Annotated in this window: 55 protein-coding genes, 1 tRNA gene, 1 pseudogene and 1 riboswitch (2 of these 58 running past the window's edge); of the genes and pseudogenes, 14 read left to right on the top strand and 43 right to left on the bottom strand. The window is 69.0% G+C overall.

Translation table 11 applies throughout. The features are described from left to right. From ccsB to RPIT_RS01635, 13 genes and pseudogenes are all read right to left on the bottom strand, one after another. Positions 1-690, bottom strand: partial view of a c-type cytochrome biogenesis protein CcsB gene (gene ccsB, locus RPIT_RS01695; protein ID WP_077339960.1) — the 5' portion only. 222 nt of this gene lie to the left of the window's left edge; the window shows 690 of its 912 coding nt (coding positions 1-690); its start codon is at positions 688-690; the stop codon falls past the left edge of the window. Next, on the bottom strand, positions 677-2,332 hold the full coding sequence (resB, locus tag RPIT_RS01690; protein WP_077339958.1) for a cytochrome c biogenesis protein ResB: 1,656 nt from the start codon (positions 2,330-2,332) through the stop codon (positions 677-679). Before resB ends, ccsB begins: the two co-directional genes overlap by 14 nt. Further along, entirely contained in the window at positions 2,302-3,012 is a 711-nt protein-coding gene (locus RPIT_RS01685; protein ID WP_077344165.1) for a cytochrome c biogenesis CcdA family protein, read from the bottom strand. Before RPIT_RS01685 ends, resB begins: the two co-directional genes overlap by 31 nt. Before the next feature lie 44 nt (positions 3,013-3,056). Further along, the gene (locus RPIT_RS01680) at positions 3,057-3,608 is read right to left on the bottom strand and encodes a TlpA family protein disulfide reductase (protein WP_077339956.1); all 552 of its coding nucleotides are present in this window, start codon (positions 3,606-3,608) and stop codon (positions 3,057-3,059) included. Continuing rightward, positions 3,605-4,267, bottom strand: a complete 663-nt coding sequence (locus RPIT_RS01675) for a histidine phosphatase family protein (RefSeq protein WP_077339954.1) — start codon at positions 4,265-4,267, stop codon at positions 3,605-3,607. The genes RPIT_RS01680 and RPIT_RS01675 overlap by 4 nt, the downstream gene beginning before the upstream one ends. Positions 4,268-4,271: 4 nt before the next feature. Continuing rightward, entirely contained in the window at positions 4,272-5,870 is a 1,599-nt protein-coding gene (locus tag RPIT_RS01670; protein WP_077339952.1) for a uroporphyrinogen-III synthase, read from the bottom strand. Continuing rightward, positions 5,867-6,127 carry a glutaredoxin family protein gene (locus tag RPIT_RS01665; RefSeq protein ID WP_237267849.1) on the bottom strand — a complete coding sequence of 87 codons (261 nt, stop codon included), beginning with the start codon at positions 6,125-6,127 and terminating at the stop codon, positions 5,867-5,869. Before RPIT_RS01665 ends, RPIT_RS01670 begins: the two co-directional genes overlap by 4 nt. A 50-nt stretch (positions 6,128-6,177) precedes the next feature. Next, entirely contained in the window at positions 6,178-6,279 is a 102-nt protein-coding gene (locus RPIT_RS01660) for a 30S ribosomal protein bS22 (protein ID WP_002550589.1), read from the bottom strand. A 132-nt stretch (positions 6,280-6,411) separates the two neighbouring features. Then, on the bottom strand, positions 6,412-7,200 hold the full coding sequence (gene proC, locus RPIT_RS01655; protein WP_077339948.1) for a pyrroline-5-carboxylate reductase: 789 nt from the start codon (positions 7,198-7,200) through the stop codon (positions 6,412-6,414). Continuing rightward, a complete protein-coding gene (locus RPIT_RS01650; protein ID WP_077339946.1) occupies positions 7,197-8,216 on the bottom strand; it encodes an aspartate-semialdehyde dehydrogenase in 1,020 nt (339 codons plus the stop codon). Before RPIT_RS01650 ends, proC begins: the two co-directional genes overlap by 4 nt. Before the next feature lie 440 nt (positions 8,217-8,656). Beyond that, positions 8,657-9,412: a CPBP family intramembrane glutamic endopeptidase gene (locus RPIT_RS01645; RefSeq protein ID WP_226996311.1), complete on the bottom strand. Its 756-nt coding sequence runs from the start codon at positions 9,410-9,412 to the stop codon at positions 8,657-8,659. Between the two features lie 2 nt (positions 9,413-9,414). Beyond that, on the bottom strand, positions 9,415-10,302 hold the full coding sequence (locus tag RPIT_RS01640; protein ID WP_077339942.1) for a proline dehydrogenase family protein: 888 nt from the start codon (positions 10,300-10,302) through the stop codon (positions 9,415-9,417). Positions 10,303-10,322: 20 nt separating this feature from the next. Continuing rightward, a pseudogene (locus RPIT_RS01635) lies at positions 10,323-11,122 on the bottom strand (sugar phosphate isomerase/epimerase family protein). A 70-nt stretch (positions 11,123-11,192) separates the two neighbouring features. Here RPIT_RS01635 and RPIT_RS01630 point away from each other — a divergent pair. The 3 genes from RPIT_RS01630 to RPIT_RS01620 all read left to right on the top strand — a co-directional run bounded on the left by RPIT_RS01630 (position 11,193) and on the right by RPIT_RS01620 (position 14,467). Beyond that, the gene (locus RPIT_RS01630) at positions 11,193-11,828 is read left to right on the top strand and encodes a VOC family protein (protein ID WP_077339940.1); all 636 of its coding nucleotides are present in this window, start codon (positions 11,193-11,195) and stop codon (positions 11,826-11,828) included. A gap of 174 nt (positions 11,829-12,002) precedes the next feature. Further along, positions 12,003-13,388 carry a DNA repair protein RadA gene (gene radA, locus RPIT_RS01625; protein WP_077339939.1) on the top strand — a complete coding sequence of 462 codons (1,386 nt, stop codon included), beginning with the start codon at positions 12,003-12,005 and terminating at the stop codon, positions 13,386-13,388. 2 nt (positions 13,389-13,390) lie between these two features. After that, positions 13,391-14,467, top strand: a complete 1,077-nt coding sequence (locus RPIT_RS01620; RefSeq protein ID WP_077339926.1) for a HEAT repeat domain-containing protein — start codon at positions 13,391-13,393, stop codon at positions 14,465-14,467. A gap of 6 nt (positions 14,468-14,473) precedes the next feature. Here the strand turns inward: RPIT_RS01620 and RPIT_RS01615 are convergent, their stop codons facing one another. Next, the gene (locus tag RPIT_RS01615; protein ID WP_077339924.1) at positions 14,474-15,247 is read right to left on the bottom strand and encodes a HEAT repeat domain-containing protein; all 774 of its coding nucleotides are present in this window, start codon (positions 15,245-15,247) and stop codon (positions 14,474-14,476) included. A 131-nt stretch (positions 15,248-15,378) separates the two neighbouring features. Here RPIT_RS01615 and disA point away from each other — a divergent pair, with 131 nt between their 5' ends. From disA to RPIT_RS15525, 4 genes are all read left to right on the top strand, one after another. Then, complete coding sequence (gene disA, locus RPIT_RS01610; protein WP_162274466.1) at positions 15,379-16,221, top strand: DNA integrity scanning diadenylate cyclase DisA; 843 nt, start codon at positions 15,379-15,381, stop codon at positions 16,219-16,221. 261 nt (positions 16,222-16,482) lie between these two features. Continuing rightward, a riboswitch (TPP riboswitch) is annotated at positions 16,483-16,588 on the top strand. A gap of 26 nt (positions 16,589-16,614) precedes the next feature. Next, positions 16,615-17,658, top strand: coding sequence for a thiamine ABC transporter substrate-binding protein (locus RPIT_RS01605; RefSeq protein ID WP_077339908.1), 1,044 nt, complete (start codon positions 16,615-16,617; stop codon positions 17,656-17,658). Positions 17,659-17,712: 54 nt separating this feature from the next. Beyond that, complete coding sequence (locus tag RPIT_RS15530) at positions 17,713-19,353, top strand: ABC transporter permease (protein WP_218121618.1); 1,641 nt, start codon at positions 17,713-17,715, stop codon at positions 19,351-19,353. Beyond that, positions 19,347-20,318, top strand: coding sequence for an ABC transporter ATP-binding protein (locus tag RPIT_RS15525; RefSeq protein ID WP_218121617.1), 972 nt, complete (start codon positions 19,347-19,349; stop codon positions 20,316-20,318). The genes RPIT_RS15530 and RPIT_RS15525 overlap by 7 nt, the downstream gene beginning before the upstream one ends. A 17-nt stretch (positions 20,319-20,335) precedes the next feature. Here the strand turns inward: RPIT_RS15525 and pgsA are convergent, their stop codons facing one another. The 3 genes from pgsA to RPIT_RS01585 form a co-directional block, all read right to left on the bottom strand. Beyond that, positions 20,336-20,950, bottom strand: coding sequence for a phosphatidylinositol phosphate synthase (gene pgsA, locus RPIT_RS01595; protein ID WP_077339906.1), 615 nt, complete (start codon positions 20,948-20,950; stop codon positions 20,336-20,338). Between the two features lie 431 nt (positions 20,951-21,381). Continuing rightward, positions 21,382-23,892 carry an ATP-dependent Clp protease ATP-binding subunit gene (locus RPIT_RS01590; protein WP_077339904.1) on the bottom strand — a complete coding sequence of 837 codons (2,511 nt, stop codon included), beginning with the start codon at positions 23,890-23,892 and terminating at the stop codon, positions 21,382-21,384. Between the two features lie 107 nt (positions 23,893-23,999). Further along, positions 24,000-24,326: a histone-like nucleoid-structuring protein Lsr2 gene (locus RPIT_RS01585; RefSeq protein WP_077339902.1), complete on the bottom strand. Its 327-nt coding sequence runs from the start codon at positions 24,324-24,326 to the stop codon at positions 24,000-24,002. A gap of 74 nt (positions 24,327-24,400) precedes the next feature. Between RPIT_RS01585 and RPIT_RS01580 the strand changes: the two genes are divergently transcribed. After that, a complete protein-coding gene (locus RPIT_RS01580) occupies positions 24,401-25,504 on the top strand; it encodes an NADH-quinone oxidoreductase subunit D-related protein (protein WP_077339899.1) in 1,104 nt (367 codons plus the stop codon). Positions 25,505-25,707: 203 nt separating this feature from the next. Here RPIT_RS01580 and RPIT_RS01575 read toward each other — a convergent pair whose 3' ends face one another. The 12 genes from RPIT_RS01575 to dacB all read right to left on the bottom strand — a co-directional run bounded on the left by RPIT_RS01575 (position 25,708) and on the right by dacB (position 36,257). Continuing rightward, on the bottom strand, positions 25,708-26,316 hold the full coding sequence (locus RPIT_RS01575; protein WP_077339897.1) for a hypothetical protein: 609 nt from the start codon (positions 26,314-26,316) through the stop codon (positions 25,708-25,710). 59 nt (positions 26,317-26,375) lie between these two features. Next, a complete protein-coding gene (gene folP, locus RPIT_RS01570) occupies positions 26,376-27,284 on the bottom strand; it encodes a dihydropteroate synthase (RefSeq protein ID WP_226996309.1) in 909 nt (302 codons plus the stop codon). Further along, positions 27,281-27,769: a DUF3180 domain-containing protein gene (locus tag RPIT_RS01565; protein ID WP_162274465.1), complete on the bottom strand. Its 489-nt coding sequence runs from the start codon at positions 27,767-27,769 to the stop codon at positions 27,281-27,283. The genes folP (RPIT_RS01570) and RPIT_RS01565 overlap by 4 nt, the downstream gene beginning before the upstream one ends. Then, entirely contained in the window at positions 27,766-28,329 is a 564-nt protein-coding gene (folK, locus tag RPIT_RS01560) for a 2-amino-4-hydroxy-6-hydroxymethyldihydropteridine diphosphokinase (RefSeq protein ID WP_077339893.1), read from the bottom strand. The genes RPIT_RS01565 and folK overlap by 4 nt, the downstream gene beginning before the upstream one ends. Beyond that, complete coding sequence (gene folB, locus RPIT_RS01555) at positions 28,322-28,630, bottom strand: dihydroneopterin aldolase (protein WP_237267839.1); 309 nt, start codon at positions 28,628-28,630, stop codon at positions 28,322-28,324. The genes folK and folB overlap by 8 nt, the downstream gene beginning before the upstream one ends. Positions 28,631-28,737: 107 nt before the next feature. Beyond that, complete coding sequence (gene folP / locus RPIT_RS01550; protein ID WP_077344159.1) at positions 28,738-29,523, bottom strand: dihydropteroate synthase; 786 nt, start codon at positions 29,521-29,523, stop codon at positions 28,738-28,740. Positions 29,524-29,541: 18 nt separating this feature from the next. After that, positions 29,542-30,108 carry a GTP cyclohydrolase I FolE gene (folE, locus tag RPIT_RS01545; protein WP_077344160.1) on the bottom strand — a complete coding sequence of 189 codons (567 nt, stop codon included), beginning with the start codon at positions 30,106-30,108 and terminating at the stop codon, positions 29,542-29,544. Continuing rightward, positions 30,108-32,147, bottom strand: a complete 2,040-nt coding sequence (gene ftsH / locus RPIT_RS01540) for an ATP-dependent zinc metalloprotease FtsH (protein WP_193432234.1) — start codon at positions 32,145-32,147, stop codon at positions 30,108-30,110. The genes folE and ftsH overlap by 1 nt, the downstream gene beginning before the upstream one ends. Before the next feature lie 129 nt (positions 32,148-32,276). Beyond that, on the bottom strand, positions 32,277-32,828 hold the full coding sequence (gene hpt / locus RPIT_RS01535; protein ID WP_077339891.1) for a hypoxanthine phosphoribosyltransferase: 552 nt from the start codon (positions 32,826-32,828) through the stop codon (positions 32,277-32,279). Positions 32,829-32,882: 54 nt separating this feature from the next. Continuing rightward, on the bottom strand, positions 32,883-33,848 hold the full coding sequence (gene tilS / locus RPIT_RS01530) for a tRNA lysidine(34) synthetase TilS (protein WP_077339889.1): 966 nt from the start codon (positions 33,846-33,848) through the stop codon (positions 32,883-32,885). Further along, positions 33,841-34,797 carry a zinc-dependent metalloprotease gene (locus RPIT_RS01525; RefSeq protein WP_162274464.1) on the bottom strand — a complete coding sequence of 319 codons (957 nt, stop codon included), beginning with the start codon at positions 34,795-34,797 and terminating at the stop codon, positions 33,841-33,843. Before RPIT_RS01525 ends, tilS begins: the two co-directional genes overlap by 8 nt. Before the next feature lie 17 nt (positions 34,798-34,814). Next, positions 34,815-36,257, bottom strand: coding sequence for a D-alanyl-D-alanine carboxypeptidase/D-alanyl-D-alanine endopeptidase (gene dacB / locus RPIT_RS01520; RefSeq protein ID WP_162274463.1), 1,443 nt, complete (start codon positions 36,255-36,257; stop codon positions 34,815-34,817). A 175-nt stretch (positions 36,258-36,432) separates the two neighbouring features. Here dacB and RPIT_RS01515 point away from each other — a divergent pair, with 175 nt between their 5' ends. Next, the gene (locus RPIT_RS01515; RefSeq protein ID WP_093665004.1) at positions 36,433-36,891 is read left to right on the top strand and encodes an inorganic diphosphatase; all 459 of its coding nucleotides are present in this window, start codon (positions 36,433-36,435) and stop codon (positions 36,889-36,891) included. Positions 36,892-36,929: 38 nt separating this feature from the next. Here RPIT_RS01515 and RPIT_RS01510 read toward each other — a convergent pair whose 3' ends face one another. Together RPIT_RS01510 and RPIT_RS01505 are read right to left on the bottom strand one after the other, a co-directional pair. Continuing rightward, on the bottom strand, positions 36,930-37,268 hold the full coding sequence (locus tag RPIT_RS01510; protein WP_077339881.1) for a fluoride efflux transporter FluC: 339 nt from the start codon (positions 37,266-37,268) through the stop codon (positions 36,930-36,932). Positions 37,269-37,271: 3 nt separating this feature from the next. Next, entirely contained in the window at positions 37,272-37,664 is a 393-nt protein-coding gene (locus tag RPIT_RS01505; protein ID WP_143028269.1) for a FluC/FEX family fluoride channel, read from the bottom strand. Between the two features lie 68 nt (positions 37,665-37,732). Between RPIT_RS01505 and RPIT_RS01500 the strand changes: the two genes are divergently transcribed. The 4 genes from RPIT_RS01500 to RPIT_RS01485 all read left to right on the top strand — a co-directional run bounded on the left by RPIT_RS01500 (position 37,733) and on the right by RPIT_RS01485 (position 41,056). After that, positions 37,733-38,737: a TRM11 family SAM-dependent methyltransferase gene (locus tag RPIT_RS01500; RefSeq protein ID WP_077339877.1), complete on the top strand. Its 1,005-nt coding sequence runs from the start codon at positions 37,733-37,735 to the stop codon at positions 38,735-38,737. Positions 38,738-38,755: 18 nt separating this feature from the next. Further along, the gene (locus tag RPIT_RS01495; RefSeq protein ID WP_077339875.1) at positions 38,756-39,256 is read left to right on the top strand and encodes a SixA phosphatase family protein; all 501 of its coding nucleotides are present in this window, start codon (positions 38,756-38,758) and stop codon (positions 39,254-39,256) included. A 136-nt stretch (positions 39,257-39,392) separates the two neighbouring features. Further along, complete coding sequence (locus RPIT_RS01490) at positions 39,393-40,721, top strand: ammonium transporter (protein ID WP_077339862.1); 1,329 nt, start codon at positions 39,393-39,395, stop codon at positions 40,719-40,721. After that, positions 40,718-41,056 carry a P-II family nitrogen regulator gene (locus RPIT_RS01485; RefSeq protein WP_077339860.1) on the top strand — a complete coding sequence of 113 codons (339 nt, stop codon included), beginning with the start codon at positions 40,718-40,720 and terminating at the stop codon, positions 41,054-41,056. Before RPIT_RS01490 ends, RPIT_RS01485 begins: the two co-directional genes overlap by 4 nt. Before the next feature lie 246 nt (positions 41,057-41,302). On the opposite strand, the gene RPIT_RS01480 is transcribed toward RPIT_RS01485, so the two are convergent. From RPIT_RS01480 to RPIT_RS01450, 7 genes are all read right to left on the bottom strand, one after another. Further along, on the bottom strand, positions 41,303-42,382 hold the full coding sequence (locus tag RPIT_RS01480) for a winged helix DNA-binding domain-containing protein (RefSeq protein WP_077339858.1): 1,080 nt from the start codon (positions 42,380-42,382) through the stop codon (positions 41,303-41,305). A 49-nt stretch (positions 42,383-42,431) separates the two neighbouring features. Then, on the bottom strand, positions 42,432-43,781 hold the full coding sequence (locus tag RPIT_RS01475; RefSeq protein ID WP_077339856.1) for a flavin monoamine oxidase family protein: 1,350 nt from the start codon (positions 43,779-43,781) through the stop codon (positions 42,432-42,434). Positions 43,782-43,946: 165 nt separating this feature from the next. Further along, a tRNA-Thr gene (locus RPIT_RS01470) sits at positions 43,947-44,019 on the bottom strand. 61 nt (positions 44,020-44,080) lie between these two features. Then, positions 44,081-45,733: an alpha/beta hydrolase gene (locus RPIT_RS01465; RefSeq protein WP_077339854.1), complete on the bottom strand. Its 1,653-nt coding sequence runs from the start codon at positions 45,731-45,733 to the stop codon at positions 44,081-44,083. After that, on the bottom strand, positions 45,726-46,586 hold the full coding sequence (locus tag RPIT_RS01460; protein WP_077339852.1) for a PSP1 domain-containing protein: 861 nt from the start codon (positions 46,584-46,586) through the stop codon (positions 45,726-45,728). The genes RPIT_RS01465 and RPIT_RS01460 overlap by 8 nt, the downstream gene beginning before the upstream one ends. Before the next feature lie 79 nt (positions 46,587-46,665). Beyond that, positions 46,666-48,270: a DoxX family protein gene (locus tag RPIT_RS01455; protein WP_077339850.1), complete on the bottom strand. Its 1,605-nt coding sequence runs from the start codon at positions 48,268-48,270 to the stop codon at positions 46,666-46,668. A 112-nt stretch (positions 48,271-48,382) separates the two neighbouring features. Then, a complete protein-coding gene (locus RPIT_RS01450; protein WP_077339848.1) occupies positions 48,383-49,534 on the bottom strand; it encodes a DNA polymerase III subunit delta' in 1,152 nt (383 codons plus the stop codon). Positions 49,535-49,588: 54 nt separating this feature from the next. Between RPIT_RS01450 and RPIT_RS01445 the strand changes: the two genes are divergently transcribed. Then, the gene (locus RPIT_RS01445; RefSeq protein ID WP_162274462.1) at positions 49,589-50,302 is read left to right on the top strand and encodes an FMN-binding negative transcriptional regulator; all 714 of its coding nucleotides are present in this window, start codon (positions 49,589-49,591) and stop codon (positions 50,300-50,302) included. Positions 50,303-50,808: 506 nt separating this feature from the next. On the opposite strand, the gene tmk is transcribed toward RPIT_RS01445, so the two are convergent. The 5 genes from tmk to RPIT_RS01420 all read right to left on the bottom strand — a co-directional run. Beyond that, on the bottom strand, positions 50,809-51,426 hold the full coding sequence (gene tmk / locus RPIT_RS01440; protein WP_077339846.1) for a dTMP kinase: 618 nt from the start codon (positions 51,424-51,426) through the stop codon (positions 50,809-50,811). Next, the gene (locus RPIT_RS01435; RefSeq protein ID WP_077339844.1) at positions 51,423-52,805 is read right to left on the bottom strand and encodes a hypothetical protein; all 1,383 of its coding nucleotides are present in this window, start codon (positions 52,803-52,805) and stop codon (positions 51,423-51,425) included. The genes tmk and RPIT_RS01435 overlap by 4 nt, the downstream gene beginning before the upstream one ends. A gap of 32 nt (positions 52,806-52,837) precedes the next feature. After that, on the bottom strand, positions 52,838-55,492 hold the full coding sequence (gene topA, locus RPIT_RS01430) for a type I DNA topoisomerase (RefSeq protein ID WP_077344157.1): 2,655 nt from the start codon (positions 55,490-55,492) through the stop codon (positions 52,838-52,840). A 68-nt stretch (positions 55,493-55,560) separates the two neighbouring features. Then, a complete protein-coding gene (locus RPIT_RS01425; protein ID WP_226996307.1) occupies positions 55,561-56,289 on the bottom strand; it encodes an AAA family ATPase in 729 nt (242 codons plus the stop codon). Positions 56,290-56,291: 2 nt separating this feature from the next. Next, a protein-coding gene (locus RPIT_RS01420; protein WP_077339842.1) for a DUF7059 domain-containing protein crosses the window boundary here: on the bottom strand, positions 56,292-56,927 show its final stretch. Its footprint extends 834 nt past the window's final position; the window shows 636 of its 1,470 coding nt (coding positions 835-1,470); the start codon falls outside the window, past its right edge — the gene reads right to left on this strand; it ends in the stop codon at positions 56,292-56,294.

Here is a 56,927-nt window from a genome sequence, read left to right as displayed (position 1 = left end):
CCAGATCGCCCCAGCGGCAATCGTGAACGTCCATAGCGGCAGGGCGAACGCGTGCAGCCGGTACGAGATCATGTCCAGCTTGACGGCGCTCGGGAGCTTCGCGAGGTAGCCGGTGAGCTCGCCCCCGGACACGGCGGCGCGGCGCTCCGCGGACTCCCGCACCAGATAGAGGGCCGCGGCCACGGCGCCCACGTTGAAGGCGGCCCCTGATATCGCGGCGGCGATGATGTGGATGATGAACCACACGCTGTGCAGAGCGGGGACGAGCGGCGCGACGTCGACGTAGAACTGAGTCACCGCCGCGCCCAGGCCGATCGCGAACAGCAGCGTGACGCCCAGCCCCAGCCACCGCATTCCCCAGCGCAGCGCGCCGACGAGGTAGATCACCACTGCGAACGCCAACGACGACGTGATGAACTCGTACATGTTGCCCCACGGAGGACGCTCGGCGGCGACGCCGCGCAGCACCACTGCGGCGATGTGCAGGATCGCCGCGAGCACCGTGGCCGCCAGCCCGAGCCTGCCGAAGAGGTCCACCCGGAGCCGCCTGGCGTCCTCCGTGCCGTCGTCGGGGCGCACGGCGGCCAACCCCCGCGCAGCAGACCACTCGACGGTGTGCAGCGCGAACGCGACGAGGTACGCGACGGTCCCGAAGACCATCGCCGAGTAGGACCATTCAGACAGCGTCATGGGTCTCCTTGCGTCGGGCACCGGGCGCTCCCCCAGCGTGCCCGGAGTCGGTGTGTCCGGGGACATTGTGCCCCGAGTCCTCCCGATGGCCCGAACCGATTGGGTCCGCGGTGCCGCCGACGGTGACCTGCAGCAGGTCCGCCACCTGCTCCTCGAGGCCCGACGCGGCGTCGGCCCGGTCGAGCCCTCCCGCGGTGGCCGTGCCGTCGGCGATCCGGACGAAGAGGCGGCGAGGCCGCACGTAGAGGCTGACGCACAGGCCGGCGACGCCGATCGCGAGAGAGATGAGCATCATGGCGTTGCCGGGCGTCTCGCTGACCTGGAGCTTGACCCAGCGCTGCCACCCGTCGAAGCTGATCGAGCCGAGCCCGTCGGGCAGGGCGAACCCGGCGCCGGGCAGCATCCGTGCGCTCAGCACCTCGCCGCCGTCGCCCTCGATCTGCGTCAGCTCGTCCGTGTTCAGCGTGTAGATGCTCTCCGGGATCCCCGTCTCAACACCTGGTTCGCCCATCCAGGCGTTGAGGTAGACCTCCGGGCTCAGCGCGTCGGGGAAGACCGACTGCGGCCCCTGCTCGCCCAGCACCGCCGTCGGGAAGAAGTAGGCCTCGAAAGCCAGCCGGTACGGACGGGCATCGGGCACTTTGATGACTCCGATGGAGGCGAAGTTCCCGTCCTGTGGCAGGAACACCACCGGCCCGCTGAAGGCGACGTCGCCGTTGCCGTCGCGCACGGTGAAGCTCGGCGCGTAGCCGTGACCGATGAGGTTCACCTGGGTGCCGCCGCTCGTGAGGAGAGGCTCGTTGACGGTGAGGAGTTCGTCGCGGGAGCCGGCGGCATCGTGGAGCGTGACGTCTGCGTCGAAGCGCCGTGCTGCGCCGCGCTGCACCTCCCCGGTCTCGAACTCGGCCGTGAAGGTGTTGATGTCGACGGAGAACGGCTCGAGCGAATCCGTGTCGAGCAGGCCGCCGGCGGTGAAGTCGTCGAACTGGGTGATGACGTTGGCGAATCCGCGTCCCTCCACCACAACCACCGAGCCGTGATACCCCCACAGGTTCGACCACGCCATGCCCAGGAGGATGAAGACCAGCGAGACGTGGAAGACAAGGTTTCCAGCCTCCCTGGAGTAGCCCCGCTCCGCGCTCACCCCATCGGGCGAGCGTCGGGTGCGGTACCGCCGGGCGGCCAACCACTTCTCGGCGCGATCCAGGGCGGGGCCTGCGGCGCCGACCGCGCCGGACTCGCTGACCGGGAGCCGCTCGACTCGCGCCGGCAGGGCAGGCGGGGGTTTGCGCACGGCTCGGAAGTACTTCGCGATGCGGGGCAGGATGCAGCCGATCAGCGAGATGAACAGCAGCAGGTAGACGGCCGAGAACCCCGGCGAGGTGTAGATGTCGTAGAACCCGAGCGGCTCGAAGATCCGATCCCAGAAGGGGTTGGCGCGCTTGAAGTCGAGCACGGAGATCGGCGAGGCGCTCTGCTGAGGGATCATCGAACCGGGGATGGTGGCCAGCGCCAGCAGGAACAGCAGCAGCAGGGCGGTTCGCATGCTGGTCAGCTGACCCCAGGCCCATCTCCCCAGCTCGCTGGCGCCGAGCGCCCGGGTCGGTTGGCTCACAGAATGGTCCCGAAGTTCGCCGCCCACTGCCTCAGCACGGCCACCAGCGCGTCCCACCAGCCGACGATCATCGCGACACCCACGGCCATCATCGCCACGCCCCCGATCCGCTGCATGGTCTGCTGGTGGCGGCGCAGCCAGTCGAGCTTGGGCGCCAGCGTGGTGAAGGCCACTGCGAATGCGAGGAAGGGAAGCCCGAGGCCCAACGCGTACGCAAAGGCGAGCACGCCGCCCCGCACGGCGGAGCCCTCGTTGAGCGCCAGCGTCAGCACTACCGACAGGGCCGGCCCGATGCACGGGGTCCAGCCGAGGCCGAACACCATCCCCAACAGGGGCGACGCCCACACGCCGAGGCGCGGAGCGGTGCTGGGGCGCCATCCGGACGGCACCGGCAACCACCCGGCGAACCCGGCGCCGAGCACGAGGATCACGACGCCGAGAGCGATGGTGATCGCTCGGGCATTGGTCAGGAGGGCTGCACCGACCCCGCCGAGGATCGCCCCCGTCAGGACGAAGATAACGGAGAAGCCCAGCACGAAGCCCAATGTCCCGCCGACCAGCAGTTTCTTCGAGCCGGTACCCTCCGCGATCTGGGCCGAGCCGAGACCGGAGGCGTACGACAGGTATCCGGGCAGGAGCGGCAGAACGCAGGGGGAGGCGAAGGAGACGATGCCTGCGAGGAGCGCGACGGGGAGGGCCACCAGCATGGAGGACGTGAGCGCCTGGCTGGCCCAGGATTCCAGCAACACGTTCATCCGGCCACCACATCCTCGACGATGCCGACCAGGGTGGAGGCGGTCACCTCGCCGAGCACACGGGCAGCCACCCTGCCCTGCTCGTCGATGACGACCGTGCTGGGAATCGCCTTGGGGGGCAGTTGCCCGAATCCGAGCAGCAGTTCGCCCTTCGGGTCGAAGATGCTCGGGTAGGTGAGCCCGAAGCTGCGCTCGAAGGCGAGCGCGGGGCCGACGTCGAGGTCGCGGGTGTTGACACCGAGGAAGACCACCTCGGGGCCCAACTCCTCGGACGCACGCACGAGTTCGGGGGCCTCAGCGCGGCAGGGCGCGCACCAGGACCCCCAGACGTTGACCACGACGGTGCTGCCGCGGAAATCGTCGGTGGACACTGCGGTGCCGTCGAGGGTGTCGCCGGACAGCACCGGAGCGTCGGGTCTGTCGTCGCTCTCCAGGATCGTCACGGCACCGTCGCCGCCCTCGAAGCCCACGCCGTCGCTTGAGGACGGCCCACTGCAGCCGGACAGAAGCAGCACCGCGCTGAGCCCGGCTGCTGCGAGGCGTCTCACGTCCCTACCTTGAACTTCCGGCCGTGCTTGACGGGCAACAGGTCCGCGACGGGCTCCTGGTAGCCGACCGCCGTGACGAGCCCGTCGCGCAGTGTGAAGCTGGTCACGGAGCACAGCGTGCACTCTCTGCGGCGCGGGTCGTGCACCAGCGACCTGCCTTCGGCGAAGCGGCGCGCCATCCAGATCGAGAGCTGGTGGCTGACGATGAGGGCCTGGCCGCCCGGACCCGCCGCCTCTGCGGCGTCACGGATGGCCGCCATCATCCGGGCTGCGATCTCCTTGTAGGGCTCGCCCCAGCTCGGCTGCAGAGGGTTGCGCATGTGCCAGAACATTTTGGGGTCGCGCAGCGCGCGGTTGTCCTTGCCGAAGACCATGCCCTCAAACTTGTTCTCGGCCTCGATCACCCGCGGATCGGTGACCACCTCAAGGTGCGGGTGCTGTGCGGCGGTGGGGGCCAGGGTCTCCTGCGCCCGCTGAAGCGGTGAGCATCGAAGGTGGGTGAGCGGCACGTCGCGCCAGAACTCCCCCATCCGACGGGCCATCTCGTGGCCGAGCTCGGACAGCCCATATCCCGGGAGGCGACCGTACAGAACCCCACCCGGGTTCTCCACCTGGCCGTGCCTCATCACATGCACAATGCTCTGCTCTGCCACGTTCATCACCCTACTCGGCCGGGTCAACTGCCTTACGGCGCTTCCGACGCTTGCGCTGGGAGGGCTTCGTGACTGGCAGGCCCGCCTCGATCTGGTCGGCCCGACGCCGGTCGGCGAACCGAGCGAGGCCCTCTGCGAGCGACTCGAACGTCGGGGCGTCGGCGACGACGTCCACGCGCAGCCCATGGATCTCGCAGGCCGCGGCGGTGGCCGGACCGATGGCGGCCACGACGGTGGCGGCGTGCGGCTTGCCGGCGATCCCGATCATGTTGCGGACCGCCGTGGCCGACGTGAAGACCACGGCGTCGTACATGCCGGTCTTGATGTCGTCGCGCACCTCAGCCGGGGGCGGGGCGGCCCGAACCGTCCGGTAGGCAGTGACTTCTTCAACCTCCCAGCCCAGACGGCTGAGGCCGACCAACAGCGGCTCCACCGACACGTCGGCGCTGGGCACCAGGACGCGATCGAGTGGATCGATCAGGTCGTCGTAGGCAGGAAATTCGTTGGCGAGGGCTCCGGTGGTGTTCTCCACGACGGGGGTGAGGTCCGCGGACAGTCCAAGCCTGCTCAGCGCGTCGACCGTTCCCCGGCCCACGGCGGCGAGGCTGATTCCGGAGAGGGCGCGCGAGTCGAGGCCGTACTCGGTGAGTCGCTCCCAGATGGCGCTGACGGCGTGCGGCGAGGTGAGCACCAGCCAGAGGTAGCGGCCGTCCACGAGCCCACGGACGGCCTTCTCCATCGCCTGTTCCGTGCGCGGCGGCTCGATCGACATGGTGGCGACCAGTTCGGTGGTCGCGCCGTAGTGGGCGAGCTCCTCAGTGAGCGCGCTGAGGTCGTCCTTCGTACGCGGGGCGATGACTCGCCAGTCGAACAGGGGCTTGCCCTCGAACCACGCGTAGCGCTGACGGTGGGAGTCCTCGATGCCCGGCCCGACGACGAAGAAACACTCGGCGACCTCTGATGTCTGGACCTCGCCCCAGGTGAGCACTTCACTGACCTGGCTGGTGGAGCCGGTGCCGACGAGGTAGAGCAGGCTGCCGTCGGCGCCGAACCTGCGCACCGCCTGCTCGGCCACCTGGGTCGCGGTCTCGCCGCAGCCGCGGATGATGAGCGTGCCCGCGGACGGCCACTCGTCGATGTCGGGGACGTCGACGGTCGTGTCGAGAGCCGCGAACGCGGCCGTGGCGCGGACTCCGCCGAAGGACAGTGCAGCGCTCCAGCGGTTGATCCCGGGCACGACGTTGGCGCGTAGCCCCGCGCTGGCCAGCACCTCGGGCAGGACCCCGGCTGCGTCGGCGTCGGTGAAATAGTCGCCCGCGTGGAGGCGGACCACCTTCTGTCCCCGGGCGACGGCCCCGAGGATGTCGGTGACCTCGTCGTCGCCGCCGGCCAACCTGATCTCGGCGTGAGCCGGGGCGAGCGAACGCACGGCTTCGATGTCGACGTTCTCGTCGACGATGACCAGATCCGCGTAGCGCAGCGCGCGGCAGCCGGCCAGCGTGAGCAGGCCGAGATCCCCGGGGCCGGATCCAACGAAGGTCACCGAACCACCGGTCGGCTCGAACTCCGGCGGCGAGGCCGGGGACATCGGGTCCTGGGGCTCAGTCACGGCTGCATCCGTTCAGGGCTGGAGGTCGACGGTGGGAACCCACTCGTCGTGCGTCGGGAGGGGGCGGGTTGGGAGAGTGCGGCGCGTAGCGCGTCCTCGTCGAGGAACCAGTAACTCAACAGCTGGCGATCGACGAACGTCACGGGCACATGATCGGTGAATCCGGCGCGTAGATCCGGCTCGGAATCGATGTCGAGGGCCCGCCAGGCCACGCCCAGATCCTCACAGGTGCGTCTCAGCGTCGCCTCGGCCTCCACACACAGGTGGCAGCCGGCGCGCGTCAGGAGGACGACCCGTGAGGGTGGGGTCACTTGCCTGCGCGGCGACGCTGGATGCGGGTCTTCTTCAACAGCTTGCGGTGCTTCTTCTTCGCCATACGCTTGCGGCGCTTCTTGATGACAGAACCCACTTACTTGCCTTTCGTAGCTCCGGAGAATCCGGACGTGTCGGGGATGCCTGGCCACGGATGGCCAGACTCCAAATCCTACCGTGCGCGCGGAACAACGCCCAATCCCGTTCACGGCGGCCCCACCGAGCGCGCTCAGTTGGCCATCTCCCTACTCCGCGTCACGCACGCCTCCATGGCGGCGAGGAAGGCCGCTCTGACCCCCCGCTCGTCGAGGACGCGCAGCGCTGCAGCGGTGGTGCCCGCCGGCGACGTCACCTGCTCGCGCAGCGTGGCCGCGGCCCGCCCCGTGGCGAGCATGGCCGCGGAGCCGACGAACGTCTGGACAGTGAGCTCGGTGGCCTCCGCCCGGGTGAGGCCCTGGTGGACGCCGGCCTCGATCATGGCGTCGGCCACGTAGAAGAGGTAGGCCGGGCCCGAACCCGACACGCTGGTCAGCGCATCCAGGTACTTCTCTTCGATGACGGTCGATCGACCCACCGCGTCCATGAGCCCCTGCACCGTGGCGAGGTGGCCATCGGTGGCGGCCGTGCCCCGCACGACCCCCGCCATCCCCTGCCCGACGAGTGCGGGCGTGTTGGGCATCACCCGGATCACCGCGGCACCGTCGGGAAGGAGCTCTTCGAGTTGCCGGATCGGCACCCCTGCGGCGATGGAGACGACGACCGATTCTGGTCCCAGCCGGTTACTGATGGAGCCGAGCACGGACTCAACCTGGTGCGGCTTCACGGCAAGCACCACGACGTCGGCGCCCGATGCTTCCTCAAGATCGACGGCTCGCACGCCGTGCCGGGCGGTGATGTCGTCGGCGCGCTGCTGGGAGGGCTCCACGATCACGACGTCCTCGGTCGACCAGCCTGCGGCGAGCCATCCCGCCAGCAGCGCCTCCCCCATGGCACCGGCGCCGACCAGGGCGATCCTCATCGCACCAGCAATTCGGCGATCTGGACTGTGTTGAGCGCGGCGCCCTTGCGCAGGTTGTCGTTGCTGATGAACAACACGAGCCCGTGGTTGCCCTCCACGCTCTGGTCCTGCCGGATGCGCCCCACGAAGGACGGGTCCGCACCGGCGGCCTGCAGCGGCGTGGGGACATCGGCCAGTTCGACGCCCGGGGCCTCGGCGAGGATGTCGCGCGCCTGATCCGGGGTTATCTCTGACTCGAACTGCGCATGCACCGACAGCGAATGGCCGGAGAACACCGGCACCCTGACGCAGGTGCCCGCAACGCGGAGATCCGGCGCGTGCAGGATCTTGCGCGACTCGTTGCGGAGCTTCTTCTCCTCATCGGTCTCGCCTTCCCCGTCGTCGACCAGCGCACCCGCCAGGGCGACGACGTTGTAGGCGATCGGTGCGACGTAGGGCGCGGTGTCCTCGACCTGGAAGGCGGAACCATCCCGCGCCAGGACGCGCGGATCGTCGATCTGGGTGAGCTGACCGGCGAGCGCCTCCACTCCCTTGACCCCCGAGCCCGAGACGGCTTGGAAGGTGGTCACCTGCATGGACCTCAGGCCTGCCGCGTCGTGGAGTGCCTTCAGCACCGGCATGGCCGCCATCGTGGTGCAGTTGGGGTTGGCGATAATGCCGAGCTCGGCCTTGTCCACGTCCTCGGGGTTGACCTCCGAGACGATGAGCGGCACCCGGTCATCGAGACGCCAGGCGGACGAGTTGTCGACAACGGTCGCTCCGGCCGCAGCAACCTTGGGCGCCCATTCCTTGGAGGTGCTTCCACCCGCCGAGAAGAGAGCGACGTCCAGGCCGGAGAAGTCGGCAGTCGCGATGTCCTCGACGACGACCTCGCGGTCCTTCCAGGGGAGCTTCTTTCCGGCGGATCGGGCCGAGGCGAAATACCGGATCTCGTCGACGGGATAGTTCCGCTCGTCGAGCAACTGCCTCAGCACTTCGCCGACCTGACCCGTGGCTCCAAACACTCCAACACGCATGGGCGCATTCTACGTGGGCGGCCCCAGACCGCCAGGCCTCGTGTCCACCGCTCACGGCCCCCGGCCCCAGGGCGGCGATCACAGTCGCGGCCGTAACCCTTCGACAAGCTCAGGGACCAATTGCGACGGACGGGCTGCTCGCAGAGCGAGCCGGCCCTGCTCAGGGATCAAGTTCCCTGAGCTTGTCGCTTCCTGTTCCCTGAGCTTGTCGAAGGGTTACGGACGACAGCAGGGAGGGGCAGCGCCCACCGCCAACAGTCGGGTTGAAGTCGACATCGACGTTTCCCTTTCATCGGGCTTGACCCACGGGGGATCAGAACAGATGCTGCGAGGGTAGATCGCGGCGGCACTGTGCACCAGTGCGAGGCCAGTGCGCAGTGGCCGTGATCGATCCCAGTTGCGTGACGCGGGTTGTCGGCGGGGAGCTGGTGGATGCGGGCTCAGCGGCCCACCATGGCCATCAGGACGGGGAGGAGCGGCGCGCCGAGGAACGCGACGATGTCGAGCAGCGAGTGGGTGATGACCAGGGGCATCACGCGCTTGATCCTGAGATACAGCCAGCCGAACGCCAGACCCATGACCAGGTTCCCGATGAAACCGCCCCAGCCCTGGTACAGGTGGTAGCCGCCTCGAACCACGGCGCTGAGCACGACGATGACCCACATCCGGCCGCCGGTCTGGGCCCACCTGGTGAACAGATAACCGACCATCACGACCTCTTCGAGGACGCCGTTCATCACCGCCCTGGCGAGAAGCACCGGTACGGTCCACCAGTTTGCCGCGAGGTTGGCTGGGCTCACCTGGGTGTTGATCCCGATGGTCACCGCGAACAGGTAGAAGGCAAGTCCTGCCACGCCGATGACGGCGAACACTCCGAACCCCCAGGCCAGGTCGAACGCCGGCCTCTTCAGATCGAACCCCATCGTGCGGGCGGGGCCATCAGGCGGCCGGACGTGGATGGCCATGAGGAACAGCACCAGCACCACCGGCATGAGGGGGAAGACCACCCCGGCCACCTGATAGGCCAGGTCCAGCCAGGGGCGGTCGGGCACGGCGCTGCGGTTCATCGACGTGGTCTGCTGGTTGAGCGGTGTGGGTCGCGTCATCTTCTCGATGATGGACAGCACCGCATACACCGCGGACTGGCCGAGCGAGATCGCCAGAACGACCACGATCTCCCACCGCAGCCGGTGCATCCTCATCGCTTGTCGGCGACGGCGCGCAGGTAGCTGAAGGCGCTGCGGGGGCGGGCCGCGACCTTCGTCGTCAGGTATTCGAACCAGGCCGGGCCGAACGGCAGGTACGTGCGCGAGCGATAGCCGACGTCGGTCAACCGGCGCTGCTCGAGCGGCCGGACGCCGTGGAACATCTGGAACTCGAACCCGTCTCGCCCCACCCCGTTTCGCCGGGCCAGGTCCTGCGCGATCGCGATGACCGTGGGATGGTGCGAGGCGAGCATCGCGTAGCCACCGTTCTCCATGGTGAGGCGCAGCGTCCGGACCAGCGCACGGAACTTTTCGCGCTCGGTGCGGTACCCGAGCGACGGCGGCACGGGGTAGGACCCGACGCAGAGGCGGAGCCGGGCGCCGTCGGGCGCGAGTCGGGCAACGTCCCGCTCGGCGCGCCGGATGTCCGCAGGCAGGGTCAACCCGAGGGACGCGTGGCTCGACACGGCGGCCTGCCACAGGTCGATGGTCGCCTGGTAGTGGTCGATGCCCTGCATCTCCAGCGTCACGACGCTGCCGCGCTCGGCCGCGGCCTGGCAGAGGTCAGCGAGCCGGGCGGCCGCGCTCGCGGCATCCGTGCGGATACCCAGCGATGACGGCTTGACCGACAACTCGGCACCGTCGGCCGCGTCCCCCAATGCACCGAGCGCCTCGCCGAGCTTCTCCGGCGTTTCCGCCTCGTCGTCGGACCTGGGCAGATAGGCGAGCGAGATCAGCAGCCCGTGCGATCTGAGCCGCCGGGCCACTTCGGCGGCACCTGAGGCGTCATCCCCCGCCACATACAACTTGGCGAACTCCTCAGCCACCCCGCTGGCCAGCGCGGCCTCGCGCAGGCGTTCGGAGCGGATGAAGCGGCGCACTGCAGAATTCAAACGGGACATCACAACCTCTCCCCCACGCCCTTGGCGACGATCGACCGGATCGTCGCCAGGGAGTCGCTCAGTAGTTCCTCACGCTCGTGCCGGGACCGCGCTCTCCGCGAGGAGACCTCCAACACGATGTGACCGGTGTACCCGGAGCGAATCGCTTCCTCGACCACGGCCCAGGCATCCTGGTCGCCCTCCCCGGGAAGAGATGCTCGTCCTTCATCGACCCGCGACCGTCGGTCAGATGGAGGTGCGCGAGGCGCTCCCCCCAACTGTGCACGAAGTCCATCGCTTGGCGCTGCGACGTCGACGCGTGCGACAGGTCGAGCGTGAGGTGGTCGTAGTCGTAGGGCGTCGGATCCCATCCCGGCAGGTAGGCCTGGAAGTGCCCGGCAGGGGTGCGCCAGGGGTACATGTTCTCGACCGCGAACGTGACGTCCATCTCGGCGTTGAGGCGCTTGATGCCCTCGACGAATTCGGCCCCGTACTCCCGCTGCCAGCGAAACGGAGGGTGCACGACGACGACGTCGCCGCCGAGCTTTGACACTGCCTCCCCCGAACGGCGCAGCTTCTCCCACGAATCGGAGCCCCAGGTCCCCTGCGTGACCAGAAGTGTGGGCGCGTGGATGGCAAGCACCGGAACCCCGTGATACTCAGCGAGTTTGGCGACGGCATCAACGTCGGTCGACAGTGAGTCCACCCCGACCATCAACTCGACGCCGTCGTAACCCAGCGCGGCGGCGAGCTCGAACGCGCTGGAGGACGCCTCCGGGTAGACCGAGGTTGTCGACAACAGGACCTTCGACGTTGGCACGCGTTCACCCTACCTGTAGCCGACCAGCGCCGATTAGATGTTTTCACCCTGTGCGGGCAAGAATGGGGCTATGCACGTCGACCATCTGATCTTCGCGACCGGCCCCGACGGCCTCAAATCAGAGGCCGCTCGGCTCGCTGAGGCGCTGGGCACTGACTACAAGGACGGCGGCTTCCACCCGCGGTTCGGCACCCGCAACCACATCATCCCGCTGGCCGAAGGCCGCTACATCGAGGTGGTCGAGGTTCTCGACCACCCGGCGGCCGACAAGGCGGCCTTCGGGCAGGCCGTCCGGGCACGCTCCGAGATGGGCGGCGGCTGGCTCGGCTGGGTGGTGAGCGTCCCCAACATCGCTCCCTACGAGCAGCGGTTGGAGCGCTCGGCTGTTCAGGGCTCGCGGCACTTCCCCGACGGGCGGAAGCTCGAGTGGGTGCAGATCGGTATCCGCGGACTCATCGCCGATCCCCAGCTGCCCTACTTCCTCGAGTGGAAGTCCGACGAGTCCCTGCGTCCCTCCGCCCTGCACGGCGACGTCAAGCTGACCTCGCTGCAGATCTCCGGCTCCGCCGAGCGGCTCTCCGAGTGGCTGGATCTCGAGATCGGCGAAGAGATCGACGGGATCATCCTCGAGCTCGTCTCCCCCCGCGGCATGCCGGGGATCAACCACGTCACGTTCGAGACCCCGAACGGCCCCGTCACCATCTGACCCGGGGTTCAATCCTCACCCCTGCTCTGAAGGGGTCAGTTTGGTGACACGCGCGACCATAGTGGTCGTACATGTCGCTGAATGGCACCTCTCGGGACGTGCCTCCTGTTCGGTATTTGGCCGTGCCGGGAAACAAGCGCAGGACCTGTCGGTGGTCGCGCGTAGGCTGCACGGGTGGCGAAGAAGCAGGATTCCTACCAGTGCACCGAGTGCGGCTGGGTCAGCACCCGCTGGGTCGGCCGGTGCGGCGAGTGCCAGGCCTGGGGCACCGTCGCGGAGCGCGGTGCGCCGAAGCTGAGGCAGGTGGCCTCCTCGGTGCCCGCCGATAAGGCCGTGCCGATCTCCGATGTGGCCACTGACAAGGCGCAGCGACGCCGCACCACCATCGCCGAGCTCGACCGGGTCCTGGGCGACGGACTGGTCCCGGGCGCGGTGGTCCTCCTGGCCGGAGAACCCGGGGTCGGGAAGTCGACGCTGCTGCTCGACGTGGCAGCCAAGTGGGCTCGATCGGGCCAGACCACGCTGTACATCTCGGGGGAGGAATCCGCCTCTCAGGTGAGGCTGCGCGCTGAACGCACCAGCGCCCTCGACGACAAGCTCTACCTCGCCTCGGAGACCGACCTGGGCACGGTGCTGGGCCACATCGAACAGGTGCGACCCTCCCTCCTGGTGCTCGACTCGGTCCAGACCATCGCGACCGCCGACGCCGAGGGCGCCCCAGGCGGACCGGCGCAGGTGCGCGAAGTGACCGGCGCCCTGGCCCGCGTCGCCAAACGCGAGGACATGGCGGTGGTCATCGTCGGTCACGTCACGAAGGACGGTTCCATCGCCGGGCCCCGCACGCTCGAGCACCTCGTCGACGTCGTGCTCACCTTTGAGGGGGACCGGCACTCGGGCTTCCGCATGGTGCGGGCCACCAAGAACCGCTTCGGACCCGCCGACGAGGTGGGCTGCTTCGAGATGAGCGAGCGCGGCATCGTGGAGGTGCCGGACCCGTCCGGGCTGTTCACCACCGCCCATTCCGAACCCACCCCGGGCACCTGTGTCACGGTGACGCTCGAAGGACGCCGGCCGTTGCTCGCGGAGATCCAGGCCCTCGTGGCCCAATCGCCGAACCAGTCGTCGCCTCGACGAACCACGCACGGCCTGGACAGCTCCCGCATCGCCATGGTGCTCGCGGTGCTGGAGCGCAAGGCGAACCTGCCGCTGTCCTCCCACGACGTGTACGTCTCCACCGTCGGCGGGGCCAGGGTGACCGACCCGTCAGTCGACCTTCCGGTGGCGGTGGCCGTCGCCTCGGCGGCGCTGGATCGCCACTTCCCGAAGAAGCTGCTGGCCCTCGGCGAAGTGGGTCTGGCCGGTGACCTCCGGCGGGTGCCCGGTGTGGAGCGCCGCCTGGCCGAGGCTTCGCGGCTCGGGTTCGAGCTGGCCGTCGTTCCTCGCGGATCCCGTGACGTCACGGTGAAGGTTCCCAAGCTGGGCGGGCTCAAGGTGGTCGAGGTGGAGACACTGGCGGATGCCCTCGGCATGCTCGACCTGCGCCGAGCCGCGAGGCAGTGACGATGGAGTGGCTCCGCATCGGTGAAGTGGCCGCGCGCACCGGCCTCACCCCGCGAACTCTCCGGCACTACGACGAACTCGGACTCCTGGTACCGAGCGGCCGCACGGATGGCGACTACCGGCTGTACTCCCGCGACGACATGGACCGCCTCCTGGCCATCCAGCACCTCAAGTCGCTGGGGCTCGGCCTGGCGGAGATCCAGCAGGCGCTCGACGATCCGACGTTCGACGCCGGTCCGCTGCTCGAGCGGCACGCCCGCGTCGTCGAGCAACGCATCGCCGCGGAGCAGGCGCTGTTGCGTCGGCTCCGGCAACTGCAGACCGCCGCGCAGACAGGGTGGGACGAGGTGCTTGAGACCATTGCGCTCAGCGAGCGCCTGCGTCATCCCGACGGCGAGGTCCGGTTCCGGGCCGCGCTGACGGGCCACGCATCGGCGCCGGTCGAGGACCTGGTGGAGCGCCTCCGCTCGGACCCGGAACCCGGGGTCCGCGAAGCGGCCACGTGGGCGCTGGCCCAGCAAGGTCCGGCCGCGCTGAGGGCAGTCTCGTCGCTGGCCGACGGCGACGCCCAGGCGAGGCACGCGCTGGCCCACGTGCTCGGCAAACTCCGGACCATCGAGGCCCTCCCCCAGCTGTCCCTGCTGCTGACCGACGACGTGCCCGAGGTGGCGGCCAAGGCGGCGTTCAGCCTCGGCCAGGTTGGCGGCGACGAGGCAGTTCAGTTGCTCATCGGCGCGCTGGAGGATGGTCGGGTGGCCGTGCGTGACGAGGCGACCTCGGCCCTCGGCCGTCTTCCCGAGTCTCTGGCGTCGCTCACCGCGGCAGCGTCACATCCGCTCCCGCAGGTGCGCGCGCAGGTGGCCGAGGCCCTCGGCTTCCTGGCCCATCCGGAGGCTGTCCCGGTCCTCATCGCAGCCCTTGAGGACGACGATGCCGACGTGCGGTTCTCCGCCCTGCTCGCGCTGGGCAGCGCAGAGGGCCCCGAGGCGCGTCACGCGCTCGAGGCCCTCACTGCTTCACCCGACCGGCGGACCAGCCTGGTGGCCGCGCGCCTGCTGGAGGCCCGGCCGCTGAGCTGACCATTGTCAGCGCCGAGCGCTCGGATCCTGTGCCGGGCGCTCCTCGAGGAAGCGCTTGGCGATCGCGGACAGTACCGCGTCGTCGCCCTCCGCAATCCGCTGGAGCGGTTCGTCGGCGGCGAAGGCCAGTTGCCCGAGTGCGGAGACGGCGGCCAGCCTCACCTCAGGATCGTCGTCCGTGGTGGCGGTCTCAAGTGCGGTCGCGGCCGCGTCCGCCTCCGGCCCACCCACGTAGCCGAGCGCGTCGGCGGCGTGGTGCCTGACGACGGCGTCGGCGTCGGCCAGGCGCTTCACGAGCGCGTCGACGCCGTGCTCGCCCAGCCGACGGAACGCGTCGCTGAGCGCGTCGCGCTGCCAGTCGTCGCCGTCACCGAGGCGCTCAGCCAGGGCGTCGGCGGCCCTCGGGCCACCGGTGTTGGCAGCGGCACGGTAGGCCTTGATGGCGACGTCGGCGTGGGTGTCAGCCACGAGCGGCCGGACGTGCTCGAAGTGGTCGGGGTTGGCCACCTTGCTCACCACGTGTGCGCCGGTGAACCGCTCGTGCTCCGACTCGCTCGCCAGCAGCGCGAGGATCTCGTCGTTCGCGTCGTCAGCGTGCTGGACGATGGCCCAGGTGAGGTCCTCCTTCACCCGGCCGTCCGTCTCGGACTTCAGGTGGGCCAGCAGCGCCGGGACGATCTCGGGACCTTGGAGAGCGCCCAGAGCGAGGGCGGCGTGCCGACGGTCGGTGCCGACGCTGGAATCGAGTTGGTTGATCAGGGTGGTCACGTCGTACTTCATGCTTCGAGGCTAAAGCTTCACGCGACGTGAAGGTCAAGCCGGCCACCTAGCGCCCTGGGAAGTACTGCTCAATGCTCTTCTGGTTGCTCAGTGGTTTCCCTAGACTGAAACCCTGTCCGCAGGAGGATTTATTGTCCAGGTCGACCGTCCGCCGCTACCTCAAGCAGCTCGCACCCGGTACCCCGGTGCGCGCCGGGCTGGATCGCATTCTCCACGGCGGGACGGGCGCGCTGATCGTGCTGGGCAACAACGCCAAGGTGCAGCAGGTCTGTTCCGGCGGGTTCCAGATCGGCGTCGACTGCACCGAGCAGTCCCTGCGGGAACTCGCCAAGCTCGACGGGGCGATCGTCCTCACCAACGACCTGAGCCGCATCGTGTCCGCCGGCGTGCATCTCGTTCCCGGGGGAGATCTTCCGACGGCGGAGACCGGAACGCGGCACCGGTCGGCCGACCGCACGGCCCAGCACGCGGGCGTTCCCGTGGTCACCGTGTCGGCATCCATGGGCACCATTTCGCTGTTCCTGGCTGGACGGCGCCACGTCGTCGAGACGGTCCCACAGGTGACCAGCCGGGCCAACCAGACGCTGGCCACCCTCTCGAGGGTGGTGGGCCGCCTCACCGACATGCTGGACCACTTCTCGACGCTGGAGATCGGCGAGCAGGTGACGCTGCGCGACCTCACGCAGGTGGTGCACCGCCTCGAGTTGACCCGTCGGTTGTCGTCGGAGATGCAGTTCTACACCGATGTGCTCGGCGTGGAAGGGCGGCTCGTGTCGCTCCAGCACGCGGAGCTCGCCACCAGCTTCGACGGCCTGGCGGACCTGCTCACCCAGGACTACTCCCACAACGTCGCCGACCCCGCCGCGTTCGACCTCACGACGCTGCACAACTTCTCCGGCGAGGAACTCTTCGCGAGCCAGCTAGTCGCCGAACGGCTCGGATTCGGGGCAGCGCCAATCTTGAGCAGTCGCTGACGAGCCGCGGCATCCGCCTGCTCACCCGGACGGGCCGCCTTCCGGGCCCGCTCGTCACCAGGCTGATCAGCGAACTCACACTGCAGGAACTCTTCGGAGCTTCGGTGGCGACGCTGATGGAGATCGAAGGAATCGGCCCGCAGCGCGCGCGCCAGATCCGCGACGCGCTCGCCCGGATCACCGAGTCCAACTGACGACCTGCGCTGCCAGCAGGGGGCTTCGGACCAAGCTCAGCGACCGTCGTCAATCGGCTACAGTGACCGGTACACACAGGGGAGCGCCACAGGGGCGCTGAGAGTGCGGATCACCGCAGACCCTCAAACCTGATCCGGTTAGCACCGGCGTAGGGAGTGAGATCTCCTCGGGCCTGCCCGAGCCTCCGAAAGGAGCACCATGAAGTTCAGCGCCACGCTCGCCACCGTCACCCTCGTCGCCCTCGCCGCGTGCAGTGCGCCGACCCCCGGCCCCGCTGAGGGATCCGCACCTCCTACCGAGTCCACGGAGCTCACCGTGGTCACCCACGATTCGTTCACGCTGCCGGACGAGCTGAAAGAGCAGTTCGCCGAGGAGACGGGCTACGAGGTGACGTACCTCGCGCCGGGCGATGCTGGGGCACTGGTGAACCAGCTCATCCTGACCAAGGACTCACCGCTCGGCGACGTCGTCTACGGCATCGACAACACGTTCGCGAGCAGAGCCGACGACGAGGGCATCCTTACGGACTACGACTCCCCCGCACTCCCCCAGTCATCGACGCAGTTCGATGCTGCCGGCCTCACGCCGATCGACTTCGGGGACGTCTGCATCAACGCGGACAAGGACTGGTTCGAGGAACGGGACCTGCCGCTGCCCACCACCCTCGACGACCTGACCGACCCTCGCTACAAGGACCTGCTCGTGGTGACCAACCCGGCGTCGTCCTCGCCCGGTCTGGCCTTCCTCATCGCCACCATCGGGGCCAAGGGCGACGGCTACCTCGACTACTGGCGAAGCCTGATGGACAACGGCACGCTCGTCACGTCCGGCTGGTCGGACGCCTACTACACCGAGTTCTCCGGGGCCGACGGCGAGGGGCCCCGACCGCTCGTCCTCTCGTACGCAACCTCGCCCGCCTTCACCGTCGAGGACGGCGAGTCCTCCACGGTCGCCCTTCTCGGCACCTGCTTCCGCCAGATCGAGTACGCGGGCGTGCTCGCCGGTGCCGAGAACGAGGCGGGGGCCCGCGCGTTCATCGACTTCATGCTGTCGCCGAAAGTCCAGCGGGCGATCCCGACGAACCTCTACATGTACCCGGTGGTCGCCGACACGCCGCTCCCCGAGGAGTGGGTGAAGTTCGCTCCGCTCCCGACGCAACCGATCGAGGTCAGCGCGGACCGCATCAGCGAGAACCGGGACCAGTGGATCAGGGACTGGACCGAGGCCACCAGTGACTTCTGATCGGCCCTCATCGCTCATTGCGGACCGGAGCGCCACCAAGCCACCGCCGCCCGCATGACCAGGTGGCGTCTGGCGTGGCTGATCGCCGCGCTCGTACCCGCCGTGTTCCTCGGGGTCTTCTTCGCCTGGCCCGTCGCCGCGCTGGTCGCGAGGGGCTTCCACGACGCAGAGGGGTGGACCCTCGACGGGTTCCGGCAGGTCTTCGCGTCCCGCCGGACATGGCGTGCGCTGACGTTCACCCTCTGGTCGGCAGGCGTGTCGACAGTCGCGTGCCTGGTGCTCGGCCTACCCGGCGCCTACCTGCTCTACCGGTGCCACTTCCGCGGCCGAGACGTGCTGCGGGGGCTCATCACGATCCCGTTCGTGCTGCCGACGGTCGTGGTCGGCGTTGCGTTCGGGTCCCTGCTGCGCCGAGACGGGCTACTGGGCTGGACCGGCCTCGACGGCACCCCGACGGCGATCATCGCGGCCATGGTGTTCTTCAACTACTCCGTGGTGGTGCGGACCGTCGGCACCTTGTGGGCCAGGCTCGACCCCCGCCTCGGCCACGCCGCCGCGATGCTGGGCGCGTCACCGCTGCGGGCACTGGCGACGGTGACCCTGCCCGCCCTTACCCCTGCCGTCGTCTCCGCTGCCTCGCTCGTCTTCCTCTTCAGCGCCTCGTCCTACGGCATCGTGATGGTGCTCGGGCAGACCCGCTACAGCACGATCGAGACCGAGATCTGGTTTCTCACCACCCAACTGCTCGATCTGCCGGGAGCAGCTGCGCTCTCCGTCGCCCAGCTGGCGGTGGTCACGGTGGCGCTCTGGGTGAGCGGACGAGCGCAGGCGACCATGACCCGGGCGCTGCGCCTGCAGCCCGACGTCGCGGCCTCCCGGCGCCTCGCCCTGCGCCGCGACTGGGTTGCGGTGAGCATCACGACCGTCGTCGGCACCCTCCTCCTCGGGCTTCCTGTGGCGAACCTGCTCTGGCGTTCGCTCCACGCAGAGGGGGCCTTCGGAGTCGGCAACTATGTGCGGCTGTTCAGGGACGGGGCCTTCGGGACGAGCGTGTGGTCGGCACTCAGGACCACGCTGCTGACGGCGACCGCCGCCATGACGATCGCGCTCACGCTCGGGGTGCTCGTGGCCCTCGTCGCCTCCCGCCGCCCCCGCAGCCGCCGTGGAAGAAACGCCTTGTCCGCACTGGAGGCGCTCTTCCTCCTGCCGCTCGGGGTGTCCGCGGTGACCGTCGGCTTCGGGTACCTCATCACGCTCAACCGACCACCCCTCGACCTCCGCTCCTCGATCGTGCTCATCCCCATCGCGCAGGCCATCGTCGCCCTGCCCCTGGTCATCCGCACGCTGCTGCCGGTGCTCAGAGCGATCGACCCGCGCCAGCTGGAGGCCGCCGCGACGCTCGGAGCGCACCCCTTTCGAGTCCTGCGCGACATCGAACTGCCCCATGTGGGGCGCGGGCTCGGCCTCGCCGCGGGCTTCGCATTCGCGACGTCGCTCGGCGAGTTCGGAGCCACCAGCTTCCTTGCGCGTCCCGACAACCCGACGCTGCCTGTCCTCATCTTCCGGCTGTTCGGGCGGCCGGGAGCCGAGAACTACGGTTCGGCGCTGGCCGCTTCTGTGGTGCTGGCAGGATTGGCAGCGATCACGATGGCCGCCGCCGAGCGCGTCCGGCCGAGGGAGGTGACGTCGTGGTAGGCCTTGAGGTGCGCGACGCCGTCGTCCGGTACGGCGCGACCACAGCCGTCGACCACGTGAGCCTCCAGGTGACCCCTGGCGCAGTCGTGGCGCTCCTCGGTCCCTCCGGATCCGGGAAGTCCACCCTGCTGCGAGCGATCGCAGGGCTCGAGCCGTTGGTGTCCGGGGCCGTGCTGTGGGACGGCACGGACCTCGCCAGGGTGAAGGTGCACAAGCGCAACTTCGGTATGGTGTTCCAGGACGCGCAGCTGTTTCCCACCATGACTGTCGGCCGCAACATCGCCTACGGGTTGGGGTCACTGGGCAGAGCGGCTCAACGTGAGCGCGTCGCCGAGATGCTCGACCTCATCGGGCTACCGGGGTTCGAGTCCCGGCGGGTGACGGAGCTCTCCGGTGGCCAGGCGCAGCGGATCGCGCTGGCCCGCTCGCTGGCTCCCTCCCCACGCCTCCTGCTGCTGGACGAGCCATTGTCTGCCCTCGACACAGGCCTTCGGCGACGCCTTGCCGATGATCTCGCCCGGATCCTGCGGGCCACGCACACTACAGCCATCCACGTCACGCACGACCACCAGGAGGCATACACGGTGGCCGACACCGTGGCGGTGCTGCAGGAGGGCCGGCTCCTGCAGGAGGCCGACCCGGACGCGCTCCGGAGGACGCCCGCCTCCCGTGAGGTGGCGGCCTTCCTCGGCTTCCGAGCCTTCGTCACTCAGCAGCAGGCGCGGGTGCTGCTCTGGGACGGCACGCTGCCCGTCGGCACCGTGCTCGGGATCGGGCCGGGTTCCCTGGTGCCCGACCAGGCCGGGGTAGAGGTGCCGATCCTGGACCAGGGCTTCACCGTCGACGACGTCGAGGTGGGGGTGCGGTTGCCCGACGGCCAGCGCGCCGTCGTCTCCGTGCCCGAGCGACTCGACTCCTCGACGATGCGCATCCGACTGATCGGTGGTGCCGTCACCCCCGTCTGAGCCGGCGAACTCGCTGCTCAGGATTGGGGGGCGTCAGGTCCCTTCGACTGTCGCCACGCCGCTGCTATCCGCTGCCCGGCGGTGATTGCGCTCCCCAGCGCCACCAGAGACAGCGCTGCGGTCAGGACCCACAGTGGCGCACCGAGATCGACGGCCAGCGCGCCGGCCCCGGCGATCACGAGCCGGTCGGTTCGCTCGAAGAGCCCGGTCGAGGCGTCCCAGCCCTCCACCTCGGCACGCGCTCGCGCGTAGGACACGACGAACCCCATGACGAGGGCACCCAGGGCGAGCCACATCGTCGCTGTGTCGTGCAGGGCCGCCCAGATGGCAAAGCCTGCGAAGACAGCGCCGTCCGCCACCCGGTCCAGCGTCGAGTCGAGGAATGCTCCGAACCGGGACTCCCGTCCACCGAGACGCGCCATCGTGCCGTCGAGGCCATCGGCCAGCAGGAAGGCCCCGATGATGAAGAACGCCAGCGCCCACCGGCCCTGCGGCAGGAGCCACAGCGAGGCCACGGCGACGCCGAGTGTTCCAACCACCGTCACGGCCGTCGGTGTCAGTCCCACCCGCAGGAGAAGTCCGGCCAGTGGGGTGAGCGCACGCCCGTAGGCTCCGCGCAGAAACGACAGCACCGGGTCAGCGTACCCAGCCCCGGCCGACGCTGACCCTGAGCCTCGCCACACGACGTCCTGGGGTCGGGGGGGGTCGGGAGTAGGACTGGACGCCAACCCACAACCGCGAACGCCAACCGGCCGACCCGAACGCCAACGCCCAGCCGACAACGCCAACCGGCCGACCCGAACGCCAACGCCCAGCCGACAACGCCAACCAAGAACCGAGACGCCAACCGACATCCCGTGTCGCCCGCGAGACCCAGCGTCACCCGCGATATCTCGCTGGCGTCGCTGGGCCTCGGCGGCGTTTGGGCCTGTCCGTTGGCGTTTGGGCCTGTCCGTTGGCGTTCGGTCCTGTCCGTTGGCGTTCGGGTCGGCAGGTCGGCACGGGACAGAGCGCAGACGCGACGACGGGGCGGACCAGGTGGTCCGCCCCGTCGGCGTGGTTGTCAGGCCGTCGGCCCGGCTTCGCCGTCGGCGACCGGCTCGAGTTCCGGCACCTCAGTCTTGGCCACACCGGTGAACTTGAACGGCAACTCGGAGCCCTCCTCGGCCACGTCCACCTGGACGATCTGGCCGGCGCCGATCTCCCCGAAGAGGATCTTCTCGGCCAGGATGTCTTCGACGTCGCGCTGGAGTGCCCGTCGCAGCGGGCGCGCACCGAGGACCGGGTCGAAGCCGCGCTTGGCGATCAACGTCTTCGCGGCGGGGGTGAGCTCGATGCCCATGTCCTTGTCGCGGAGGCGTCCTTCGATCTGCGCCACCATGAGGTCGACGATCCGCTCGATGTCCGCCTGGGTCAGCTGGTGGAAGACCACGATCTCGTCGACGCGGTTGAGGAACTCGGGACGGAAGTGCTGCTTGAGCTCGTCCGACACCTTCGCCTTCATCTTCTCGTAGCTGGACTCGGTGTCACCGGACCTGGTGAAGCCCAGATTGACATTCTTCGAGATGTCTCTGGATCCAAGGTTCGTGGTCATCACGATGACGGTGTTCTTGAAATCCACCACGCGGCCCTGCGCGTCGGTGAGACGACCCTCATCCAGAATCTGCAGAAGCGAGTTGAAGATGTCGGGATGCGCCTTTTCGATCTCATCGAAGAGCACCACGGAGAAGGGCTTGCGGCGGACCTTTTCGGTCAGCTGTCCGCCCTCTTCATATCCGACGTAGCCGGGAGGCGAGCCGAACATCCGCGAGGCGGTGTGCTTCTCGGAGTATTCGCTCATGTCCAGCGTGATGAGGGCGTCCTCGTCACCGAACAGGAACTCGGTGAGCGCCTTGGTGAGTTCGGTTTTGCCGACGCCCGAAGGTCCGGCGAAGATGAACGAACCGCTGGGGCGCTTGGGATCCTTGAGACCCGCCCGGGTACGGCGGATAGAGCGCGAGAGCGCCTTCACTGCGTCGTCCTGGCCGATGTATCGCTTCGCCAGTTCCTGCTCCATGCGGAGCAGTCGCTGCGATTCCTCCTCGGTCAGCTTGAAGACCGGGATGCCCGTGGAGCCGGAGAGCACAACTGCGATCTCCTCCTCGCCGACCACAGCCGGGATGTCGGAGTCGCCCTGCTTCCAGGCCTCTTCCTTCTCAGCCCGCTGTGCCCGGAGCTTCTGCTCCTCGTCGCGCAGGCGCGCGGCGCGCTCGAAGTCCTGAGCGTCGATCGCCGCGTCCTTCTGGAGCTTGTTGGCCGCAATCGCCTCGTCGAACTCGCGCAGATCCGGCGGTGCCGTCATCCGCTGGATGCGGAGCCGTGCTCCCGCCTCGTCGATGAGGTCGATCGCCTTGTCGGGCAGGAACCGGTCCTGGATGTAGCGGTCCGCCATCGTGGCGGCGGCGGAAAGCGCCTCGTCCGTGATGGTGATCCGGTGATGCGCCTCGTAGCGGTCGCGAAGGCCCTTGAGGATGTCGACGGTCATCGCGACCGACGGCTCGGCCACCTGGATCGGCTGGAACCGGCGCTCCAGCGCGGCGTCCTTCTCGATGTGCTTGCGGTACTCATCCAGCGTCGTGGCGCCGATCGTCTGCAGCTCCCCCCGAGCCAGCATGGGCTTGAGGATGCTCGCCGCATCGATCGCGCCCTCGGCTGCGCCGGCACCGACGAGCGTGTGGATCTCGTCGATGAACAGCATGATGTCGCCGCGGGTCTTGATCTCCTTGAGGACCTTCTTCAGGCGCTCCTCGAAGTCACCGCGGTAGCGGGATCCGGCGACGAGTGCGCCCAGGTCCAGCGTGTAGATCTGCTTGTCCCGCAGCGTCTCGGGCACGTCACCGCGCACGATCGCCTGGGACAGGCCCTCGACGACGGCGGTCTTGCCGACGCCGGGCTCACCGATCAGCACGGGGTTGTTCTTGGTGCGACGGCTCAGCACCGTCATCACCCGCTCAATTTCCTGGGTGCGGCCGATGACCGGGTCGAGCTGGTTCTCGCGCGCCGCCTGGGTCAGGTTGCGGCCGAACTGGTCCAGGATCTGGGAGTTGCCCTTCTCCGGTCCGGTCTCCGGGGCGCCCGACATGGACGCCTCGCGCCCCTGGTAGCCCGTGATGAGCTGCAGCACGGTGCTGCGCACGCGGCTGAGGTCGGCCCCCAGCTTGATGAGCACCTGCGCCGCGACGCCCTCACCCTCACGGATCAGCCCGAGCAGGATGTGCTCGGTGCCGATGTAGTTGTGGTTCATCTGCAGCGCCTCGCGGAGCGAGAGCTCCAGCACCTTCTTGGCGCGCGGCGTGAACGGGATGTGGCCCGTGGGCACCTGCTGGCCGGGGCCGATGATCTCTTCAACCTGCTCGCGCACCGCGTCGAGCGCGATGCCGAGCGACTCGAGAGCTCTCGCGGCCACACCTTCGCCCTCATGGATGAGCCCCAACAGGACGTGCTCCGTGCCGATGAAGTTGTGGTTGAGCAGCTTCGCTTCGTCCTGCGCGAGGACGATGACACGCCTGGCGCGGTCGGTGAACCGTTCGAACATTGATAACTTCCCTCCTGCGGCTGGACGACGAGCGTACGGCCACTCCGTCTAGCTTACTAACGAGGGACAGCGATCAAACTATCCGGCGTCCTCCCTGGGCGAACTTGTCAGTGCGCGGCTTCGTAGGCCTCGACGATGTGGGCCGGCACCCGGCCACGATCGGACACCTCGTAGCCCTCCCCACGCGCCCAGCTGCGGACCGCGGAGGTGTTGCCCGAGCGGGCTGAACTAGACGAGGAACGACGCTGGGTGCGTCCGCGCGAGACCTTGTCGGCCTTCTCGATGAAAGGCGCGAGCGCGGTCTCGAGCTTCTTTCGGTTTGTTTCATTCAGATCGATGGAGTAGTTCTTACCGGCCAGGGCGAATTCGACGGTCTGAGCGCCCTCCGAACCGTCGATGTCGTCGGTGAGAATGACGCGGATTTGGCGAGCCATTGTGGCGCTCCTTAAGTGCTGGGGATAGCTAAGATGACACTACAGCCTGCGGCAAGGAATGTTCCAGAGGAAATATGGATAAGCAGTACACAATTGGCGGATTGAGCCTGCCCGGGCATGATTCTCTTTCGCTGGGCCCGCGCCACCCGACGAGCGTCGGCCTCATCCGATTGAGCCTCCACACCGACAATGGGGTCATCTCGCACGCCGATGTCACGAGCGGCTTCGGGCATCGAGCGGCGGAAAAGCTCTTCGAGGTCCGCGATTACCGGTCCATGATCATGCTTGCCGATCGCCACGATTGGCTCGCCGCCTTCAGCGGTGAACTCAGCCTGACATTGACCGTGGAGAACGCTCTGCGGCTCACCCCTCCCCCCCGCGCCACCGTCCTGCGGACCCTGTTGGCCGAGTACGCGCGGCTGCACAGCCACCTGTCGTTCCTCAGCTACCTCGCAGATGGCGAGCTCGAGGCGCGGCTCTGGGCGTGCGTCGAGGGGTTGCGGCAGGGTCTGCTCACGTGGACGGGCAACCGGGTGCACCCCATGCTGGCCAGGGTGGGAGGTCTGGCGGCCGACGTCCCTGCGGGCTGGCTCGATGCCCTCGACGATCTGCTCGACGACGTCGCACGCGTGTCCTCCGACCTTCGGGGGGTGCTCGCCCGCACCGACAGGTTCTCGGGCCTGGCGGTCCTCGATGCCGAGGCCTGCCTGTCCTACGGATTGTCCGGTCCCGTCTCGAGGGCCGCGGACCTGGACCTCGACCGTCGATACACGGGCTACCTCGCCTACGGGGAACTGCACCGCCCAGTCCAGACCCGCGACGCGGGTGACGCGCAGGCCCGGTTCGGTGTGCTGATCGACGAGTTGGGCACGAGCATCGACATGATCCGGATGGCGCGCGCGCTGGCCGGCGAGACGCCGGGCGACGTCGACGTGCGGCTGTCCCGGCGCCTCAAGGTGCCGGAGGGGGAGCATCAGACGCAGATCGAGGCTCCGTGGGGCGTTGCCGGGTGCCTCATGGTCTCCCGCGGCGGACAGACTCCGTGGCGGGTGGCGCTGCGCACCCCGTCGTTCGCCAACCTCTCGGCCCTGGGGGCGGCGCTGTCAGGTGCGCCCGAGGAGCAGATCTGCGACGTCGTCGCCTCGCTCGGCTACACGATCGGCGACGCGGACAAGTAGGCCGGCCATGCCTGGGCCTGGGCGGGCACATCGCCGCTCCTGGTTGGTCGAGTTGAGCAAGTGAGATGGGTCAACGCGGCGACACGCCGCGATAACAGCGTTTGGATTCGACGACCCGTCTCATTTGCTCAAATCCCACTGTGGGGAAACGCGACGACGGGCCCACCCGCAGTGCGGATGGGCCCGTCGTAAGGATCAGTGGATCAGGCTTCCTTGGCGTAGTGCACCGGCAGTCCGTCGAGGTTCAGCTTCGCGAGGTCGACCATCGTGGGGTGCTCGTCCTCGCCCCAGACGTCGTCGATGCTGGGGCGGACGTGGCGGGGCAGCGCGACGATGTTGCCGGTGTCCTCGGCCTCCAGCTCTGCGATGCGGGTCTCGAGTGCCTCGACCCGGGCCTGGCGCTCCGCAACCTCAGCGCGGAGCCACGCGTTGTTGCCCCGCATCGAGCTCAGTTCGGCCTTGGCGGCGCCGAGCTGGCGGCGGAGCTTGGCGATGACCGCCTGGAGGTTCTCGGAACGTGCGTTGAACCGGCCGATCATGGCGACCGACTCCTCGTGGAAGCGCTGGGCCTGCTGCGCGCGCATGCCCATCTCATGGCGCAGTTCCTCGTTGTGCCGGACCTTCTCGGCGGCGAGTTCGCGCCAGGCGGCCCACACCGCCGCGTACGCCATGATGAGGGCGACGACGACGCCGGCCCGAACGACCCAGACTCCTCCGACGAGGGAGGCGAGGGACACCACGGTGCCGACGACGAGGATAGTGAGGGCAAGGGTGCGCTCGGAAGATTTCGGGGAAGCGTGTCGACCAGCCATGCGGCCATGGTAACCGGTCACCCAACCCCTCCCTACTAGGTGCGGCGGTGTGTCGGGGATCAGATGTTGTGCCGCAGGTTGGTCGGCTCGCGCAGCCCGAGCAGCGCCTCCGCCATGCGGACGGCGTCGACCGTCGCGGCCACGTCGTGAGCGCGGACGATCCGCGCGCCACGCTCCAGGCACCACGCGGTGGCGACCAGGGTGCCGGGGAGGCGCTCCCGCTTGGGCCGGTCCACCGTCTCCCCGACGAAGTCCTTGTTGCTGAGCGCCGCCAGGAGCGGCGGGCCGAGCCGGGCGAACTCGTCGAACCGCCGCACGATCTCGAGCGTGTGGAGGGTGTTCTTGTTGAGGTCCGGCCCAGGGTCGACGATGAGCTGCGCAGGCGTCACCCCCGCGTCCACGGCCTGCTGCACGCGAAGGCTCAGGAACTCGCTCACCTCCCGGACGACATCGTCGTAGCGCGGACTTGGCAGCAGAGTGCGGGGAACGGCCTTGGAGTGGGTGATGACGATCGTCGCGCCGGACTTCGCGGCCACCTCGGCCAGGGCGGGGTCGGCCAGCCCCGAGGTGTCGTTGATGATCGCCGCTCCCGCACCGACGGCAGCCCCGGCCACGGCGCTGCGGAACGTGTCGACCGAGAGCACCGCAGTGGGAGCCTGGGACAGGACCTCCTCGACGAATCCGACGATGAGATCGATCTCCTCGGACTCGCTCACCTCACGCGCGATCGGCGAGAACGGCACACCCCCGACGTCGACGATGTCCGCCCCTGCTTCGATCGCGGCCAGCGCGGCGTCGACGGCGGGCTGGAGGTCGTACGTGCGCCCGTCGTCGAAGAAGGAATCGCGGGTGCGGTTGACGATCGCCATGACCGCGGCGCGGCGGTCGAAGTCGAACTCGCGCCCGCCGATGCGTCGCTGTGCTGCGGTGATGGTGGGACGCACTGCCGTGTGCTGCGGGCGGCTCACGCCGGTTCCGCCGCGCCCCCCGCGTCGTCGTCATCGTCATCGTCGGAGACGACGCAGGCGCGCTCGAGAAAAGCTCCGGCGACCGCCAGGAGCAGCGCCGTGGCGATCGTGGCGGCACCCTGGATGACTCTGGCCGATGGTAGGGGCGCGTCGAAGAGCTGGAGGTATCTCATCACGTAGACCACATGGGCACCCGCGAACAGCGCGCCCGTCATGATCGAGGACTTACCGATCCCGAGCGCCGCGACGGCCTCCTGGGACGAGACGCGACGTTCCTCCAGCCGCTTGGGCAGAAGGCGTGCGTAAATGGCGACCGCCGCGGAAAGGACGACGAAGAGGATCGGCACCGACCACGGGACCACTGGAGGAAAGTCGCCGGCCAGTTCGAACGCGGCGAGGATCAGGGCACACACCAGGGCGCCGGCGAGGACGGCGACGAGGGCCTGCCTGCCGGTGGTGAGCCCGAGCTTCGGCTGCTCGCTCAAAATCCGGTGTTGGCTTGGATCACCACGTCTTCGCGCAGCGTCACCGTCGAGGTGTCCACCTCGTCGAGCAGGTCCGCGATCCTGCCGTGGCCGGCGATCTCTCCGTTCGGGTCGATGTCGTGCCAGGGAACCAGCACGAAGGCCCGCTCGTGCGCCGCCGGGTGCGGCAACTCGATGTTGTCCTCGGAGATGCGCTTGCCCACCATGATGATGTCAATGTCGAGCGTGCGGGGGCCGTGACGCTCCTCACGGGTGCGGCCGAAGTTCTCCTCGATGGCCTGCGCGCGATCCAGGATCGTCAGCGGCTCAAGGGTCGATTCCGCCACGACCACGAGGTTGAGGAAGTCGTCCTGCTCCTGGATGTCGCCGAACGGCTTGGTCTGATACACCGGCGACACGTCGACGATGATGAGGTCCGGGGTGTCGGCGAGGTAGTCGACGGCCTCCTGCAGGATGACCGGCGAGTCACCCATGTTGGATCCGAGGCTCAGCACGACCTTCGAGATGGGCCGGAGGTTCCCCAGCGTGTCGACGTCGATGTCAAAGGGCCCGTTAGACATGTCTGCTCCTGTTGATCGTTACGGAAACGTCCGCAAAGGTCTGGCTGAGGGGGGCACGGGGCTTGTGCACCGTGACCGTTACGCGGTCAACTCTGCCACGAAGCAGGCAACGCTCCGCAATCTCACCCGCGACTGTCTCGATGAGGTTGCGCGGCTCCCCCGTGATCACAGCTTCCACATCATCGGCGATGTCGGCGTAGCTGACGGTGTCGGCCAGATCGTCGCTGGAGGTCTCCAGCGGCAACTCGAGGACAACGTCGACGACGAAAGGCTGACCCTCGCGGCGTTCCTCCGGGAACACCCCGTGAAAGCCGGTTGCGGTCAGCCCGGTGATCGTGATGGCGTCGATGATGCGGCTCCTCTCGTGCGTCGAGACTATCGCACCCCCACGGGTGGGGGCGCCCGGCCTCAGCCCTGTCCATCGGTAAGGCGACGGGCCACCGCGACCGCATCCACCTGCCCCGACACTTCGTGGGTGCGCACTCCCCACACCCCGTGCTGCGCGGCCCAGAACGAGATGGCCGCGGTGGCCGAATCCCGACCCTGCGGTTCACGCCCGCCCAGCAGCTCACCGAGGAAGGCCTTTCTGGAGGCTCCGACGAGGAGCCGGTGACCGAGGGCCTGGAAATGATCGAGGTTCCGCAGCAGGGTCCAGTTGTGGTCCCAGGTCTTGGCGAAGCCGAGCCCGGGGTCGAGGATCAGGCGGGTTGCGTCGACGCCCGCCTCCACGGCCGCGTCCCGGCGGTTCAGTAGTTCCTGGGTCACCTCCGCCACCACATCGCCGTACACCGCCTCCCGTTGCATGCGCTCGGAGTGGTCGCGCCAGTGCATGACGACGAAATCAGCCGAGGAGGCCGCCACCACACTGAGCATGTCGCGGTCGGCGAGACCTCCGGAGACGTCGTTGATGAGCTGCGCGCCCGCCTCCAGCGCGGCCGCAGCCACGGCGGCCCGCATCGTGTCGACGGAAACGGTCACCCCGTCGGCGGCCAAGGCCCGGACGATGGGCACCACCCGGCGCATTTCATCGGACTCGGAGACGCGCTGGGCACCCGGCCTCGTGGACTCTCCCCCGACGTCGATGATCGAGGCCCCCGCGGCGAGCATCTCGCGGGCATGGACCAGCGCAGCGTCGGGGTCCAGGAAGTCGCCGCCGTCGGAGAACGAGTCAGGGGTCACGTTGAGGATCCCCATGACCAGCGTCACGGGAGCTCAGCGCCCCAGGATGAGGCTCATGGCCTCGGCTCGCGTGGCCGGGACACGCAACTGGCCTCGCACGGCCGACGTGACCGTCATGCTGCCGGGCTTCTTGACCCCGCGCATCGTCATGCAGGTGTGTTCGGCCTCGAGGACGACGATGACGCCGTGCGCGTCGAGATGCTCGACGAGGGCTTCGGCGATCTGGCTCGTGATGCGTTCCTGGACCTGGAGTCGGCGGGCGAACAGCTCGACGAGACGGGCGAGCTTGGACAGTCCGGTCACGCCGCGCTCGGGCGAGGGGATGTAACCGATGTGCGCGACGCCGGTGAACGGAAGCAGGTGGTGCTCGCACATGCTGACGAACCGGATGTCCTTGACCAGGACCATCTCGTCGTGGTCGATGTCGAAGGTCTTGGCCAGGAGATCGGCCGGATCGGCACCGTGTCCGGCCAGCATTTCGGCCCACGACCTGGCAACCCGGTCCGGCGTCTCCAGCAGGCCGTCGCGGTCCGGGTCCTCACCGACGGCGGCGAGCAGCTCCCTGACCGCCGCGATGGCGCGCTGGTGGTCGACGGCCATCAGTGGCTCGGCGGTGCGCTGGGGGGCCCCCACGGGGAGGGCCCGGTGGACGGGGGCTCAGGGTCGGTTCCGGGCGCGAAGTCGGGGGCACCCGACGGAGGGTCGAGCACCGCCGGCTTCTCGGGCATCGGCTCCGCGGCCGGAGGCACCTCGATCGGTGGGACATCGGAGGGGATGCGCAGGTCCGACCCGGTCCAGGCCGGCCGCTTGTCCCGGCGACGCAGGGGCTTGAAGATCTCGGCGATCTCAGCCTTGTTGAGCGTCTCCCTGGCGAACAGCTGACGGACCAGTTCGTCGAGCACGTCGCGGTTGTCGGTCAGGACGTCGAAGGCCTCCTGGTGGGCCGTGTGGATGAGCTTGGCGACCTCCTCGTCGACGACCGCGGCCATCGACTCGGAGAACTCCGCCGACGAGTCGGTGCCACGCATCCCCATGAAGGGCTCCGAGTCCCCGCCGCCCAGCTTGATGGATCCGACGCGCTCGCTCATGCCGTACTGCATGACCATCGCGCGGGCCACCTTCGTCGCCTTCTCGATGTCGTTGGCGGCACCCGTGGTGGGGTCGTGGAAGATCAGTTCCTCGGCCGCCCGGCCGCCCATCATGTAGGCCATCTGATCGAGCAGCTCGCCCCTGGTCCGCGAGTACTTGTCGTTGTCCGGCATCACCATCGTGTAGCCGAGGGCACGCCCGCGGGGAAGAATGGTGACCTTCTGCACCGGGTCGTTGCCCGGCATCGCAGCCGCGACGAGGGCGTGGCCCCCCTCGTGGTAAGCCGTGATGAGCCGTTCGCGATCGTTCATCAGGCGGGTCCGCTTCTGGGGCCCGGCGATGACACGGTCGATGGCTTCGTCGAGCTGGGGCTGGCGGATCATCTCCTGGTTCATGCGCGCGGCCAGTAGGGCCGCCTCGTTGAGCACGTTCGCCAGGTCGGCACCGGAGAATCCCGGCGTCCGGCGGGCGATCGACAGCAGGTCCACGTCGCTCGCCAGCGGCTTGCCCTTCGCGTGCACCGCCAGGATCTTGGCGCGGCCGTCCGCATCGGGGGCCTCGACGCCGATCTGGCGATCGAAGCGACCGGGCCGCAGCAGGGCCGGGTCGAGGACGTCGGGGCGGTTGGTGGCGGCGATGAGGATGACCCCACCGCGCACATCGAAGCCGTCCATCTCCACCAGCAGCTGGTTGAGGGTCTGCTCCCGCTCGTCGTGGCCGCCGCCCATGCCCGCGCCGCGGTGCCGGCCGACGGCGTCGATCTCATCGATGAAGATGATCGCGGGGGCGTTCTCCTTGGCCTGGTTGAACAGGTCGCGCACGCGGGAGGCGCCGACGCCGACGAACATCTCGACGAAGTCCGAGCCGGAGATGGAGAAGAAGGGCACCCCGGCCTCGCCCGCGACGGCGCGCGCCAGGAGCGTCTTGCCCGTGCCGGGTGGGCCGTACAGGAGCACGCCCTTGGGGATCTTGGCGCCGAGCTTCTGGAACTTGGCCGGTTCGGCGAGGAACTCCTTGATCTCCTCCAGTTCCTCGACCGCTTCAGCCGCCCCGGCCACGTCGCCGAACGTCGTCTTGGGAGTGTCCTTGCTGACGAGCTTGGCCTTGGACTTCCCGAACGACAGGGGCCCGCCCGAGCCGCTGCCCGAGACCGAGCGCATGACCCAGAAGAAGATGAGGATCAGCAGCAGGAACGGCAGGCCGGTGTAGAGGAACATCTGCAGGAGGCCCGGCGACGGGTTCCGTGCGGACCACTCGTCGACCGTGCCCTCGGCCTTGCGCGCCTCGAGGATCGGGACGATGTCGTCGACCTGATTGCCGACCCAGGCGGACTGGGTCTTGTTGCCGTCGGCGTCGATGATCTGGATCTGCTGCTCGCCGTCGACAAGCACCACTTCCTGCAGATTCTCGTCGCTGTTGAGCAGCTCAAGAGTCTGTGAGGTGGGCACCGTCTGGTAACCCTGGAAGGAGTTCACCATCTGCATGACGAGCACCAGGAAGAGCAGGCTGAGGAAAATCCAGGCTATGGGGCTCTTGAAGAACTTCTGCAACGTGTTGCCGATCTGGGAAAAGTAGGTGGGCGGGCGCACAGAAACCTTACCAGCGGGAGCAACGGAGCCCCCTCGACGAAGCCAGTGCCCACCCGGCGGTCACTCTCCGCGGCGGGACGGGCATTGCTTTCAGCTGTAGACGTGCGGCGCCAACGTGCCGACGTCGCGCAGGTTGCGGTAGCGGCCGGCGTAGTCGAGGCCGTAGCCGACGACGAACTCGTTGGGGATTTCGAAGCCCACGTACTTGACCGGCACTTCCATCTGGGCCGCGTCAGGCTTGCGGAACATGGTCATGATCTCAAGGCTGGCGGGCCCGCGGGATGCGAGGTTGCTCATGAGGTAGCTCAGCGTCAGCCCGGTGTCGATGATGTCTTCGACGACGATGACGTCACGGCCCTCGAGGTCGGTGTTGAGGTCCTTGAGGATCCGCACGACGCCGCTGGACTGGGTGCCGGACCCGTAGGACGAGACGGCCATCCAGTCCATCTCGACGTGGCTGCGCATCGCCCGCTGCAGGTCGCTCATCACCATGACGGCACCGTTGAGGACGCCCACCATGAGGACGTCCCTGCCCGCATAGTCCTCATCGATCTGGGCGGCGACCTCGGCCACGCGCGCCTGGATCTCGTCGGAGGTGAACAGCACCTTGGCCAGGTCTTGCGAAACGTCAGCAGCATCCACGGGGCGAGCCTAGCGCGCGGGCCCCCACCCCGGGAACCGGTTGGGGATAGGCGATCACGATGATGGATCGCCGTCGTCCTGTCGAGCCGCCCCTGAGGGCTCGACGAGCAGGCGCCCACCAACGCGTCGGACCACCGCTCCCGGCACCGCCACCGGCCCCTGCCCGTGCCAGTGCCCGACGAGCCTCGCGACCGCCAGCACATGCTCCATTCCCGACGACGGCGAGCGGGCGGCCAGCCAGCGCCGAACCACGCGCCAGAGCAGCGCGTCCGGCAGCGGCTCCAGGTCCGCCACCTCGAGCCATTGCCGTTGCGGCACCGCAGCCAGTGCGAGCGCGTCGAGGTGGTCGGCGTCAGCGCGGGCCAGCCGGGCGGTGCGCGCCAGAGCGGGGGCGACGTCTCTGCCCAACTCGTCGGTCAGCAGCGGCAACAGCCGTCGGGTACGCACCCTCGCATATCGCTCGTCGTCGTTCATGGGGTCCTGCCAGGGCTCGATGCCCCACTCCCCGCAGGCCGCCTCCGTGTCCGCGCGGCGCAGCCCAAGCAACGGCCGGATGAATGGTCCTCGTACCGCCGCCATCCCCGCCAATGACCGCGTGCCCGACCCGCGCAACAGGCCCAGCAGCACGGTCTCCGCCTGGTCGTCGAGGGTGTGCCCCAACAGCACCGGGCGCCCGGTGGCCTCGAGTGTTGCCAGCCTGGCGTGACGCGCGGCGGCCTCGAGACCGTCCGGATGGTCAGGCTCCACCTGCACCCGCACGACGCGGGCGTCGAGGCCCCGCCCGCGCAGCTGCTCCACAACCCGGCTGCTCACGTGGCCCGAGTCCGGCCGCAATCCGTGATCCACGACGACCGCGGCAACGTCCGCCCCGGTCCGCGCCGCGGCCCACGCGGCCCCGAGAGCCAGCGCCAGCGAATCGGCGCCGCCGGAGCACCCGACCACCGCCCCGCCGTCAGGTAGGTGGTCAGCGACGGCCCGACCGACGCGCAGGGCAGCCGGCCCCAGCTCCCGCCTAGCCACGGCGCTGCCGATCGATCCATGCCTGGGGGTCGCTGATCTCCGACATCGTCGGCAGGTTGCCGGGGTCGGCGAACGCCCGCGACAGGAACTTCCAGCTGCGCCGCCGCACCACGGTGCGGCAGAAGGCGAGCCCGTCGCGATACTGGGCCTGCTTGTCGAGGGTGGCCGACGCGTTCGCCAGGCGGCCCGTTCGCTGCGGCCTGGCGAAGGCTTTGCGCATCTTCCCCACCGTCGTCGCGTGCCGGCAACCGACGGTGTCGGAGACCAGATCGGCGTGGCCTTCCAGCAGCGTCATCAGGGCGGTCAGCTCGTGGAGTTGGGTGTGCGCCTCACGTGACACCAGGAGCGACACGAGGTCTCCGGTCTCCTGCCAGGCGATGAGGGCCTCCGCGATCTGGACCTCGTCGTCGGCGACGACGGCCATGCGCTCGCGCACGTAGTCACGCAGCCAGGGGGCGGCACGGAACTGCAGGGCGTGGGTCTGCTCGTGCAGCGCCACCCAGAGCCGGAAGTGCTCAGGGACGAACGCGTGGCGACGCTCGTGCTGGAGGATCGTGGGGGCCACGAGATAGAGCGCGTCGTCTCCGGTGACCGCGTCGTACTGCCCCAGCAACTGGCGGCTCACGCGCCCCATGGCCAACCCGGCGAGCAACCCGTTGCCGAGGCCGCGCAGCGCGCTGCCGACGCCAGCGGGTCGTGGGGTCAGCGACAGCTCCCCCACCACCGCTTCAGCCATGTGTCGGGCCGCGCGCGACCACCCTGCCCAGTCGACCACCCGGACGCTCGTGGCGCCGACCGACTCGAGCCCCAGGTGCGCCGCCGCCAGTTCCCCAGCGCGACGGGCGGTGACGCGCAGGTCGGCGGTGAGCATGTCGAGCTCCCGCGGATCGATGTCAGGGAGTTGGCCCGCTGCCCTGCGGGCGACCCGGCGGGCGAGGTCCCATGACACGGGTGGCGCGTAGTCCATCAGCAGCCACACGCCGCAACGACGCCGGCAGCCTGATCGGCCCAGACGCGCGCGGCCCAGCCGTTGGGCGGTCCGTTGATGATGAACGCGAACGCCACCAGTCGCCCGTCCGCGGTGAGCGTCGTGCCGGCGAGCGTCGAGACGAAGCTGAGTGTCCCGGTCTTGGCGCGGGCCACCCCACGGGCGGGGCTCGAGACGTCGTCGGCGAATCGATCAGCAAGGGTGCCCGTGACGCCGGCGGTGGGCAACCCGTCGAGGATGACGCTGAGCCTGGGTTCGCTGGCCATCGCACGGACCGCCTCCGCGAGCATCCCTGCCGTCACGAGGTTGCTGCGAGACAGACCCGAGGCGTCGTACAGAACAGCGCCCTGACGCCAGAGACCCAGCGCGGTGAGTTGCTCCTCGATGGCGGCAACCGACCCCTCGAACGTCGCGGGGTGACCGGTCTGCAGGGCCAATTGGAAACCGAGTACCTCGGTGAACGAATTGTTCGACCGCGTCATGGCTGTCTCCACCAGCACATGCACGGGCAGCGATTCGACCCGCGCCACCTCGGCGCCAGACGCGGGCACAGCCGTCGGCTCTCCGGCGACGGCGACCCCCGCCGCCGTCAACTGCGCAGCGAACGTCTCTGCGGCGCTGAGCGCGGGGTTACGGCTCCGCGGGCCTCCATCGGGGCCTCTCCCCTCGTCCACCCAGAGCGACGAGAGTTGGGTCACCTGGTCGCGGTAGTTGTCCGGCCATGTGGCGTTCCACCCGGGATCGGTAAAGAGGGACGCGTCGTATCCCAACGTCACCGACGTCTGACCCGAGGCGAGGAGCGCCTCAGCTGTCGCGGCCGCCAGTTCAGCGGTGCTCGCCGGCTGGGGATATCCGGCGTCCGCAGGGGTGCTGCGCAACAGTGGATCGCCTCCCCCGACCAGCACCACCTGCCCCGCGGCCGGCTGGAGCACCCGCGTGGCGAACGTCTCGCTGCCGTCGAACGCGTTCATGACGGCAAGCGCAGTGAGCGTCTTGGTGTTGGACGCAGGGATCAGTGGCAGGTCCTGGCCGTTGGCGGCGACGATCTCGCCGGTGGCCACATCGACGACTTCGTAGGCGATGGCGACAGTCGCACCTTCCTGCGCGACCAGTTCGCTGCGGTCCAGCGAATTCAGGCGCTCCTCGAGGACCAGCCTGTCGGGCAGCGGCCCGGGCTCCGGGAGGGCGGCGGCCGCCGCGAGCCCCGTGCCCGCTGGCGTCGGCGCGTCGGCCGTCGGGGTCGGTTCGGGCGCGAACAACTCAGGATCGATGGTGCTCGGGGCGCCGCTCCTGGTGAGCCCGGCCGCGGCCAGCAACTGCTCCGAGTAGACAGCTGCGGCGAAGCCACCGCCGAGGAGGATCCCGACGATCAGCCAGGCGACGACCCACTGGACCGCCCTGTTGCGTGACCGCACGGCCACCCCCGTTCGTTGTATCCTGCAGGAGTACTGGCCCTCAGTCGGGCCTGACCTCAATCATAGGAGCGCCGTAGTGAGCGAAGACGCACCCGTTGGGCTGACCCCGATCGACCCGGGTCGACGCCTCCTGTTCGACGTCACCGTCGAGATCCCCAAGGGCACCAAGAACAAGTACGAGATGGACCACAACACTGGTCGCATCCGCCTCGACCGGACGCTTTTCACGTCCACCCAGTACCCGTACGACTACGGGTTCGTCGAGGGCACTCTCGGCCAGGATGGCGATCCCCTCGACGCGATGGTGATCGGGGCGGACCCGACCTTCCCCGGTTGCCTGATCGAGTGCTACGCCGTCGCGATGTTCCGCATGACCGACGAGATGGGTGGCGACGACAAGGTGCTGTGCGTTGCCACTGCCGACACCCGCCGCAGCCACATCACCGATCTGTCTTCGGTGCCGGAGCACATGCTGCTGGAGATCGAGCACTTCTTCTCGGTGTACAAGGACCTGGAGCCGGGCAAGTCCGTCGAAGGTGCCACGTGGACCGGACGGGACGAGGCCGAGTCCGAAGTGGCTGCGTCGTTCGAGCGCGCCAAGGGCACACCGTACGAGCACATCCACACCAACCTCGGCTGACCACCAATGCAACGCCCCGCCGCCCGGCGGGGCGTTTGTCATGTGCCCGTGGCGAGGCCCAGGGAAGCGGCCAGGAGGCAGCCCGCCACGGTGGCACCCGTGTAAACGACCGCGAAGGGGACCCGTCTGGTCCCCAACTCACGGGCCGCCTGCCAGCAGGCCGACGAGAAGGTCGTGAAGCCCCCGCAGAAGCCGGCCGCGACGACTCCGACGACGGGCCCGGACAGGTGGGTGGCCGAGACGCCGATCAGGAACGAGCCGGTGATGTTCACGGCCAGGGTCGCCACCCAGCCAGGAAAACGGAGGGTCACCAGCCGGTCCACTCCCGCGCGGGCCAGGGCACCGACGCCCCCCGCCAGTGCGATCAGCCAGATCACGTCTCAGCTCCCCCCGCGGCGCAGGCGCTTCATGGCGTAGAGATGACCAAGTCCCGCGACGATGATGCCGACCATCGTCTCGGCCACGACCAGGATCATCGCACCCGGAGACGCCACCCCCTGGAGTGCCAGCGACGACCACGACGTGAAGGAGGCCACTCCGCCGACAGCGAGGAAGATCCGCAGCAGCGTGACCCGAGGACCGAAGTAGCCTGAGATCAGGCCGATCACCAGGCATCCCGTCAGGTTCACAGTCGCGAGCGCGATCGCTTCATGTCCGATCGCCTCCGTGACCGCCACCCGCGCTGCGGTGCCGATGAAGCCGCCGGCGAAGATCACGGCGGCGCGCGCCACCATCGACTCTGTGCCAGGCCTGCGTGCCGCACTTACGGTCATGGGTTCCCCTTCCAGCCGCGCCCGAGCCTACTCTGGGGCTCCCCGCGTCGCTGTGGGAAACTGGTCCAATGCCGCGCTATCTCATGCTCCGTTCCCCGTCTGCCAATCGCGTGTACGCAGGCGAATCGGGCCCCCTCACTGCGGCCGAACTGCAGCTGACGGCTCCGTTCGCGAGCGAGGTTGCTGACGCCGAACTCGCAGGTGTCAGCTACCTCGGATTCGACGCCCCGGCGCTGTCCGACGCCAACCTGGAAACGGTGGCGCGCCAGTCGGCCTGCTTCGCCCTCTTCGAGGCCGAGGGAGAGCTGCTGCGCCCCGTCGCGCTCCCGCAGCCCTTCACCCTCGATGACGACCTCATCACGATCCCCAAGTACCCCGGCAAGACCAACGAACAGTTCACCCAGCTACTGGTCAACGTGACCCTATCCGCGGTGACGAGGGAGCCGACCGGGCCACGCCAGATCCTCGATCCCCTGGCCGGTCGCGGCACCACCTTGTCGACGGCGCTCCTCCTCGGCCACGACGGGTTCGGCGTCGAGGGGGACGCCAAGGCATTCGAGCAGATGGTCTCCTACTACAAGACCTACCTCAGGCGGAAGCGGATCAAGCACACCGCCGACGTCACCCCCGTCCGGAGGGAGGGCAAGGCAATCGGCAAACGTTTCGACGCTGAGATCTCCACCGACGACGCCAGGCACAGGGTCACTGCGTTCACCGGGGACACCCGTCAGTCGGCCGAGCTCTTCGGGAAGAAGCGGTTCGACGCGATCATCACTGACGCGCCCTACGGCGTGGCACATGGCTCCACCACCGATGTGCGGGGGGTGTCCGGCAAGCGCGACCGCTCCCCAGCCGGCCTGCTCCGCGAGGCCCTCCCGGTGTGGGCGGGCCAACTCATGCACGGCGGCGCACTGGGCCTGTCGTGGAACACGTTCGGGCTGTCGCGCGAGGACCTGGCCCAGATGTTGGCGGACGCTGGTCTCCGGGTGCGCGAGGGGGACGCGTGGGAGCGCTTCGCCCACCGCGTCGACTCGTCGATCCGGCGCGACCTGATCGTCGCCGTCAAGCCCTGAAACTTGTAGGCTCGCGGCATGCGACGACTCGTACTCATGCGACACGCGAAGACTGAGGCCAACCACGTCGAGGGAGACAAGGCGCGGCGCCTCAACCCGCGTGGGGTCCAGGACGCGCAGGAGGCCGGGGTGGCGCTGCGCGGGCTCGGCGTCGACTACGCGCTCGTGTCGTCAGCCGTTCGCACCCGTGAGACCTTCGCCCATCTGGGCCTCGACGTGCCGGTCGAGTTCCAGGACGCCCTGTATTACGGCGGTACCGAGACGATGCTCCAACGCATCGCCGAGATGGGCGACGACGTCGAGTGCCTCCTGGTGGTGGGCCACGCGCCGACGGTGCCGAGCCTGGTGGCCGAACTCGCCTACGCCAGCAACCGCGCCGAGGCCGATCAGGCCCAGTGCTGGTTCCCCACGGCCGCCTACACGGTCTTCAGCTTTGACGGCTCGTGGGAGTCCCTCGGAGAGGGCGACCTCGACCATGTCCACCTCGACGCCGTCACACGACCCGATAAGCACCACTGACGGCGAACGCGCGCTGATCTCGGACACAGCGCCGTAACACGCCGGTGACAGCCCGCAACATGACGGCTGAATCCCTTACCCAGCCGTTACGCGACGGCACCCCGGGCGACATCGGAGCCCGCGATGATTCACGTCCATGGAGATTCTAGAAATTGACACGGGCGACACCGCCTGGGTCCTCGTGAGCGCGGCCCTCGTGCTCCTCATGACCCCCGGTCTCGCGTTCTTCTACGGCGGCATGGTGAGGGCCAAGAGCGTCCTCAACATGCTGATGATGTCGATCACCACCATGGGCATCGTCGGGGTGCTCTGGGTGGTGATCGGCTACTCGATGGCCTTCGGCAACTCGATTGGCGGGGTCGTCGGCAACCCGCTCGAGTTCCTCTTCCTCGAGGGTCTGATGGACCCCGAGAAGGCCACCTTCACGATCCCGGCGGCCGTGTTCGCTGGGTTCCAGGCAGCCTTCGCCATCATTGCGGTCGCGCTCATCTCGGGCGCAGTCGCCGACCGGATGAAGTTCTCCGCCTGGGTTGTCTTCGCCGCGGTGTGGGCCCTGGTCGTGTACTTCCCCGCAGCCCACTGGGTGTTCAGCTTCGACGGCGGCACCGCCGAGCGCGGCGGCTTCATCGCCAACCAGATCCAGGCCCTCGATTTCGCCGGCGGCACGGCGATCCACATCAACGCTGGAGCGGCCGCCCTGGCGCTGTGCCTCGTGATCGGGCCCCGTCTCGGCTTCGGCCGCACCCCGATGCGTCCGCACAACCTGACGCTGGTCATGCTCGGTGCAGGCCTGCTGTGGTTCGGCTGGTTCGGCTTCAATGCGGGGTCGGCCCTGGGCGCCAACGCGACGGCGGGGGTGGCGTGGATCAACACGCTCGGCGCCACCGCCGCCTCGATGCTGGGCTGGCTCGTGGTGGAACGCCTCCGCGACGGCCACGCCACCAGCCTGGGCGCAGCCTCCGGCATCGTTGCAGGGCTCGTCGGCATCACGCCGGCGGCCAACTCGGTCAGCCCTCTCGGCGGCCTCGTGATCGGCCTGCTGGCGGGCGTCAGCTGCGCCTTCGCCATCGGCGTGAAGAACAAGCTTGGCTATGACGATTCGCTCGACGTCGTCGGCGTCCACCTCGTCGGCGGTCTGGTGGGCACCCTGCTCATCGGCTTCCTGGCCGATCCATCGTCCCCCGCGGGAGTGGCCGGCCTCTTCTACGGCGGCGGGGTTGATCAGCTGTGGCGCCAGGTCCTCGGTGCCGGAGCGGTGCTCGTCTACTCCTTCGTCGTGACGTTCGTCATCGCCAAGGTGCTCGACAAGACCATGGGTCTCAGGATCCTGGAGTCGGCCGAGTCCCAGGGCATCGACGTCGCGGAGCACGCCGAGACCGGCTACGACCTCAGCCAGGTCGGCTACACCACCTACGGCGTCCGCCAGACGCTGATCGTCCCCGTCCGAGAGGAGGCCTCACGATGAGGCTCGTCACCGCAATCGTCCAGCCCACAATGCTCACCAACGTCCAAATCGCGCTCGCGCGGCACGGGATTGCGGGGATGACAGTCACGGAATGCTCGGGGTATGCCCGGCAGCGGGGGCACCGGGAGGTCTACCGTGGCGCGGAGTACACGATCGACTTCATCGCGAAGGTCAAGATCGAGGTCCTGGTCGAGGATGAAGAGACCGAAGCGGTGATCGACGTCATCACTGCGGCGGCCCGGACCGGCGCGGTCGGCGACGGCAAGGTGTGGTCCACCCTCGTCGACGAAGTGGTCCGCATCCGCACCGGCGAGCGCGGGGCCGCCGCCGTGTGACGCGCCCCCGACGCCAACCGTCAGCACGAAACGCCAACCGACACCACCGAACGCCAACCAGAATCTCGTGACGCCCGCGAGACTCAGCGACGCCCGTGAGATATCGCGGGCGTCGCTGAGTCTCGTCGGCATTCAGGCTTGTCCGTTGGCGTTTCCCGCTGTCAGTTGGCGTTCGGGGCTCCCGGTTGGCCTTGGCGGCGGACGGTTGGCGTGCCCACCGTCGCGTTGGGGTCTCCCGGTCCCGGCTCAGGGGACCGGGAAGGGGAAGTCCTCGAACAGCGCAGGGAGGCGTTTCGCGACGCTCGCCGGCAGGTCCCCGAAACCGTCCACCTCCAACTGTCGCCGGCCAGGCCGACCGGCGCGCCTCCAGACTCCGCGCACCCGGCCACCGGCCACGATCGAGGGCTTGAACACACCGTTGTTGCCGGGGACGAGACGGTGATGCTCGGCCTCGGTCATCGCGAACAGCCGGTCCTGGTAGCCGAGGACGAATTCGTCGAACCCGGGCAGCAGCAGAGGCCGCGACGGTTCGCGCCCCAGACCGGCGGCCCGCTCCTGGAGTCCGGGGGCCCAGTAGCTCGCCTCGTCGGCGCCGTCGGTCTCCAACTCTCCCGCGATGAGTGGGAGGGCCGCCCGGATCTCACGCAGCGCGAGCTTGGTCCACCACGCGAAGTCGCGGATCGTCGCGGGGCCGTGACTGAGGAGATAGCGCCTCAGCAGGTCCGCCACGGCGTCGATGCGCTCCCCGTTGAAGCGTCCCGCCAGATCAGACCCGTCCGGCAGCCAGCCCTCCGCCAGGGCGACCAGCTGCTCGCCGTCGTGCCACGGCCCGTAGATGAGGCGCCCCATCATGATCAGCGTGGTCAGCAGGTGGTACCCCCGCCCGTCGGCGGTCGTGATCCCGTGCTCTGTCCAGCGTGCGAGGAGCTGGCTACGCGGCAGGGGCGAAGCGGCGAGGGCAGCAGTCGCAACCTCGTCCGCCTTGCCCAGGTCCGTCTCGTCGAGGCCCAGGGAGTGCCGCCGGGCCGCGGAGGCGCGCAGCGCCGGCCCTGCGCAGAGTTCGGTGATCCAGGCGGCATCCCGCCCTGGGAGCAGGAAGACCGTGCCCCGCATGGGGTAGCCGCGCACCAGGGCACCGCTGTCCATCGCGCCCAGCACCGACTCCGCGCCGCCCCGGGAGCGCAGCGCCGCCGAGGCGATCACACCGGTCAGATCCTGACCCTGCATGGCACCGAACGCGGATACGGCGTCCTCCGGTGAGACAAAGGACGGGCCCACCAGGGATTGGGCGACGAGCCTCAGCCGGGCGCGTTTTTGATCAGGCATGACCCATGTCTAGCCTGGCGCCCGACGGCTTGGCAACGAGGGCGACGGCTCAGGCCAGGTTGCGGGCCACGGCGGCCGCGACTTCACGACCCGAGCGCACCGCGCCCTCCAGGTATCCGTTGAAGCGGGACGCGTACTCCGCGCCAGCCCAGTGCAGCACGCCTTCGGGACGGGCCAGAACCGGCCCCTGGGTGGTCCAGACTCCGGGTGCGAAGTGCGCTCCGTGGCAGCCGCCCGTGAACTTCTCCGACGCCCAGTCACGCTCGATGTAGGTCACGGGGTTCCGGGCCACCTCGCCGAACGTCCGCACCACCGAGTCCACGAAGGCCCGCTCACGCAGGGTCGACGACCGGCGGGCCAGCGACGCCGCGTCGGCGCCCTCGAAGAACCCCATCAGGTGGCCCCGCTCGGAGTCGCCCGCCGTCGTATCGAACGTCACCCGCACCGCGCCCTCGTCGGCCGACGACTGGCCGGACAGTCCCAGCTCCCGCCAGAACGGCCGCTCGTAGATGAGGAAGGCCTTGATGACGTTGCCGGCCGACACCTTGTCGGCGGCCTCAGCACGCCAGTCGGGAAGCGCCGGCTCGTGCGGCAGCGCGACGGCGAGGCGCGGGGGTAGCGTCGAGATGACCTGCTTGGCTTCGATCACCTCGCCGTCGGCGAGGATGATGCGCGCCGAGGCGTCGTCGTGCTCAACGCGAACGACTTCCTTGCCGAGCCGAACCACGCCGCCCAACTTCTCCGCCAGGGCGTCCGCGACTGCGGCCATCCCGCCGGCGACACGCTTCTGGTGCAGGCCGCCGTTGCTCGCCAGCATCGACTCGAGATCGGGGCCGGAGTTCACCTGGTGCAGGCCCCCGAGCAGAGTGGCGCCCTTGGGCATGGCTCCGAAGGCAGCCTGGTACACCTCAGCGAATCGGCGCTGAGCGCCCTCGGTGCGGAGGTTCGTGCTCACCCAGCGGCGGAGGTCCTGGCCCAGCCAGGCATCGTTGGCTTTGCGCCAGGCGGGATCGTCGCGGAGCCTCTTCGCCAACCGGCGGAGCCGCAGGAGGCCCTGGCCGAGATCGGAGACCTCAAAGGGCGTCAGGGTGCGTCCGTCCTCCGAGGACGGCACGCTGAGCGACTTGCCGCGGAGGCGGATGGCGAGGTTTCCGGCGGCGGGCAGGCCGATCGTCTCCAGCCCCAGGCCGTCGATGATCTCCAGCAGCGCGTCGAATCCCGGCCCGATCCACTGACCACCCAGTTCGACGTAGGAGCCGTCGGACAGGGTCTTGTTCTCGACTCGGCCGCCCACGCGATCGCGGGCCTCCAGCACGACGACCTTCAACCCCCGGTCAGCGAGGTGCTGTGCAGCCACGAGGCCGGCCAAACCGGCTCCGATGATGGCGCAATCCAACACGAGGCTCCTCCTCCGACGACAATTTGTCCCGCGATAAATGGGACAGGTTCCAGCCTACAAGGCCCGATATTCGGCCCAGAGGTGGTGTCGGCTAAGCCGAGTTCCGCCGGAGCGCACGACAAGTCCCGGGCATGTCAAAGCCCCCGACGGTGTCGGGGGCTTTCGAGCCGCCCACGGGAATCGAACCCGTGACCTACGCTTTACGAGAGCGTCGCTCTACCGACTGAGCTAGGGCGGCAGCAGGACGAAACTATACCGACACAGGCCGCTCCAATACCAAACCGGCCCGGAACGGACCCCTACCGGCAGGTTGCGCCGTCCTCTGGGGGCGTCCCTTCGTAGAGATACTCGTCCACGGCGTCGGCGACGCACTTGTTGTCGCCGGTGACCGCGCCGTGCCCGGCCCCCTCGTAGGTGAGCAACGTCCCCGATTCCAGTTGCTCAGCCATGGTCACCGCCTGGCGGTAGGGCGTCGCAGAGTCCCCCGTCGTGCCTACGACGAGGATGGGAGGCGCGCCTGCGGCCGTCAGCTTGAGCTGGGGCGCCGAGTCGGCGGTCCAGGTCTGGCAGGTGTAGCCCAGCCCCATGTTCGGCGCCATGATCGGCGCCTTCTCGAATGTCTCGCGCCAGTCCTCCTCGACGCGGTCGAGGCCCTCGTCGACGCCGTCGACGCACGCCATCGCGGGGAACGCGTAGGCGATCGTGTCATAACTGTTGTTCGATCGTCCGTTGAGGATGTCCGCGGCCATGAGCAGCCCTGCTCCGTTGCCGATCATCGCGTCGGCCAGCACCTGGTCCAGCGTGCGGTACGCCTCGTCGGTGTCGTAGAGGAACAAGGCGATCCCGGTGGCGGCGAGCGTCTGCGTGAGCGGGCGTCCGTCCACGTCGAGGGGGTCGTCGTCCAGCCCAGTGAGGAAGCCGTCGATGTCGTCGTTGATCTGAGCCTGGTCGTCGCCCAGCGAGCAGAGGTCGGAGTCGGCGCACCAGGCCGTGAAGTTGTTCAGCGCCAGCTCGAAGCCTTCGGACTGTGCCACTTCGTCGTCGCCGGTGATGTCGACGGCGGCGTCGAGCACCAGCCGGCCCGTGGAGTTCGGGAACAACTCCGCGTACATGGCGCCCACGTAGGTGCCGTACGACACGCCCACGTAGTTGAGCTTCTCGGCCCCGAGGAGGTGCCGGATGAGGTCGAGGTCGCGCACGACATCGACGGTCGTGATGTGATCGAGCAGCGGCCCCGAGCCGTCGCGGCACTGCTGGGCGAACTCGGCCGAGCCCTGCCGGAGCTCCTCGTCCTCCCCCGGATCGTCGGGGCTGGCGTCCAGGCGCATGAACGCCTCGGTCTCCTCGAACGAGCCGCACACGACGTGCGTCGACTCGCCGGTCCCCCGGGGATCCCAGCCGACGGTGTCGAAGTTCTGCCACCTGCCCGCGAGTGACTGCGCCATGTCCTGACCGCCGAAGCCGGGTCCGCCCGGATTGACGAACAACGGACCGCGCGACGAGTCGCCGTGCGGGACCCGGCGCACCGCCACCTCGATGGCATCGCGTTCCGGCGCATCCCAGTCAAGCGGTGCCTTGATGGTGGCGCACTGCCCCTCCCCCGATTCACACAGCTCCCAGTCGACCACCTGCGTGGCGTACGCCAGATGGTCGCCGAGGGAGTCGAGGAACTCGACCTTAGGCGCCGTGGCCGGTTCGTAGTCCAGTTGCCGGTCAGGGTTCGCCGGGCCATCCAGGGGCAGGGTCTCACGCCCCTCGATGGGCTGCTCCGGGATACCCGGAAGACGCTCCCCCTGAGCAGGGGCGGACGGGGTGTGCGGCCCCGGCGTGGTGGGTGAGGCGGGCTGGTCGCGGTTCTGCCCGCGCACCATCCCGCTCAGGAACAGGGCGCCCACCAGGGCGATCGCGATCATCCCCAGGATGGTCTGCGTCACCTTGACCGATCTACTCATGCTCCCCCTTCTCGGACAGCTTGACGTTCGCGGACCTGAGATCCCGGGACATCTTGGCCGAACAGACCTTCTCCAGCGGACAGCGCACCATCTCTCCCGACGGCGTGCGCCCAGTCACGGAGCCTGCCGGCACGTTGTGGCCGGTGACAGTCATCTCCTGACCGTCGACTGTGACCCGGTCACCGATGGCCGGCGCCTGCTTGATGAAGTCCACGTACAGCGGGTGCTCGTACTTGAGGCAGCACATGAGCCGGCCGCACTGTCCGGAGATCTGCAGCGGGTTGGGCGGCAACCCCTGCACGCGGGCCAGCCTCGTCGAGACAGGTTCGAAGTCGGTCAGGAAGGTGGTGCAACACAGTTCCCGGCCGCACGATCCGACCCCGCCGATCAGCCGCGCGGCGTCGCGCGAGCCCACCTGCCGCAGGTCGATCCGCGAGTCCAGTGCTCGAGCGAGGTCCCCCAGCAGGCTGCGGAAATCGACGCGGTGGGGGGCCGTGTAGTAGATCGCGATGAGGCGGTCGAACTCGGCCGTCCGGTCGAGGTAGTCGACGCCCACCACCTTCATGGGCAGCCCGTGCCCGGCGATCGTGCGCTTCGCCACGGCCATGGCATCGGCTCGTCGCTGCCGGTTCGCGGCATCTCGCGCATGGTCGGCCTGGGTGGCGGGCCCCTGGCAGACTGGCACATCGTCAAAGCCCTCAACGTCCTCGGCTGCCCACACCACCTGGGCGATCTCGGGGCCGTCGGGGGTGGGGTAACGCACCCAGTCGCCGACGGCGTAGGCGCCGTCGGCCGGATCCAAGTAGTGCAGTTGGCCGTGCCGCTCGAACGCGACCGCCATCACCCGTGCCATGGGGCAAGACTAGTGTCGGCGGCCAAGCGCGACCGACCGGGCGCGCCTGACCGCCGACGAAGCAGTGGGGGGCTGAGGCTTAGCTGTACTTGGCCTCGCGGGCCGTCTCGCGGGCTTTGACGACGGCGCCGTCGATTCCGAACCGGCCACCGCCCAGGCTGAGCAGTGCGATGCCGACGGCCGCCAGCAGCAGGTCGTGGTCTCCGCGGAAGCCCTCCATGTTCTCCACGAAGATGCTGAACTGCCCCCACCGCAGCAACACGAGCGACGCCACGGCGACCGCAGCGATGAGGAAGCCAACCACCCTCACCGCGAGGCCGATCACCAACAGCACCGCCATGGCAGCCAGGCCGAAGCCGACGATCCAGGCCACCAGCCGCGGCTCGGGGATCAAGGGCTGCTGGGCGAGGTAGTCGGTGGTTGCGTCGATCGAGTTGAGTACCTGATAGCCGACGACACCGAGGATCAGCGCGGTGACGAGTCTCAGGACGAAGAGGCCGAAACTCCCGAACGGACCGACTCCGCGTCGGATCGGGCGCGGATCCCGGGTCGCGTTGGCGTCGGACGTCGCCACCATGCCCAGCCTGGAGGCGCGCGCCTCGCGCTCGGCCTGGAGTTCACGGGCAATCCGTTCCTCGTCGGCTCGCTCCTGCTCGACGGTGCGGCGCGCGGTGGCAGCATCGAGGATCTGCGTCTCGTCGGACTCACCGCGGTAGAGACCCGCCATCGCAGCGGATCCCACGGCGGCCCCGCCGACAGCGCCGGCGGCAAGGCTGCCGTCCCCGGTCGGCGTCACGGATGCCGGCGTGATGTCCGAATGTCCGGGACGGCCGAAGGCCGCCACTTCCGGGTCGGAGGGCTCGCTGGGGCTGAGGTGGTGGACGGCGGTGGCATCGGGGTCGTCCTCGTAGTGCGGTCCGTCGTCGGTGGCCGCCGGCTCCGCCACCCCCTGCTCGTCCTCGGCAACGGAGTCGGCAGGGGCCTCGTCGATGTCGCCGGCCTCCTGGGCTGCCCAGGCGGCGTCGTCTGCGGTCTCGTCCCCAGGGATGGCGGTCGCCGCCACGTGCTGGGTGGACTCGTCGTGCAGGTGGTCGTCTGCGGCGGGATCGACCTGATCCCAACCGTCAGCGTCGTCCCGGTGGTCGTCGGCCGCGGCCTCCTCGGCCCCGACGACCGGCTCGCCGTGCTCGTCCGCGAGCACCGGCGCCGGGATGCTGCCGGCGTCCTGGTCGGTGCGCTGCCAGGAGTCCGCGGCGCTCTCCTCATCGGGAGCGGGCACGGGACGCTGGACCGTCTCGTCGATGAGGTCGTCAGCCGTCTGCGGGGACGCGACGGCGACAGGATCGCCCTCGGACACGAGATCGTTGGCGATGACGGGCTCGTCGTAGACGCCCGGACCGGCGAACTCCACGGCCTCCCCCTCAGCGCTGGCGTCGTCAGCGGGCCCACTGTTGTCGGGCTCGGGTTCGTCGTTCATCGGCCCGGTGGTCTCGTCCCCGTCGAAGACCTCCGGGGCGGTGGGCTGGACGGTCGCGTCCGTGTCCGCCTGTGGGCTGGGCACTGGCACGGCCTGCTCGGCCGCGTAGTCGTCCCACTGTTCGAGGGGCACGCCGTAGTCGTCTTGCTCGGCCTCCCACTCCGCGTCGCGGGGGGTGCCTTCCTGGACCCAATCATTGTTCGACATTTCGATCCCCTCTGGATTCTGGGCACACGTCCCGCCCATGGTGGCATCGAAACCCGGTTCGACGCCGTGGGACACGCCCGTCCGGCATCGGATCCCCCGCGGACAGGTGCCGTCAGGAGACCTTGCGGGCGGCGGCGAGCCCGATGAGCAGGGATTCCAGTGCCAGTAGGGGCGCGACGTTGCCCTCCAAAGCGGTCCGCGCCTGGAGGATGGCGTCCAACGCCCGCACTGTGTGCTCCGGCCGCGTCTGCCGGGCGAAGGGCTCGATTTCGTCGGCGAGGTCCGAGTTCACGAGCGGCACGCCCGGCGCGGTCTGAGCCGCGAGGACGTCGCGGTAGTAACCGGTCAGTTCGGTCAGCACGCGGTCGAGCGCGTCGCGCTGGATCCGCTTGACCCTCGCCTTCTGCTGATCCTCCAGTTCGCGGACGGCGGCCTGGGCGTTGCGGGGCTTGGCCCCTCGCCCGCCGAGGCCCATTGCCGCCTGGAGGCTGGCCAACTCGCGGGCATCGAGTTCGGCCGTGGCCTGGGCAGCTTCGTCGGCGGCGGACGACACGAGGTTCTCGGCAGCGTCCAGGCAGGCTGTCACGGAGGTCAACCGGCCTGGCAGGGCGAGGATCTCACGGCGCCGAATGCGGGCCTCCTCCGAGCGGGCCAGCATGCGGGCTCTCCCGACGTGGCCCTGGGCGGCGCGCGCCGCGTGGGCGGCCAGAGCCGGGGAGATGCCGTCGCGGCTGACGAGCAACTCGGTGACCGCGTCGTCGCTCGGCGTCACGAGCTTGATCTCCCGGCACCGGGACCGGATGGTCACGATGACGTCGTCGGCGCTCGGCGCGCAGAGCAGCCACACGGTCCGGGCAGCCGGTTCCTCGAGCCCCTTCAGCAACGCGTCAGCCCCCCGCTCCGTGATGCGGTCCGCGTCCTCGACCACCACGATCTGGTAGCGCTGTTTCACAGGGGACATGTTGGCTCGGCCCACCAGCGCGCGGACCTCGTCCACGCCGATGGACAACTGCTCGGTGCGAAGGAGGGTGACATCGGGGTGCGCGGCGCTGAGGGTGGTCCGGCACTCCTCGCACTCCCCGCAGCCGCCCCGCGGACACTGCAGGGCTGCGGCGAAGGCCCTCGCCGCGTTGGAGCGGCCCGAACCAGGAGGGCCGACGAACAACCAGGCGTGCGACATGGCGTGGCTCTTCCCATCCACGGCCCGGCGCAGCGTCGCGACGGCGCGCTCCTGCCCGATCAGCTCCGACCACACGTCACCCATGCGCCCCATCCTGCCATTGTCGGCCGACAACACCTCGCCGGTAGGGTGGCCGACGTGGAGCCACAGGGACCAGAGAGCTACGTCTACCTTCCGGCGAGCCAGAGCGAGGCCGACGCCGCGGCGTGCCGCGAGCTCCTGGAGCAGGTGGGGGCGGGGCTGTGGATCACGGAGGGCCCCGGGGTGCCCACCGCCACGCTGCTGCCGACCCTGTGGAGCGGCGATCGGCTGATCTCACACGCGTCAGCGGCGAATCTCCAGTTCCCGCCCGGCACAGATCGCGTGGCCTGCCGGGTGGTGGTGCAGGGTCCGCACACCTACGTCAGCCCACGCTGGTATCCGAGCGTGCAGCCCGGGACCGCCAGAGGTCGCGCCACGGGCCGCGCGGTCGGGACGTGGGACTACGAGCAGGTCCAGTTCGCCGGCTGGCTCCGCACACACACCGATCCCCGGCGACTTCGTGAAGAGGTCCGCGCGCACGCCGAGTGGTTCGACGCGCAGCGTATGGCCGACAGCACCGTCGGGCCCTCCGACGCTCAACGCGGCCCCTGGCGCCTCGACGAGGCCCCGCGTGAGTTCATCGAGGCGATGCTGCGCGGGATCGTCGGCCTGGAGCTGGAGATCACGGACGTGGTTGGCCGGTTCAAGCTCTCGCAGAACCGGACCCAGGGCGACCGTGACGGCGTGGCCACCGGCCTGCGGGAGCGCGGCCGCGACCAGGACCTCGCCATCGCCGACGCGGTCGACCGGGCGACGCCTCTTTATCCCTAGGGAAGTGGTCCCTGAGCAGCGACGAGCGCTCAGCGCGAGGAACGCCCGTCGAAGGGCGGTCCCTGAGCAGCTCGCGAGGAACGAGCGAGCGTCCGTCGAATCGGTCCCTGAGCAGGGCCAGCTCGCTCTGCGAGCAGCCCGTCCGTCGAAGGGTAACGACCCCGCGCCCTCCCGCCGCCCCCGACCACAAAGGCGGCGACCACAATCACGGCCGTAACCCTTCGACAAGCTCAGGGAGCAGAGGGGACAAGCTCAGGGACCTGATCCCTGAGCAGCTCGCGAGGAACGAGCGAGCGTCCGTCGAAGGGTAACGGCCTCATCGCTTACCACCGCCCCCGACCACAAGGGCGGCGACCACAATCACGGCCGTCACCCTTCGACAAGCTCAGGGACCACGGACCGACAAGCTCAGGGACCACGGACCGACAAGCTCAGGGACCACGGACCGACAAGCTCAGGGACCACGGACCGACAAGCTCAGGGAGCGCGGACCGACACACTCAGCGTCAGCGCGGCGCCAGTTGTTCAGCGACGCGCGTGGCGATCGTGGCGGCCAACTCCTCGCGCGTGAGTCGGGCGTCCAGCACGAGGTAGCGGTGGGGATCGGCGGCCGCGAGATCGAGGAAGAAGTGCCGAGCCCGTCGGTGCAGGTCGATGCCCGCGTCCTCGAGCCGGTCCTTCTCGGCGATGGTCTCGACCGCGTCCGTCGGATCGGCGTCGAGCAGGATGGTCAGGTGTGGACGCAGCTGACCGACCGCCCACCAGGCGATGGTGGAGACCTCGTCGATATCCAGGGCGCGGCCAGCGCCCTGGTAAGCGATCATCGAGTCCACGTAGCGATCGCTGATGACCACCTCGCCGCGCTCGAGAGCCGGCCCGATCAACTCGTAGACGTGCTGCGCCTTGTCCGCGGCATACATGAGGGCCTCCGCGCGCGCGGAGACGTCGCCGGATGAATGGTCCAGCACGAGGCGACGCAGCTCGGCGCCGACCGGGGTGCCGCCCGGCTGGCGGGTGACGACGTGGGCGATGCCGCGAGAGGACAGCCAGCCGGCGAGCCGCTCCACCTGCGTGGACTTCCCGACTGAGTCTCCCCCCTCGAAGGCAATGAAGATCCCTGTCAACGCTTGCGCTCCCGCCTACGCCTCGCCTTGTCCACCAGTTTGCGGGCTTCCCGGAAGAGCTCGGGCCACCGGTCGACGAACTCCTGCCGCACGTCGGCGATGCCGGCACGTTTCCGCTCGGTCTCCCGACCCAGCTGGTAGGCCTGCGCCGCGCTCAACCCGTCAAGTTCGGGATCGCCCACGAAGGCGCCCAGCGCGCCTCGGCGAAGACCTTCGGTGACCTCGCCCAGCATCCGGGCCATCCGATCCCTGCCCTTGGGCAACACGGGAGCGGCCACCTCGAGCACGACCTCCAACTGCTCGGCCGCGCGGAGCGCCCCGTGCCACACCTCGTCAGGAGAGTCGACCGCCAGTCCGCGGCACCGCTCGGCCAGGATCACCGTCGCCTGCTCAGCTTTGTCGAACAGCACCCGGGCCGCTGGCTCGTGGGCCAGGTCACCGAGCTGGGGAGCGCGCGCCGCCCCGACCAGCGCCTCGATGACGTCGAGCACCGGGGCCTCGATGTCGGCCGGCGAGGTGAACGGGAGGCCGTCCAACGCCCGCTCGATGTCCTCCCGCCAGGAAGGCTCCAGCACCGAGGCAAGCCCACGCAGGTCCCGCCCGAAGGCCCACAACAGTGCGTCGACGTGCGCCACATCGCCGTCGCCTGCTCGTCTGGCAAGCTCGGCGCGGACGATCTGGTCGAGGTGCCGGGTGAACACGGCCGAGACGTACTCCTCCAGGGTGGCGTCCGGGCCCGGGTCTCGCGGGCGCGGGAAGCTGGTCAGCCCGGTCGCGGGCGCCCCGATGCGGCTCTGCGCGCTGGGGAACGCGTCGACGACCGTCGCCCCGACGGCCAGGCCCGAGCTCAACAGGAACTCGCGTTGCTGGCCGGTGAGGAGGCCGGTGGGCGTGATCTCGATCTCGCGGTAGCGCGAGGTGATCATCCCGCTGCGCGTCACCGTCACCCGCTCGTCGCGCACAAGTGCGGCGTCCTCCCCCTCCTCGGAGCGCAGCGCCCACTCGTCGCGCTCGAGCTCGAGGGTCGCGAGCGTGCCGAGCACGCCTCGCCTGAGGATCGGCCGGATGAGCCTCGTGAAATCGTCTGGTAGGTCCCCGCTGGCCCCGACGGGCTCGACTCTCGACTCCGGCAGCGCCGGGCCCCACCCCGGCGCGCTCAGCAGCCATTCACCGCGGCCGTCGACCACCCGGTGGGCGACGGTGACGCCGGCCCGCTGCAAGCGCGCGTCCGGGGCGTCAAGAACGGTGACGGTCACCTCGCAGCTCTGCCCCGGATGCTTGACGATCCGCGGCAACCCGACCGCCCCCGACGTCAGCTGGGGAGCGTCCGAGCTGAACGGCACGTCGAGCCGCAACGCTCCCTTGACCTTCTTGCCCATGGCCTCAGCCTAGTGGTGCCGACTCGGCTGTCTTAGGTGGTCTTCTTGCGCGACGTCGTGGTCTTCTTCGCCGTCGACTTTCGCGCCGCCGGCTTGCGGGCGGGCTTCTTGGCAGGGCCCTTCGCCCGCTTCTCGGCGAGCAGTTCGAAGGCCCGCTCGGGAGTGACCGACTCCGGGTCGTCGTCCCGCCGCAGGGTGGCGTTGGTCTCGCCGTCGGTCACGTACGGGCCGAACCGCCCCGACTTGAGCACGACGGGCTTGCCGGAGGCAGGGTCCTCCCCGAACTCCTTCAAGGGTGCCGCGGCCGCCGCCCGCCCACGGGTCTTGGGCTGGGCGTAGATGGCCAGCGCCTCCTCGAGCGTGATCGTGAAGATCTGGTCCTCGGCCGTGAGCGAGCGGGAGTCGGTACCTCGCTTGAGGTAGGGGCCGTAGCGCCCGTTCTGTGCGGTGATCTCGTTGCCCTCGGAATCCTTGCCGACGACCCGTGGGAGGTTCAGGAGCTGCAGGGCGATCGGCAGGTCGACGTCGTCGAGGCTCATGTCCTTGAAGAGCGACCCGGTGCGCGGCTTAGCCGACTTCGGCGCATCCTCCGGCAGGATCTCCGTCACGTACGGCCCGTAGCGACCGTTCTTCGCCACGATCATCGTGCCGGTCGACTCATCCACGCCGAGCTCGCGCTCTTCGTCCAGCGGCCGGCTCAACAACTCCTCGGCCACGTCGACGGTGAGCGCGTCGGGTGCCATGTCCTCGGGCACGTTGGCGCGGCGACCGTCGGAGGACTCCACATAGGTGCCGTAGCGGCCCACCCGGACGTCGATCCCGGAGTCGCCAAGCGGGAAGGTGGACAGTGCCCGCGCATCGATGTCGCCCAACTCCGTGACGAGGGTCTCGAGGCCGTGGTGGGCGCTTCCGTCCGGTCCGCGGTAGAAGTCGGACAGGACGCCCAGACGCTCCGCCTTCCCGGCGGCGATGTCGTCGAGCCGGTCTTCCAGTTGGGCGGTGAAAGCGTAGTCGACCAGCTCGCTGAAGTGCTCCTCCAACAGCCGCGTGACGGCGAACGCCAGCCACGTCGGCACCAGCGCTGAACCCTTCTTGAAGACATAGTCGCGCGCCGTGATCGTGCGGATGATCGACGCGTACGTGGACGGGCGGCCGATCTCCAGCTCTTCCAACTTCGCCACGAGCGACGGCTCGGTGTAGCGGGCAGGGGGGCGTGTCTCGTGCCCGACGGCGTCGACCTTGGCGACCGCGAGTTCCTGCCCCTTGGTCAGGATCGGGAGCCTGGTCTGTGCGTCGTCGGACGCGGAGTCGTCGTCGACGCCCTGCACGTAGGCCTGCAGGAAGCCGGGGAACGTGATGGTCCGGCCCGATGCCACCAGGCCTGAGGTGGTGGCCCCGTTCGCAACCGGGCGGTGGGTGGCGTCGATGCGGATGGACAGCGACTCTCCCCTCGCGTCGGCCATCTGCGAGGCAAGGGTGCGGCGCCAGATCAACTGGTACAGACGGTACGGGTCTCCGCTGAGCCCGGTCTGATCCGGGTGGGCGAACGTGTCACCGGCGGGGCGAATGGCCTCGTGCGCCTCCTGCGCGTTCTTCACCTTGGAGGCGTAGACGCGCGGCTTCTCCGGCAGGTACCGCTCGCCGTAGAGCTCCTTGACCTGTTCGCGGGCCGCCCTGATGGCCTGCCCAGCCAGCGTCACGGAGTCGGTTCGCATGTAGGTGATGAAGCCCTTCTCGTAGAGCTCCTGGGCCACCCGCATCGTGCGCTCGGACGTGAAGCCGAGCTTGCGGCCGGCCTCCTGCTGGAGCGTGGTGGTGCGGAAGGGCTCGTAGGGGCGCCGCGTGTAGGGCTTGGAGTCGACCGACGATACGACCAGGCGCGCCTCGCGCAGAGCCTCGGCGAGCGTTCGCGCGGCCTCCTCGTCGAGCACCAGCGCATCCTGCGACGTCAGCTGTCCGGAGGAGTTGAAATCCCTGCCCTGGGCCACCTTCGCGTCCCCGACCGTCGCGAGCCGGGCGGGGAAGTTGCGTGGGTCGGCGTCCGCGCCGGCGTCCAGCACCGTGTCGAGATCCCAGTAGGACGCCGTCACGAAGGCGATTCGCTCGCGCTCCCGATCGACGACCAGGCGGGTCGCGACCGACTGGACTCGGCCCGCGGATAGCCTCGGCATGACCTTCTTCCACAGCACCGGGGACACCTCGTAACCGTAGAGGCGGTCCAGGATGCGGCGCGTCTCCTGGGCGTCGACGAGGTCGACGTCGATGTCGCGCGGGTTCGTCACCGCCTCCTCGATCGCAGACTTGGTGATCTCGTGGAAGACCATGCGCTTGACGGGAACCTTGGGCTTCAGCTCCTCCATGAGGTGCCACGCGATGGCCTCGCCTTCGCGGTCACCATCGGTGGCCAGCAGGAGTTCATCGACTCCCGCGAGCTTGGCTTTGAGGTCCTTGATGGTCGACTTCTTGTCCGCGGACACCACGTAGATCGGCTGGAAGTCGTTGTCGACGTCGACTCCCGTCCGAGCCCACGACTGCCCCTTGTACTTGGCAGGCACCTCGGAGGCCGACGTCGGCAGGTCGCGCACGTGGCCCCGGCTGGACTCGACGATGTAGTCGCGGCCCAGGAAGCCGGCGATCTTGGTCGCCTTTGTGGGCGACTCGACGATCACGAGACGCTTGGATGCCATGAAATCAGCCCTCCGGTCGGGAAACTTCTCGAACAATAGCCTGTGCGGTCAATCGCGTTGCACAGGCATCAGCGCAGATGCCGGAGGAAGCGTTCCGGATCGGCGAGGAAATAGCGCTCACTGATGACCGCCTCCAGATCGCCCCACGCGGTCTCATGGAGGCCGTCCCCGTCGAGTTCCAGGATGGTGGCGCCCGGCAGCGCGGCAAGCACCGGCGAGTGCGTCGCCAAGACGATCTGGGCACCCGGCTCGGCGAGGAGGTCCATGAGGGTCGCGAGCACTCGCAGACTTGAGTTGAACGACAGCGCCGACTCCACCTCGTCGAAGAGGTACAACCCCGGCCGGGGACCGCCGGGCCCGAAGCAGCGGGTCTCGATCAGCTCGACGAAGCCCTCCCCGTGACTCCTCGTGTGAAAGGAGGCCATGCCCACGTCCTCCAGGTAGGAGTAGAAGCTGTGCATGGTCTCGGCCCGGAGGAAGTAGCCGCCCTTGCTGGCCCCGCCGCCGCGCACGACCTGCAACTGCGCCGACAGATCCGACTCTGTCCGTCTGGTGGAGTGCATAGCACCCGTCGACCCGCCCTCCGGGTTCAACCCGTAGCCCTCGGCGAGTGCTTCGACGAGGGTGGACTTCCCGGACCCGTTCTCGCCCACCAGGACAGTGGCCTGCCCGAGCGCAAGCCCCTCCCGGAGGACCTGGCGCACGGCAGGGATCCGGTAGGGCCATCCCCTCTCGTCCCACGAGGCCCCGTCGCGAGGGCTTAGCTCGCGCACCGGGCGGGGGATCGGGATGGCCACGGTCAGAGGACCAGCATCTGGTCGAGGAGCGCGGCACGCACCTCGGGAATCACCGCGGCGGCCACTTCGGCCGGATCCTCGTCCAGCACCTGCGCCACGGCGGCCGTCACCTGGCCGAGGGTCAGATCGCCGTCAAGGGCTCCCAGTACCGCGGCTAGCGTGGTGTCGGCCCTGATCGCGCGGAGCAGGCCCACCCTCTGCCGAAACACGATGTGCTCCGGGTCTCCGGCGCCCGGCCGCCCCACGGTCTCCTCGTCGACGTCGATCAGACGGGGGCGGGTGTCCAGGAGTTCGTCGACGGGAAGCAGGTGGGCGTCGACAGCGGCGCGGTGCCTCTCGAATACCCCACCGACTGGCTGGGCCACCGCGTGGGGCCAGCTCTCGAACCTCCGGAACGGCTCGGGACGGTCTGCGCGGGTGATGAGGATCCATCCCATCCCCACCGACCTGATCCCCAACCGGTTGAAGTACGCGAGCCACTCGTCGTAGGCAGTCCGCCATCCGGGGGTCCCGGCCAGCCCGGCGTCGGTCAACCACATTTCGATGTAGGAGTACACGTCCAGACGTTCCCGCTCGATCACCCAGGCGTCGCACTCCTGCGGAATCCACGCCGCCAGTCGCTCCTGCCACGGTTCGTC

This window comes from Tessaracoccus flavus (assembly GCF_001997295.1).
GTDB lineage: Bacteria > Actinomycetota > Actinomycetes > Propionibacteriales > Propionibacteriaceae > Arachnia > Arachnia flava.
Note: the sequence above shows the minus strand (reverse complement) of the source record. Positions and strands in the feature narration are given on the sequence as shown.

Excerpts from the sequence above, each read along its gene's own strand:
- RPIT_RS01685 (WP_077344165.1), bottom strand. The coding sequence starts at position 3,012 with ATGCTGGTGGCCCTCCCCGTCGCGCTCCTCGCAGGCATCGTCTCCTTC.
- RPIT_RS01675 (WP_077339954.1), bottom strand. The coding sequence starts at position 4,267 with ATGAACGTGGCAGAGCAGAGCATTGTGCATGTGATGAGGCACGGCCAG.
- proC (WP_077339948.1), bottom strand. The coding sequence starts at position 7,200 with ATGAGGATCGCCCTGGTCGGCGCCGGTGCCATGGGGGAGGCGCTGCTG.
- RPIT_RS01650 (WP_077339946.1), bottom strand. The coding sequence starts at position 8,216 with ATGCGTGTTGGAGTGTTTGGAGCCACGGGTCAGGTCGGCGAAGTGCTG.
- RPIT_RS01645 (WP_226996311.1), bottom strand. The coding sequence starts at position 9,412 with ATGCACCGGCTGCGGTGGGAGATCGTGGTCGTTCTGGCGATCTCGCTC.
- RPIT_RS01630 (WP_077339940.1), top strand. The coding sequence starts at position 11,193 with ATGCACGTCGACCATCTGATCTTCGCGACCGGCCCCGACGGCCTCAAA.
- RPIT_RS01620 (WP_077339926.1), top strand. The coding sequence starts at position 13,391 with ATGGAGTGGCTCCGCATCGGTGAAGTGGCCGCGCGCACCGGCCTCACC.
- RPIT_RS01615 (WP_077339924.1), bottom strand. The coding sequence starts at position 15,247 with ATGAAGTACGACGTGACCACCCTGATCAACCAACTCGATTCCAGCGTC.
- RPIT_RS01605 (WP_077339908.1), top strand. The coding sequence starts at position 16,615 with ATGAAGTTCAGCGCCACGCTCGCCACCGTCACCCTCGTCGCCCTCGCC.
- RPIT_RS15530 (WP_218121618.1), top strand. The coding sequence starts at position 17,713 with ATGACCAGGTGGCGTCTGGCGTGGCTGATCGCCGCGCTCGTACCCGCC.
- RPIT_RS01590 (WP_077339904.1), bottom strand. The coding sequence starts at position 23,892 with ATGTTCGAACGGTTCACCGACCGCGCCAGGCGTGTCATCGTCCTCGCG.
- RPIT_RS01585 (WP_077339902.1), bottom strand. The coding sequence starts at position 24,326 with ATGGCTCGCCAAATCCGCGTCATTCTCACCGACGACATCGACGGTTCG.
- RPIT_RS01580 (WP_077339899.1), top strand. The coding sequence starts at position 24,401 with ATGGATAAGCAGTACACAATTGGCGGATTGAGCCTGCCCGGGCATGAT.
- RPIT_RS01575 (WP_077339897.1), bottom strand. The coding sequence starts at position 26,316 with ATGGCTGGTCGACACGCTTCCCCGAAATCTTCCGAGCGCACCCTTGCC.
- folK (WP_077339893.1), bottom strand. The coding sequence starts at position 28,329 with ATGTCTAACGGGCCCTTTGACATCGACGTCGACACGCTGGGGAACCTC.
- folP (WP_077344159.1), bottom strand. The coding sequence starts at position 29,523 with ATGGGGATCCTCAACGTGACCCCTGACTCGTTCTCCGACGGCGGCGAC.
- folE (WP_077344160.1), bottom strand. The coding sequence starts at position 30,108 with ATGGCCGTCGACCACCAGCGCGCCATCGCGGCGGTCAGGGAGCTGCTC.
- RPIT_RS01515 (WP_093665004.1), top strand. The coding sequence starts at position 36,433 with ATGGACCACAACACTGGTCGCATCCGCCTCGACCGGACGCTTTTCACG.
- RPIT_RS01505 (WP_143028269.1), bottom strand. The coding sequence starts at position 37,664 with ATGACCGTAAGTGCGGCACGCAGGCCTGGCACAGAGTCGATGGTGGCG.
- RPIT_RS01500 (WP_077339877.1), top strand. The coding sequence starts at position 37,733 with ATGCCGCGCTATCTCATGCTCCGTTCCCCGTCTGCCAATCGCGTGTAC.
- RPIT_RS01495 (WP_077339875.1), top strand. The coding sequence starts at position 38,756 with ATGCGACGACTCGTACTCATGCGACACGCGAAGACTGAGGCCAACCAC.
- RPIT_RS01490 (WP_077339862.1), top strand. The coding sequence starts at position 39,393 with ATGGAGATTCTAGAAATTGACACGGGCGACACCGCCTGGGTCCTCGTG.
- RPIT_RS01485 (WP_077339860.1), top strand. The coding sequence starts at position 40,718 with ATGAGGCTCGTCACCGCAATCGTCCAGCCCACAATGCTCACCAACGTC.
- RPIT_RS01480 (WP_077339858.1), bottom strand. The coding sequence starts at position 42,382 with ATGCCTGATCAAAAACGCGCCCGGCTGAGGCTCGTCGCCCAATCCCTG.
- RPIT_RS01465 (WP_077339854.1), bottom strand. The coding sequence starts at position 45,733 with ATGAGTAGATCGGTCAAGGTGACGCAGACCATCCTGGGGATGATCGCG.
- RPIT_RS01460 (WP_077339852.1), bottom strand. The coding sequence starts at position 46,586 with ATGGCACGGGTGATGGCGGTCGCGTTCGAGCGGCACGGCCAACTGCAC.
- RPIT_RS01455 (WP_077339850.1), bottom strand. The coding sequence starts at position 48,270 with ATGTCGAACAATGATTGGGTCCAGGAAGGCACCCCCCGCGACGCGGAG.
- RPIT_RS01450 (WP_077339848.1), bottom strand. The coding sequence starts at position 49,534 with ATGGGTGACGTGTGGTCGGAGCTGATCGGGCAGGAGCGCGCCGTCGCG.
- RPIT_RS01435 (WP_077339844.1), bottom strand. The coding sequence starts at position 52,805 with ATGGGCAAGAAGGTCAAGGGAGCGTTGCGGCTCGACGTGCCGTTCAGC.
- topA (WP_077344157.1), bottom strand. The coding sequence starts at position 55,492 with ATGGCATCCAAGCGTCTCGTGATCGTCGAGTCGCCCACAAAGGCGACC.